Here is a 57,671-nt window from a genome sequence, read left to right on the forward strand (position 1 = left end):
ACAGTATAAATTTGATAATAACTTAAAAACTACTATTTCTTATGTTCAATCAGTAGGTAATAATATTCCTACAGGAAATCATTATTTCGGTGGAAATATAGTTTTTACAAAATATGTATCAATTAATACAATATATAAATTAAGTAAAAATTTATCTGCTTATATTGGTTATCGTATTAATTTATTAAATAAAAATAATAGATATACGAAAACAAATCATATTTTTACTGATAACCTATTTGGTTTAGGTATAATTTATAAATTTTAAATATGAATAACTGGCTATTTCTTAAATTTAATAATTTTATATTAAATAAATATAAAGAAATAGTTAGTTTTTATTTTTATTTTAAAAAAGGATTATTTTTAATTTCATTATAAATACTCGTTTTTTCTCCATGACCAGGTAAAATAATGGTATTAATTCCTAATAAAATTATTTTTTTTATAGAATTAATTAAAACATTAAAATTACTATATGGTAAATCTGTTCTTCCTATGCTATTTTTAAAAATAATATCTCCTGATATTAAAATATTATTTAATTTATTAAAAAAAATTATATGACCTGGTGTGTGTCCTGGACAATGATATATTTTAAAAATAATTTTTCCTATAAAAATATTTTGATTATTATTTAACCATATATTATTTTTAAATTTACACTGTGGTAATTGAAAAAGTTTATTTTGTAATTTTATATTTTTTAACCAAAAAATATCTTTTTTATGAGGACCTAAAATAGGAATATTTAAAATTTTAGATAAAACATAAGCTGCCCCGATATGATCTAAATGACAGTGAGTTATTAAAATTTTTATTACATTTAATTTATATTCATTTAAAATTTTTAAAATTTTTCTATATTCTCCTCCTGGATCAATAAGAGCAGCATTTAAAGTTTTTTTACACCAGATTAAATAACAATTTTGATTAAAATCAGTAACAGGAATAATAATATATTTCATATTAATATTAATTATTTACATTTTGCCGCTTTAAAAGCTTCTGCCATTACATTAGAAAAATTATTATTCTTATTTTTTTTCATAATTTTATTTTCTATAATTTTCATATTAACGTCTATATTTACTATTCTATTTTTACGATTAATATTATTTATTTTTCCTTCTATATTTTGTCCAACTTTGAAATATTTTAAAAGATTATCTACTTTATAATTTTTATATTCAGATAATTTGATATTACCTAATATACCATCACTAAATTTTAATTTAATATTTTTATTATCTATATTTATAATAATACCTTTTATTATATTATTTTTTTTATATTCTATAAAATAATTATTTAAAGGATCTTCAACTAATTGTTTGATTCCTAAAGAAATTCTTTCTCTTTCTGGATCTACCTGTAAAAGTATAGCAGTAATATCTTCACCTTTTTTATATTTATGTACTTCATTTTCACCATCATTTATCCATGATAAATCAGATAAATGTACTAAACCATCTATACCTCCAGTTAAACCAACAAAAATACCAAAATCTGTTATTGATTTTATTTTACCTTTAACATGATCACCTTTATTATAATTTTTAGAAAATTCTAACCAAGGATTAATAGTACATTGTTTGATTCCTAAAGAAATTCTTCTTCTTTCTTCATCAATATCTAATACCATAACTTTAACTCTATCATTAATAGTAACTATTTTTGCAGGATGTATATTCTTATTAGTCCAGTCCATTTCCGATACATGAACTAATCCTTCTACTCCTTCTTCAATTTCTACAAAACATCCATAATCTGTTAAATTAGTTACACGTCCTAATAATTTACTATTTTCTGGATAACGTTTAGATATAGATTTCCATGGATCTTCTCCTAATTGTTTTAATCCTAATGAAACACGAATTTTTTCTCTATCAAATTTTAATATTTTAATTTTAATTTCTTCCCCAATATTTACAATTTCACTAGGATGTTTTACTCTTTTCCATGCCATATCTGTGATATGTAATAATCCATCAACCCCTCCTAAATCAACAAATGCTCCATAATCAGTAAGATTTTTTACTAATCCTTTTATTTCCATACCTTCATATATAGCATTAAGTAAATTATTTCTTTCTGCACTATTTTCTGATTCTATTACTGCTTTTCTAGAAACAACAACATTATTTCGTTTTTGATCTAATTTTATTACTTTAAAATCTAATTCTTTACCTTCTAAATGTGAAGTATCTCTAATTGGTCTAATATCTACTAAGGATCCTGGTAAAAATGCTCGAATACTATTAAGGTCTACAGTAAAACCTCCCTTTACTTTACCATTAATAATACCTTTAATATTACTATTGTTTATATTAGCTTTTTCTAAAATTAACCAAGCTTCATGTCTTTTAGCTTTCTCTCTAGATAAAATAGTTTCACCAAATCCGTCTTCTATTAAATCTAATGCTACATCTACAGTATCTCCTATCTTAATTTCAAGATTACCTTGAGAATTTTGAAATTGTGTAATAGGAATACATGATTCTGATTTTAATCCAGCATCTACTAGAACAATATCTTTTTCAATAGAAATAACAGTTCCAGAAATTATTGATCCTAAATTAACGATTTTATTTTTAGATGATTTTTCAAATAAATCCGCAAAACATTCATTCATATTAGTAACTTTTAAATATATTGTAATAAATATTTACTTAAATCATATTAAGTATTATTTTTAATAAACTCATAAATTCCTTTTATGAGAGAAAATAAAATTTATAATTATATTTTATTTATATAATATATAGAATATTATATAAATATAAATATAACGTTAACATTAATAAATTTTTTCTGCAACTGTAACTATATATAATTAATATATTAAATTAGAATATTTTAATATTAAAAAATATTTAAATTATTCATTTAAATATTTTAAATTAATTTAATTATAAAAACTAATTTTTTTAAATTCTTTAAAAAAATTAGGATATGTTTTACTAGTACAGTTAGGATTAATAATACTTACAGATTTATTAGATAATGATAATAATGAAAAACACATAGCCATACGATGATCGTTATAAGTTTCAATTATAGTTTCTTTTATATATTTAGGAGGAAAAATAATAATATAATCTAAACCTGTAATAATTTTTGCCCCTGTTTTTTTTAATTCATTAGACATTGCTTTTAAACGATCAGTTTCTTTTACACGCCAATTATATATATTTTTAATAGTTGTAATTCCACTTGCAAATAAACTAGTAACTGCTATAGTCATAGCTACATCTGGAATATCATTTAAATCCATATTTATGGATTTTAAAATATTTTTTGTACAACTAATATAATTTTTACCATAATATACTATGGCCCCCATTTTTTGTAAAATATTAACATATTTTATATCTCCTTGAATACTATCCTTATTTATATTTTTTAATTTTACTGTACCTCCTTTAATTGCAGCTGCAGATAAAAAATATGATGCAGAAGATGCATCTCCCTCTATAAGATATTCTCCTGGAGAGATATAATTTTGTTGTCCAGAAATTTTAAAATATTTATAATTATAATTTTTTACATAAACACCAAAAATTTTCATTAATTTAATAGTTATATCAATATATGGTTTTGATACTAAATTATTATTTACTTTAATTAAAGTATCTGCTTTTATTAAAGGACTTATAATTAATAAAGATGTTAAAAATTGACTAGAAATTGAACTTTCTATAGTAATAGAATTATTTCCCTGGAAACCACCTTTTATATGTATAGGAGGAAAATTTTTTTTTTCTAAATAATTTATGATAGCTCCACCATTCCTTAAAGTATCTACAAGATGTTTTATAGGTCTTTCTTTCATCCTTGGTTCACCAGTTAAAATAACATCACATTTATTATTTAATGATAATAAAGCTGTTAATGGTCTCATTACAGTACCAGCATTTCCAAGAAATAATTTTATTTTTTTTATAGGATTAATTATTCCATGATTTCCTATAATTAGACATTTTGTTTTATTATTTGATAAAGTAAATTTAATTCCTAATTTTTTTAATGCATTTAGCATATGATTAATATCATCACTATTAAGTAAATTTATTAATTTAGTAGTACCATAAGCTAAGGAAGATAATAATAAAACTCTATTTGAGATACTTTTAGATCCAGGTAAATTTATAGAACCATGAATTTTATTAACAGATTTTAAAATTAAAATATTTTTCATAATATATTATTTAAATTAAAATTTAAAATAATCATAACATTTATGAATATATTTTTTCAAAATCATTCATAAAATTTATTAATTTTTCAACTCCCTCTATAGGCATAGCATTATATATAGATGCTCGTATCCCCCCTATTATTTTATGACCTTTAAGGTAATATAATCCATGTTCTTTTGCTTTTTCTAAAAATAAATTTTCTTTTTTAGAATTTTTTAAGTGAAAAACAATATTTGTTATAGATCTATTACAAGATTTAATTTTATTTATATAAAAATTACTATTATCTATCGTAGAATAGAGTAATTTTGCTTTTTTTTTGTTTATTTTACTAATATATTTTATCCCCCCCTTTTTTTTTAACCATTTTAAAACTAATCCTGATAAATATAAAGAAAAAGTAGGAGGTGTATTAAACATTGAATTATATTTAGACATAATTTGATAATCTAATACTGAAGGTAATTCTTTACGTTTTTTATTATTTAAAATTAAATCTTTTTTAATAACTAAAATAGTTAATCCTGCTGGACCAATATTCTTTTGTGCACTTGCATATATCATACCATAATTTTCAATATTTATTTCTTTTGCAAGAATAGAAGATGATAAATCTGCTATAATAATTTTATTTTTTAATTTAGGTTCTTCATTTATTGCTATCCCTTCTATAGTTTCATTAGGACAATAATGTATATATTTAGAATTTTTATTAAGATTCCAATATTTCATTTTTTTTATGTAGTATACTCCGTTTTTTTTTTTTACTGGATTAATTATATTAGGTTTACAATATTTTATTGCTTCTTCTATTGCTTTATTAGACCAATGACCAATATTAGCATAATCAGCTGTTTCATTATAAAATAATAAATTCATTGGTATAGCTGAAAATTGTGCTCTGGCACCTCCTTGACAAAATAATATTTCATAATGTGATGGTATATTAATTAGTTCACGTAGATCTTGTTTTATATCTTTTATTAATTTTATAAAATCGCTACTACGATGACTAATTTCCATAATGGAAATATTTAAATTATTCCAATTTCTTAATTCATTTTGTGCTTTTTTTAATACTTCCTCAGGTAATGCTGAAGGACCAGGGCTAAAATTAAATATTTTTTTCATTTTTATAATCCTACTGCAATATTTTAAATTAATATATAATATTTAATATTTTTATTTATTTATATTTTACTATCATGAGTATACATAGACATTATAATTCCAAAATGAGCCATAGTTACTACAAGAGAAGTACCTCCATAACTTATTAATGGTAAAGGAATTCCTACAATAGGTAATAAACCACTTACCATACTAATATTGATAAATGTACATAAAAAAAATAATAACGTTATCCCACTAATCATTATTTTATTAAAAATAAAACGACATTTTAACGATAAAAATATACTTCTTCCTATTAACAATAAATATAAAATTATTATTACTAAGACTCCTACAAAACCAAATTCTTCAGCTAATACAGAAAATATAAAATCAGTATGTTTTTCTGGTAAAAAATTTAATTGTGTTTGTGTACCATTTAACCATCCCTTACCAAATATACCTCCAGAGCTAATTGCTATTTTAGACTGAAAAATATGATATCCTTTACCTAAAACATCATAATGTGATTTTAATAGCATAGATATTCTTTCTCTTTGATAATCATGAAATAAAAATATCCATGCAAAAGGAAAAAATATTATAAATAAAATAATACTATTTATAATTTTTTTCCAAGATAATCCAGCTAAAAATAATATAATAGCACCAGATAAACTAATTAATATAGCAGTACCTAAATCTGGTTGTTTAGCTACTAAAATAGTAGGTATTAAAATAAGAATCATTATTCTAAAAAATGTTTCAGTTTTAATAGGATAGTCTGTTTTATTAAGAATATGAGCAATAACTAAAGGAACAGATATTTTAGCTATTTCAGATGGTTGAAATTTAATAAAACGGATATTTAACCATCTCTGTGCACCTTTTGTAGTGTAACCAGTAAATTCTACTGCAATCAATAAAAAAACAGAAAACCAATAAAATAAAAAAGAATATTTTTCATAAATATCTGGAGGAATTTGTACCGCTATTAACATAATTATAAAACCTATACAAATTTGTATTAATTTATGTTTTATAAAAATATGGTTATGGACACCTATTGCACTCCATGTTACAAATAAACTAATTATTAAAATTAATGTAATGATAAATAATAATATTAAATCTATATGTAAAACAGAATGAATAAAATAATTAAATTTTTTTTTTTTCATAATAAAATCACGTTATTGAATATTTTTTAGTATAAAAAATCTTTTTTATGTTTAAAAATATAATCTAAAATTTTTCTTGTAATGTTTCCTATTGATATATTTTTATCACTATTTTCTATAATAATAGTAATAGCTATTTTGGGATTTTTAAAAGGTGCAAATGCTATTATAAGCTTATGATCTCTTAATTTTTTTTCTATTGTATTAATATTATATTTTTTTTTATTTTTTAAGTTAAAAACTTGTGCAGTTCCTGTTTTTGCTGCAACACTATAATTTTTTGCAGAAAAAAAATATTTATACATAGTCCCATTTTTTTTATTTACTACATTATACATTCCTTCTTTTATTATATTCCAATATCTTAAAGGAAGATCTACTACTTTTTTATATTTTGGAGGTGAATAATACTCAAAAATATTATTTAATTTTTTTTTTTTATAAAGATGGAGAGGTTTATTAACACCATTATTGATTAAAATAGTTAATGCTTGGTGTATTTGTATTGGAGTAGCATTCCAATAACTTTGTCCTATACCTACTGAAATTGTATCTCCTATATACCAAGGTATTTGAGTATTTTGAAATTTCCATTGTTTAGTAGGCATATTTCCTAATTGTTCATTGTATAAATCAATATTTGTTAATTTCCCGTAACCAAATTTAATCATCCATTTATCAATTTTATTAATACCTAAATTATAAGCTAATCGATAAAAAAAAGAATCAGATGATTCTTGTAATGCTTTAATAATATTTAAATAACCATGACCATTTTTTTTCCAATCTCTATAAATTTGATTAAATTTAGGGATTTTCCACCATCCTTTATCAAATAATATTGTATTTTTATTTATTAAATTTAAATTTAATGCTAATAAAGCAATATATGGTTTAACAGTAGAAGCTGGAGGATAAATTCCTTGAATAGCACGATTAATTAAAGGATTTTCATCACTCTGTAATATATCATTTAAATTATTTTCTTTAATATTATCAATAAATATATTAGGGTTAAAACTAGGAGTGGAGACCATTGCTAAAATTTCACCATTTCTTGGGTCACTAATAATAACAGCTCCTTTTTTATCATTCATTAATGAATAAACATATTTTTGTAAATTATAATCAATTGTTAAGTAAATATCACTTCCTGTATATGCTTTTTTTTCACATATACTATATTGATATAAACCAATATTATTTACAGCAATTTTTTGGTAACCTGGTGTTCCATATAATTCTTTTTCATAATATTTTTCAGTACCATTTATACCTATTGAAGATGTATCATTATAGTTTTTTACAGAACTTTTTTTTTTAAAAATAATTTTTTTTTTGTAATTAATTGAATTAATGTAACCTATTACATGTGCAAATAAATAACCTTGAGGATAAAAACGTTTTTGATAAGATCTTAAAGATATTCCAGGAAATTTATATTTATTTACTAAAAATTTTGATATTTGAACATTACTTAAATCAATTTTTAATATTATTGATTTTAATGGATTATATTTTATTTTTTTTTTTATAAAATTAATAAGATTATATATATTTATTTTTAATTTTAACAATTTTTGTAATATTATAATGTTTTTAAAAAAAATATCAGTATTATTAGGTTTAATTTTTATCTGATAAAAAATTTTATTTTTAGCTAAAATTACACCATTTCTATCATAAAATAATCCTCTATTTGGTTTTAAAAAAAAAAAACTAATATAATTTTTTTTAGATTGGACTTTATATTTTTTATGAGATTTAACCTGTAAACAATATAAATTATATATTAAAATAAGTAAAAAAATTAAAAATATTTTAATTAAAATCTTTAATCTTTGTAAAAATATTTTTGATTTGATTGTATAATTTTCTAAAAAATTATAATTTTTATTCATAATTATTTTATGCCTAAAGTATTTAAAATATTTTATGAAATTAATAAAATTAATTTTTCTAAATCAATCCAGAAAAATTTTTCTTGATAATTATTTATTATAAAACTTTTAAGATTTATTTCAATTTCTAATAATAATTTAAATATTAAATATAATTTTTTATTATTCATTTTTTTTAATATTATTTTAAATATAATTTGTTTAGATTTAGATATTTCAAATTTTTTAAAAATTAAGTTTAAAGCATATTTATTAATATTTCTGTATATTTTTAGAATTAAAAAAATATTTTTTTGTAATTTATTTAAAATTAAAAAAACATTTTGTTTATTATTTTTTTCCTGTTTAATTATTTTTAAATTATTTTTAATATTATCTATACCTAATAAAAAATCATTAATTAAATTTTTATTTTTTATAAAAACTAAATTATTTAGATAATCTTTAAGATCAAAATTTGAAAAACAATTATTATTATTTTTTTTTTGTATATAAATATTATTTATAATCTGATCTAATAATATTAAATTATTTGAATAAAATTTTTGTAATAAATTACAAATTTTTTTATCTATAAAAAGATTTAATTTTTTAAAACGATAATAGATCCAATTAATAAATTGTATATTATTTAATTTATTATATTTTAAAAAAATTACATATTGATTATTTATAATTTTTTGTATAGTTTTTTCTATATATAAATTAATATAATCATGTATTTCTAAAATAAGAATATTATTAATATTTATGTATTTAATTAAATTAATAATATTATTTTTAAATTTTAAAAATAATACTTTATTAATAAAAATTAAGTGTACTATTTGTTTTTTACAAAAAAAATCAATTATAGAAAATTTAGAAAAAATATTATCCCAAATAGTATCATTATCTATAATAATAACATTATTTTTTATATAACCTAATTCTAATAATTTATTTAATAATAAATTTATATTTTTTTTAATAAAAAAAAGTTCATTACCAGTTATAGTATAACAAAAATATTTTTTATTATAAATATTTTTATAAAAATTATTTAATAATATCTGATTCATTTTTTTAAAATTTATTTTAAGAAATAAATATTTTAATTTATTAAAACTATAAATGTTATTTTTTTTTTGTTACTATATTAAATATTTTATATGGTATATATATAATTTTTATAATTTTAATATTTCTTAAATATTTAGATATTTTATTATGTGATAATATATATTCTTCAATATAATTTTGTTTATTTTGATATTTTTTGGGGATAGAAAGATTATATTTTTTTTTTCCGTCTATCTGAATTACTATATTAAAAGTATTAATTATTTTTGTAGTATCAATTTTTGTAATTACAGGCCATAATTCATAATCTATATCATTATAATTACCCATATATTTCCATAATATAAAACAAATATGAGGAGTAAAAGGATATAACATTTTTAGTATAACTAATAATCCATTAAAAATTATAATATAATCAATATTATTACATATTTTATATTTTATAAATTTATTAAATAATATCATTATTGATGATATTGCTGTATTAAAAGATTGATCTTTTTCAAAATTATTTGTTACTCTAATAATAGTTTTATTTATATATAACTGTATTATTAATTGTTCTTTATTATATTCATAAAATAGTTTATTTTTTTTTATTTGTTGATAATTATTATATAATTTTTTATATTCGTAAATAAATTTCCATAATTTTTTTAAAAATCTATACATTCCTTTAATACCTGATTCTTTCCATTCTAAATCCATAGTAGGTGGGGTAGCAAACATAATAAAAAGACGTAAAGTATCTGCTCCATATTTTTTAATAATATCTTGAGGATCAACACCGTTATTTTTAGATTTAGACATTTTAATCATACCATGATGAATTAATTTTCTTCCCTTATTATCAAATATATCATTATTTTCTTTATTAAAAGAAATGTTTTTAAAATTTACCCAATGATATTTTTTTTTTTTATCTATATAATAATAAGAATCTGCTAAAACCATTCCTTGACATAATAATTTTTTTACTGGTTCATCTGTATCTAATAATCCTATATCTCTCATTAATTTATGAAAAAATCGAAAATATAATAAATGCATTATTGCATGTTCTATACCTCCAATATATTGGTCTACAGGTAACCAATATTTAGCTTTTTTTTTATTTATCATATTATTATTTTCATCAGTACATGTATATCTTACATAATACCAAGAAGATTCTATAAAAGTATCAAATGTATCAGTTTCTATTTGTCCTGTTATTCCATTATTATTATAATAAAACCAATTTAAATTATTTTTAATTTTTTTATTATAATTTTCTTTTATATTTTTATTAAAAATTTTTTTAGGAAAAATAAGAGGTAAATCTTTTTCTTTTAAAGGTATAAATTTTTTGTTATTTTGTATAATTATTGGAATAGGAGTTCCCCAAATACGTTGTCTTGAAATACTCCAATCTTTTAAATGATAATACTTTTTATAAAAAGCTTTTTTTTTAAAAATTAAATAATTAATTAATGATTTATTATTTTTTTCAATATTTTTAAAAAAATTTACTTTTTTATTATTTTGTATAATTGATATATTATAATTTTGTATGAAAATATTATCTTTTTTATTATATTGGGGGATACCGATAGTAGCGTCAATTTCATTAATGTCAGATAAATAATTTACAATTATTATTGGTATTTTTTTTATAAAAATATTTTTTGCAAATAATTTACTATTAATATATTTCATATTATGAAATGAAAAATTTTTTTTTTCTATAAAAGATGTTGATGAACATTCTTTAATAAAATTTTTAATTTTTATATTTTTTATAAATTTTTTACATATAGAATGATTATATAAAATTTTTATGAAAGAAATATTATTAATAGTATGATAATATTTTTTTTCGATAAAAACATTAAATTCATAATTAGTATTATTAATTTTAAAAATAATTTCTATTCCTTCTATTTTACCAATCCAATTTTTTTGCATATTTTTTACTTTTTTCGGCCAATCATCTAATTTTTTTAAATCATTTAATAATTCTTCAGCGTAATTAGTAATTTTTAAAAACCATTGTTTTATCCATTTTTTTTTAATAATACTATTACATCGCCAACAACAATTATTAATTACTTGTTCATTAGCTAATACTGTTTTATCTATAGGACACCAATTTACTATAGCATTTTTTTTATATGCTAAACCTAGTTTATATAATTTTAAAAAAAACCATTGTTCCCAACGATAATAATTAGGATTACATGTTGTTATTTCTCTATCCCAATCAAAACTAAACCCTAATAATTTTAATTGCTTTTTCATATATGCAATATTATTTTTAGTCCATATAGTAGGTGATATATTATGATGATGAGCAGCTATTTCAGCTGGTAAACCAAAAGCATCCCATCCAATTGGATGTAAAACATTTTTTCCTATCATACGTTGATATCTTGCAATAACATCTCCTATGGTATAATTACGTACGTGTCCCATATGTAATTTACCTGATGGATAAGGTAACATTGAAAGACAATAAAATTTTTCTTTATTATAATTTTCAATTACTTTAAAAGTTTTTTTTAAATCCCATTTTTTTTGTACATAAAACTCTATTTCTTTAGGAGAATATTCTTTTTTCATATAAAAATAATTCCTGAATATATTATTTAATTTTAATTTTATATAAATTTTATTTTTAAAAATATGGATTTTTATAACCAAGTAAATTAAGTATTTTAATTTCTTTTGATTGCATTAAAGATGTTTCTTTGATATTTTTATGATCATATTTTAATAAATGTAAACAAGCATGTATAATAATATGAGCCCAATGAGATTTTAATGATTTTTTTTCTAAAAAAGATTCATATTCAATAATTTCTTTACATAAAATAATATCTCCTAATAATTCTTTTTTAAGAAAATTTTTTTCTAATAAAAAAGACAAGACATTAGTTGGTTGAGATATTTTTAAATATTTTTTATTAAGTTTTATAATAGTTTTTTTTTCAACTATAGATATAGTTATTATAATTTTTTTTATGTTTTTTTTATAAAAAATTTTATTTAACCAATAAAAAATATCATTTTTAAAAGGTAAATTATTATTATTTTTACAAAAATTATAATAATTTAAGATAATATTAAATTTCATATGATTTTTAAAAAAAATAATTAATTATTACAGATAGATATAAATTCTCCATATAAAGAATATATATAAGAATCAATAATTTTAACATTTATAAATTTGCCAATATAATTTATTTTACTCATAAAGTATACTATTCTATTATTTTCAGTTTTTCCAAAATATTTATTATTTTGAGGAGATATACCTTCTACTAAAATAATTTGTATTGTATTTAACATTTTTAAACTAAATTTTTTAGTTTGTTGTGTTATATAATGTTGTAATAAATATAATCTTTTTTTTTTTTCTAAAATATTTATGTTATCTTTCATTTTACTAGCTGGCGTTCCTGGTCTAGGAGAATAAATAAAACTAAAACCCATGTCTAAATCTAGATCTAAAATTAAAGAAATTGTATCATCAAAATCGCTTTTTGTCTCACCTGGAAAACCTACAATAAAATCTGAACTAATTTGAATATATGGTCTAATATATCTAACTTTATTTATAATTTTAGTATATTCTAAAATACTATATCTTCTTTTCATTAGAGATAAAATTCGATCAGAACCACTTTGTACTGGTAAATGTAAAAAATTTACTAATTTAGGAATTTTTTGATATACATTAATTAATTCATCAGAAAAATCTTTTGGATGACTTGTTGTAAACCTAATTCTTTTTATATTTTCTATTTTAGAAATTAATATTAATAATTTTGCAAATGTATAACATTTTTTATTTTTTTTATCAATATATTTATAGGAGTTGACATTTTGTCCTAATAAATGTATTTCTTTAACTCCTTGATCAGATAAATTTTTAATTTCTAAAAGAATATCTTTATAAGGACGACTTATTTCTTTACCTCTAGTATGAGGTACTATACAATAAGTACAATATTTATTACAACCTTCTATAATTGAAATAAAAGAACTTACATTTTTTGTTTTTGTCAAAGGAAAAAATTTAAATTTTTCAATTTTAGGAAAACTTATATCAATTAAAAATTTTTTAAATTTACGTATTTTATATATCATTTTAGGTAATTTATGGAAAGTTTGAGGGCCAAAAATTATATCTACATAATATGCTCTATCTAATATTTTTTTACCTTCTTGTGAAGCAACACATCCCCCTACTCCAATAATAATTTCTGGATTTTTTTTTTTTAAAATTTTCCATCTTCCTAATTGATGAAATAATTTTTCTTGTGCTTTTTCTCTAATAGAACAAGTATTTAATATTAAAATGTTTGCATCTTTTATAGATGTAGTAATTTTACAATTTAACTTATTTTCCATAATATCAGCTATCTTAGAAGAATCATATTCATTCATTTGACAGCCCCAAGTTTTAATATATAATTTATTATTTAACATAATTTAACAATTATAGTTTTTTTATTAAGTTTTAGAAAATAAAAAAGATAAATAGATCTGGGGTACCTGGATTTGAACCAGGGATGCCGGTATCAAAAACCGGTGCCTTAACCACTTGGCTATACCCCAAATTTTTACGGAAGACGAGACTTGAACTCGTATTATTTTATAATTAAATAGCCAGAACCTAAATCTGGTGCGTCTACCAAAATTCCGCCACTTCCGCAAAATTATTTTTAATTTTATAATAGCTACGATGGGAATTGAACCCATGACCTCAGCGTTATGAATGCTGTGCTCTAACCAAAACTGAGCTACGTAGCCTAAAATTTGTACTTATATTATGTAAATAATAAAGTATAACGTCAACTAATTTATTCATTTAAATTTATATTTAAATTAAAATTGTGAAAAGAGTAAAATAAATATGTATAAATATAATAATTTTTATAAAAAAAACTTTATTTTTAAAATAATTGAAAATGATATAAGAAATAAAAAATATAACATAATATGTACTAGATTCCCTCCAGAACCTAATGGGTATCTCCATATAGGACATATTAAATCAATCTGTTTAAATTTTTCTATAGCTAAATTTTATAAAGGAATATTTTTTTTAAGAATTGATGATACTAATCCTTCAACTGAAAATATAAAATATATTAAATCTATAAAAAAAGATTTAATATGGTTAGGATTTAAATGGGATAAAAATATTAAATATTCATCAAATTATTTTGATTTAATATATAAATATGCAATAGAATTAATTAAAAAAAATTTAGCTTATGTTGATGAATTAAATATAAAAGATATTAAAAATTATAGAGGTACATTATTAATACCAGGAAAAAATAGTCCATATAGAAATCGTTCAATAGAAGAAAATTTAGAATTATTTAAAAAAATGCGTTTAGGTAGATTTCCCGAAGGTAAAGTATCTTTACGTGCAAAAATAGATATGCAATCAAAAGTTATTGTGATGAGAGATCCTGTTTTATATAGAATTAAATTTCAAGAACATCACCAGACTGGTAAAAAATGGTGTATATATCCAACTTATGATTTTAGTCATTGTATAGCTGATGCAATTGAAGGTATTACACATTCTTTATGTACATTAGAATTTCAAGATAATAGAATTTTATATGATTGGATACTTAATAATATTAGTATAAAACATCATCCAAAACAATATGAATTTTCAAAATTAAAAATAGAATATGGAATAACTTCAAAAAGAAATATTAATATATTAATAAAAAATAAAATTGTTAGTGGATGGGATGATCCTCGTTTATTAACTATTTCCGGATTACGTAGGAAAGGATATACTGCTTCATCTTTAAAAGATTTTTGTTATCGTATAGGTATAACTAAACAAAATAATATTATAGAAATATCTTCTTTAGAATCTTGTATAAGATTAGAATTAAATAAAATAGCACCTAGAGCAATGGCAGTATTAAGACCTTTAAAAATTATTATTGATAATTTTCCATCAAATAAAAAAATAAAATTATTAATTCCTAATCATCCTAATAATAAAAACATGGGATATAAAAATATTTATTTTACTAAAGAAATATATATAGATATTTTAGATTTTTCTGAAATAGAAAAAAAAAATTATAAAAGACTTATTTTAGGTGGTAAAGTACGATTAAGATATTCATTTATAATTAAAGCAAAAAAAATAATTAAAAATAAAAATGGAAATATTACTTGTATACATTGTATTTATTATAAAGATACATTAGGAATTAAAATAGATAAAAAAAAAAGAATCATAAAAGGTATAATTCATTGGATATCTTGTTCTTATTCTAAACCAGCTTTATTTTATTTATATAATAATTTATTTATAAAAAAAAATATCAATAATATTGATAATATTTTATCTTTTTTAAATAAAAAATCATTATTAATATATAATGGTTTTATAGAAAAAAATTTATTACAATTAAATAATAATAATCAACATTTTCAATTTGAAAGAGAGGGGTATTTTTTTTTTGATAAAAAATATTCAAATAAAAATAAAATAATTTTTAATAGAATTATTTCATTAAAAAAAAAAAATAATTAATTATTAATTAATAAAATAAAATCAATTATATTTTATATAATTGATTTTATAATTATTATATTTTTAATTCTTTTAATATCTGTTTTATCCAAGTATTAATACGTAAATTAGTTAATTCTGGTTGTCTATCTTCATCTATAGTTAATCCTAAAAAATAATTTTTATTTTTTAAACTTTTAGTACTATGAAAATAGTATCCTTTAGTAGGCCAATATCCTATAATTCTCGCTTTATTTATTTTAACTATATTATAAATAATGCTAATAGCATCACAAAAATATTCTCCATAGTCTTCTTGATCACCACAACCAAATAAACCTAAAATTTTGTTTTTAAAATTAATTTTTTCTAAAGTAGGTAAAAAATATTCCCAATCACATTGAACTTCTCCATAATACCATGTAGGAATTCCAAATAAAAGAATATTATATTGTTCAATATCTTTTTGTTCTACTTGAGCGATATTAAATATTGAAGAAATTTTATTTCCTAATTTTTTATATATATTACAAGCAACATTTTCAGTATTACCTGTATCACTACCAAAAAAAATTCCAATTTTTGACATTTTTTATTATTTTCTCTAAAAAATATTATTTATAACATAATTTTAATATTAAATTAAATACTAATTTTGTATTTTCAATATGTAATAAATGACCAGCATTTTCAATATTATATATCCTAGCATTAGGAAATTGATAAAATATTTTATTATAATAAATTTTATTTATATAATTTGATTGTTCTCCCTTTAAAAAAACAATATTTCCATTCCATGGAGAAATTAAATGCCAATTTAATATTTTTTCATATTCTTTTTTTAATATTGGTAAATTAAAGTCCCATTTACCATTTATAAATGTTTTTAATAATGCGCTTATTATATATTTATTTTTAATATATTGTTTAAACATATGAAATACATTTTTTCTTATTAAAATTTTTTTTTTATATACTTTTTCTAATATAAAAAAAATATTATTAATAACATTTTTATATTTTACAGGAGCTATATCTAAAATAATTATCATTTTAATATTATTAGGTAATATAAATTGAGTAAGATTCATAGCTATTTTCCCTCCCATTGAATGCCCAATAATAATAATATTTTTTTTAATATTTAAAAAATTTAATGTATCTAATATATCTTGAGATAAAAAAAGATAATCCATTTTATTATTTTGAGGAGATAAACCATGATTTCTAATATCTAACAATAATATTTTATATTTTAAATATTTATTTAAAAATTTACCCATAAAATATAAACTTTTTTTATTTCCAAATAATCCATGTAATATAATAATTGTATATTTATTTTTAATAAATAAATTATTATTTGGAATAATTAAATAACTAAGAATCATATAAAATTAAATTTATTTAAAAAGTATATTTTATCATATAAAAAAAATTTTAAAAATTGAATTTTTAAAAAATTTAAAAATTATGATATAATCTATTATAAAATAATGTATTTTTTATTTAAAAATAATTTTTATTTAAAAAATTTTAATTTTATTATATTAATAATATTATATGAAAAATATTAATCCTGTAAAAACTTATTCTTGGAAAAATTTACAAAATCATTTTAAAAAAATTAAAAAATTAACTATTAATGATTTATTTTTAATAGATAAAAATAGATTTAAAAATTTTTCTATTAATTTTGAAAATAAAATTCTTTTTGATTATTCAAAAAATTTTCTTAATAATGAAACTATGATTCATTTATTTAATTTAGCAAGAGAAACTAAGTGTATTGAAGCTATTAATGCTATGTTTTATGGTAAGAAAATTAATATAACAGAACATAAATCTGTTTTACATACAGCATTAAGAAATGATAATATCCATTTTTTTTTAAAAAAACATCAAATATATGATGATATAAAACAAATTTTAAAAAAAATGAAAAATATTTCTGATAATATTATTTTAGAAAAATGGAAAGGTTATACAAATAAAAAAATAAAAAATATTATAAATATAGGCATAGGTGGTTCTCACTTAGGTCCTTTAATGATTACAGAATCATTAAAATCTTATAAAAATAAATTAAATTTATTTTTTTTATCTAATATTGATTCTAATCAATTAATAAATATTATTACTAAAGTAAAACCAGAAGAAAGTTTATTTATTATTGCTTCAAAAACTTTTAATACACAAGAAACAATAACTAATGCTTTAAGTATAAAAAAATGGTTTATAAAAAATATAAATATAGATTTTAATAAAAATATTTTTTCTAAACATTTTATTGCTGTTACAAATAATATTGATGCAGCTATAAATTTTGGTATTGATAAAAATAATATTTTACCTTTATTATCTGAAATAGGAGGACGTTTTTCTTTATGGTCTTCTATAGGATTATCAATATCTTTAGCTATTGGTTTTAATAATTTTAAAAAATTATTACAAGGTGCTAATAAAATGGATCAACATTTTTTTTCTAATCCTATAGATAAAAATATTCCTATTATTATGGCTTTAATTAGTATTTGGTATAGTAATTTTTGGAATACAGAAACAGAAGCAATAATTCCTTATTGTGAAAATATGCGTTTTTTACCTGCATATTTACAACAATTAAATATGGAATCTAATGGTAAATCTATAGATAGAAATAAGAATAGAATAAAATATCAAACTAGTTCTATTATATGGGGTGATATAGGTACTAATGGACAACATTCTTTTTTTCAAATGTTACATCAGGGAACTAAATTAATACCATGTGATTTTATATCTTTTGCTATATCTAATAATAATAATTATCAAGATCATCATATTAAACTTATTGCAAATTATATTGCACAAACAAAAGCACTAGCATTTGGTAATATTGATGATTATATATGTAAAAAAAATATATATCAATGTTGTTTTGGCAATAAACCTAGTAATTCTATTTTTTTAAAAAAAATAACTCCTTATAATTTAGGGTTATTAATTTCATATTATGAACATAAAATTTTTATACAAGGAGTAATTTTAAATATATTTTCTTTTGATCAATGGGGTGTTGAATTAGGAAAAAAAATAACTAATTTTTTAGTTGAAGATTTAAATCAAAATATTCAAAAAATAAATAAATATGATAGTTCATCTCAAGGATTAATTAATTTTTATAAAAATTTTAATTAAAATTAATTATTAATAATAAAAAAATCATTTTATAAAATTTTATTACTTAAATTATTCTAAAATTTTTAATTTATCTTAAATATTTTTTTATAAATTTTTTTTTTTTAAATTTAAAATTTAAATTTTTATGAGATTTTTTAAATTTAAATATTGATTCAAAATTAATACTTTTATTTAAAATTTTAATTTTTTTAGAAAAATTCATAATATTTTTCTTAATAATTGAAGATAATTCAATAGTAGAATAATCAGCAAATAATTTTATATTGCCAATATCATTACTATTTATTTTACATTCATTAATAATAGCACCTACAATATGTCTAATTTCTACTTTATCTTTTTTGCCTATATTTATACGATAAATATTCATATAATTTTTTATTTTTCTATATTTTTTAGTATATTTATTTTTAATAAAATTTAATTTTTTATTAAATTGTTTTTTAAAATTATGTATAGGATCTGGGGGTAATATTAAAGGTCTTTTATTTTGAGATAATTTTAATAAAATTGCTATTAGTTTTTCTTGATTTATATCACTTTTAAGTATTAATGTTGAAATAATATTTTTATATTGTATTAAGTCTATATTATTTATAGAATTTTCCTCTTCTTTTATTTTAATTATAAATTTTTCTAATCTTTTTTGACATAAAATTTTAGAATTAGGTAATAAGATTTCATTAATAGAACATTTTATTCTACGTTCAATATTTTTAAGTAATCTTTTTTCTCTATATTCAATAAATGTTAAAGATTTACCTTGTCTACCTGCTCTTCCTGTTCTTCCTATACGGTGAATATATGATTCAATATCCATAGGAATATCATAATTTATAACTAAATCAATTCTATCTACATCTAATCCTCTTGCTGCAATATCGGTAGCAATTAAAATATCTAATTTACCTTTTCTAAATTTTTCTAATGTTTTTTCTCTATTATTTTGATTCATATCTCCATTTAAAGCAGCACTATTATAACTAAATTGTTTTAATATATCTGCTATTTCAATAGTTGAAATTTTAGTTTTAACAAAAATTAAAGCTGCATCAAAATTTTCAGTTTCTAAAAATTTCATTAAAGCATCTATTTTTTTACCATATATTAACCAATAAGTTTGTTTGATATCCGGAATAGTTTTAGTATCTGTTTTTATAGATACTTCATATGGATTAAACATAAAATTTTTAGTTATATTTTTAATTCTTTTAGGCATAGTTGCTGAAAATAATGAAGTTTGATATCCTTTAGGAATTGTAGATAATATTTTTTCTACATCTTCTATAAATCCCATTCTTAACATTTCATCTGCTTCATCTATTACTAAACTATTTAATTTAGATAAATTAACAGTTTTTCTTTGAATATGATCTAATAAACGTCCTGGAGTTGCTATAATAATTTGAACTCCTAAATGTAAACGTTTAAGTTGTATTTGATAAGATTGTCCTCCATATAAAGCTAAAATATTAATTCCATTAATATATTTTGCAAAGATAGAAGCTGCTTCAGCTACTTGTATTGCTAATTCTCTTGTAGGTGTTAAAATTAATACTTGTGTTTTTTTAATAGATAGATTTAAATTATTTAATAAAGGTAATATGAATGCAGCAGTTTTACCACTACCTGTTTGTGCTATTCCTAATACATCTTTTTTTAATAATAAATAAGGAATACATTTTTTTTGGATAGGAGATGGTTTTATGTATCCTATATCTTTTAATGATTTTAAAATAAATTTATTTAAACCAAATTTAGTAAAAGTAATATTCGTCATATAATAAACATACCTCATTTTAAATATATAATTTTAAAAAAAATTAGTAATTATCTAATAATTAATAGATAGGATGATGAAAGTTTATAATTAAATTGTAATTATGTTTATAACACAACATAATTACAAATATTAAAATACTTAATATAAATAATAATTTTACAATTAATCTTTATAAATTACTATATTTAATAAATATTTTTATTTTTAAAAAATATTATTTCTTAAAAAAATTTATATAATTATTTATAAATAAATTTTTAATAAAAAAATAAATTATTAAAAATTAAATTTTATCAATAATAGCAGCTTTTATACTTAATCTTATTCTTCCTTGTTTATCAATTTCCATAACTTTAACAAGTACATTTTGTAATACTTGTAAATAATCACTTACTTTACTAACATGTTTATTAGTAATTTGTGAAATATGTACTAATCCCTCTTTACCATTACCTATAGAGATAAAAGCTCCAAACTCTACAATACGTATAACTTTACCATTATAAATTTGACCAACAATTATATCTGCTGTAATTTCTTCTATACGACGAATTGCAAATTTAATTTTTTCATTATTTTTAGCAGCAATTTTTACAATTCCACTGTCTTCTATTTCAATAACTGTATCAGTTTCTTCAGTTAAAGCTCTAATAACAGATCCTCCCTTTCCTATCATATCTTTAATTTTTTCTGGATTAATTTTTATTGTATGAATTCTTGGTGCAAATTCTGAAATTTTTTTTCTAGGAATAGAAATAACTTGTTTCATTACTTCTAAAATATGTAATCTTGCTAATTTAGCTTGAAATAAAGCTGATTTTATTATTTCATAAGTTATACCCTCTATTTTCATATCCATTTGTAATGAAGTAATACCTATTTTAGTTCCTGCAACTTTAAAATCCATGTCACCTAAATGATCTTCATCACCTAAAATATCTGATAATATTATAAAATTATTTTCTTCTTTAATTAATCCCATAGCTATTCCAGCTACAGCATTTTTTATTGGAATACCTGCATCCATCATAGCTAAAGATGCTCCACACACTGAAGCCATAGAAGATGAACCATTAGATTCTGTAATTTCAGAAACAATACGAATTGTATAAGGAAAATTATCTAAACTAGGCATAATAGGTATTAAAGATTTTTTTGCTAAATTTCCGTGTCCAATTTCACGTCTTTTAGGAGAACTAATTATACCAATTTCACCAACAGAATAGGGAGGAAAATTATAATGAAATAAAAAATTATCTGTTTTGTTATTTATTAAATCATCTAATGATTGAGCATCTCTAGTGGTTCCTAATGTAGCTGTTACTAAAGCTTGAGTTTCTCCTCTTGTAAATAAAGCAGAACCGTGTGTTCTAGGAAGAACACCTATACGTACATCTAAACCACGTATCATATCATGTTCACGTCCATCAATTCTAAGATTTTTATTAATAATATTTTTTCGAACTATATTTTTTTCTAATTCATAAAAAATTTCATTAAAATCATGAATTGAAATATTTTCATATTCTTTTTCTTCTTTTATTAATTCAATAATTTTTAATTTTAAAGAATCAATTTTATTAATTCTAATTTGTTTTTCTTTAATACTATATATTTTACTTAATTTTTTATAAGATAAAAAATTAATTTTTTGTTTAAGTTTTTTATTTTTTAAAGGATATAAAATCCATTCATAAGATTTTTTTTTTATTTGATTAGATAATTTAATAATATTATTAATTAAAATTTGTTGTTGATTATGTCCATATATTATTGCTTCTAAAATTTGTTCTTCAGTTAATAAATAAGATTTAGCTTCTACCATTAAAACAGCTTTTTTAGTACTGGAAATAATTAAATCTAATTTACTATTTTTCATTTCTTTTATACTAGGATTTAAAACATAATTATTATTAATATAACCAATACGTGCAGTACCAAATGGTCCATTAAATGGGATTCCAGATAAATTTAAAACAGTAGATGCTCCTATAATAGCTACAATATCTGGATTAATCTCAGGATTTACAGACATAACAGTAGCTATAATCTGAATTTCATTTAAAAAACCTTTTTTAAATAAAGGTCTAATAGGACGATCAATTAATCGAGAAATTAAGATTTCACTTTCACTAGGTCTTCCTTCTCTACGAAAAAAATTACCTGGAATACGACCAGCTGCATATGATTTTTCTTGATAATATACTGATAATGGAAAAAAATTTTGTTCTGTTTTTACTTTATTATCTACTACCATGGTAACAAATACAGCTGTATCGTCAATACTAACCATAACAGCTGATGTTGCCTGTCTAGCTATCATTCCTGTTTCAATAGTTACAGTATTATTTCCATAACGGAATCTATGAATAATCGGGTTTAACAAAATAAATATCCTTCAAATAAAAATTTTTATACTAAAAAAATAAATTAGTTTTTAAAATCTATCATTAATATAAATTATATAAAAATATACTTATTTTCTTAACCCTAAGTTTTCAATTAATATATTATATTCATGTAAGTTTTTTTTTTTAAAATAATTTAATAATTTTCTACGTTGTGATATCATATGTAAAAGTCCCCGACGGCTATGATGGTCTTTTTTATGAATAGTAAAATGTTTATGTAGATAATTAATTTTAAATGTTAATAAAGCAATTTGTACCTTAGTAGATCCTTTATCTTTAGAACTAGTTTCATATTTTTTGATAATTTTTATTTTTTTTTCTGCATTAATACTCATAACTTAACTCCATTAAATTATTTGTAAATTAATAAAATTTTAGAGATAATTTACTAATTTACATTTTAATATATAACCTTTATTATTTATTTCACAGATACCTATAAAATTATGTAAATTTGTTTCAAATATACGAAATATTTGTTGCTTTACTATAGATGTAATTTTTATTTTTTCACCATTTATTATTTTTTTAATTATAAAATAAGATAAATATAATTTAGGTATATTATTTATCATATAATCAATAGGTAATAATAATTTTTTTATTAAAAAAATATTTAATTTATTATTTTGATAATTTATAATTAATGTTTTTAATTGTTCAATAGTTATAACATTTTTATGTAAAATAGAAATATGAGATATTTGTATTCTACGTAATTTAATAACATGAGCACCACAATTTAATTTATCTCCTAATTCGTCAATAATACTACGAATATAAGTCCCTTTAGAACAATTAATTTTTAATTTAATTATATTTTTATAAAATTTTAATAATTTAATTTGATAAATTATAATATTTCTCTTTTTTAGATTAGTAAAATTAATTCCTTTTCTTGCATATTTATAAAGAGGAATACCCTTATATTTTATTGCAGAATACATTGGGGGATTTTGTTTAATTTTTCCTTTAAATAAATTAATTACCTTAATAAGGTTTTCTATAGTTATATTAACATTATTCTTTTTAATAAGAAAACCATATTTATCCGCAGTATTTGTTTTTTCTCCTAAAAGAGCTGTAACTAAATAAATTTTATTTCCATTTATTAAATATTTACTAAATTTAGTATATTTTCCTAAACATATTGGTAGTAAACCAGTAGCTAATGGATCTAAAGTTCCTGTATGTCCTGCTTTTTTTGCATTAAAAATATTTTTAATACATTGAAGAATTTTATTAGATGTAAAACCTATAGATTTATCAAGTAATAATAAACCATTTATATTTTGTTTTTTAAAAAATTTTGACATATTTTTTTATAAAAAATTATTATTATATTATTAATATAATTTTTTTTTTTTTATTTTTAAATTATTTAAAATAAAACTAATATATTTTCCTTCTTTTAAGGAAGAATCTAAATAAAATTTTAATTTTGGTACTTTACGTAAATTTATTTTTTTTTTCAGAATAAATCTAATATATTCTGTAATTTTATTTAAATAAAAAAGTGAATTTTTTTTATTATTAAATTTTTCTTCTTTATATGGTAATATTATAAATATTTTTGCATATGAAAAATCTTTTGATATTATTATATCGGTAATAGTACTAAACTTATTTATTCTTATATCATTTATATTATTTTGTAATATTTTTGCTATTTGTTTTTTTAACTCATATGCAATACGTAGATTACGATACAATCACAAACTCCTTTACTTATATAATATTTTATAGTTTATTTTAAAAAATAATTATTTAAAAATTATTTTTTTATAAGTTCAATTTTTTCAAAAATTTCTATTTTATCTCCTATATAAATATCATTGAAATTTTTGATACTAATTCCACATTCCATGCCATTACGTACTTCATTAACACTTTCTTTAAACCTTCTTAAAGAATCTATAACTCCTTTATAGAAAATTTTATTATTTCTAAATAATTTTATTAAATTATTACGTTTAATTATTCCATATGTTACTATACATCCAGCTATAACTCCTATTTTAGGTATAGTAAAAATACTTCTTACTTCTGCTAATCCTAATGTTGATTCTTTATATTTAGGAATTAAAAGTTTTTGTAGATATTTTTTCATATAATTTATTAAATCATAAATAATTGTAAAAAATATAATTTTTATATTATTCATTTTTATTATATTTCTAGCAAGATTATTTATTTTAATATTAAAACCAATAATAATAACATTTTTTTTAGAATTAGTTATTGCTAATGAAATATCTGTTTCAGTGATTTCTCCAACACCAAAATGAATAATTTTTATAATAATTTTATCATTAGATAAATTTAGTAATGTATCTTTAATAGCCTCAACAGAACCTTGAACATCACCTTTTATTAAAATATTTATTTCATAAATATTTTTATTATCTAAATTTAAAAAATTTTTTTTAAATTGTTGTTGTTTTTTAGCTAATTTTATTTCACGATATTTATTTTTTCTATATAGCGCTATTTGTTTAGCTTGTTTTTCATTATTTACTACAATTAAATTATCCCCGGCGTATGGAACTTCAGATAAACCTAAAATTTTAATAGGAGTAGAAGGTCCTACTTGTGATACATTTAAACCTTTATAATTTATTAATCCTTTTATTTTACCATAAGTAGATCCACAAAGGACTATATTTCCTTTTTTTAACATTCCTTCTTTAATTAAAACATTAGCTATAGGTCCTCTACCTTTATCTAAATAAGATTCAATAACAACTCCTTTTGCAATACCTTTAGTAGTAGTTTTTAATTCTAAAATTTCTGCTTGTAATAAAATAGCATTTAATAGATTATTTATACCTTCTCCAGTTTTAGCAGAAACTTTAATAAATATATTATCTCCTCCCCATTCTTCAGAAATAATATTATATCTACTTAATTCATTTTTTATTTTTTCAAAATTAGAAATTTTTTTATCAATTTTATTAATTACAACTATTATAGGTATTTTTGTTTGTTTTGCATGTTGTATTGCTTCTATAGTTTGTAGCATAACGCCATCATCAATTGCAATAACTAATATTATTATATCTGTAATTTGTATCCCTCTTAACCTCATAGAGGTAAAAGATTCATGTCCTGGAGTATCGAGAAATATTATTTTTTTATTATTAAATTTTATTTCATATGAATTTATATATTGAGTAATACCTCCTACTTCTTTCGAAGTAATATTACTTGAACAAATATTATCTAATAATGAAGTTTTTCCATGATCAACATGACCTAAAATTGTAACTATAGGAGATCTTATAATAGGTACTTCATCAGTATTAATTTTATTATTAATTAATGATTTTTCAATATCATTTTCATTACGTAATATAACTTTATGCCCCATTTCTTCAGCTATTAATTGTGCTGTTTCTTGATCTAATTTTTGATTAATATTAGAAAATTTTTCACCCATATTAATCATAATTTTTATAAGTTCTGAACTTTTAACAGCCATTTTATTAGATAATTCAATTATACTAATAGTTTCATGAATAATAATATTTCTATTAATACTTTTAATAGGTTTATTAAAATTTTGATATAATTTAAAAAAATTTTTTTTATACTTATAATTAATATTTTTTTTTTTATTTTCGTTATTTTTTTTAAAAATTTTTTTATTTTTTTTTTTATTATATATTTTTTTATTTAAAAAATCGGTATTTAAATTTTTTTGTTTATAATAATTTTTGTTATTATGTATTTTTTTTTTTTTATAATTTATATTTTTTATTTCTTGATCATTATTTTTAATTAATGAATTAAATTTTTTTAAAATATTTTTTTTAGGTAAAATATAATTATTAATTTTATGTAATTTTTTTGATAATTTTTTTTTATCTAAAGGTATTTTTTTTTTATTATTTATAATTTTATATTTTTTTTTTTGTATAGTTAATAATTTTAAATTTTTTATTTTTTTATTTTTTAAATATATTAAAAGATTTTTTTTTTCTTCTTTATTAACTATATCATTTTCTAATTTAGAAACACCTATATTAGAAAAATATCTAATTATATTTTTTACTGAAATTTTAATTTCATTAGCTAAAGATTTTATAGTTATAACAGCATCTGTCATGCTGTCTACTCCTCTATTTTAAAGATTAATTACATATTATTTTTTTTATTAAACCAACAAATATTACGTGCAGACATAATTATTTTTCCTGCTTCTACTTTATCTAGATTATTTATATCAGATAAATCTTCAATACTTTGTTCTGCTAAATTTTCAATAGTTAAAATTCCTTTATTTATTAAAGATTCGGATAATTGATTATTTATACCTTTTAATTTTAATAATTTTTTTTTAAATTTATTATTAATAATATCTTTTTTTGTCAAAGATAAATTAGTATAAATATCTTGTGCTAATTTTTTAATTAGTATTAAATCATTAATTTTTAAATGAAAATTATTAGTTATATTATGTAATTTATCTATTGAAATGGATACTAATTCTTTTAAAGAAGATATTTTACCTTTTTCAACTATTTTTTTTGATAATTCATAATTAAGATTTAAATGTTTTACAAACATATTTATAATATTATCTTTTTCTTTTTTATATTTATGATGTAAATCATTTTTAGTCATAACATTTAATTCCCATCCACTTAATTGAGAAGCTAAACGAATATTTTGTCCATTTCTTCCAATAGCTTGAGCTAAGTTATTTTCTTCTACAGCAATATCTATCATATGTTTTTTCTTATCTAAAATAATCGATGATATATCTGCAGGAGACATAGCATTAATAACAAATTTTTCTGGATTAGAATCCCATAAGACAATATCAATTCGTTCTCCATTTAATTCATTAGAAATTGCTTGTACTCTAGCTCCTCTCATACCTACACAAGCACCTACTGGATCTATTCTTTTATCATTTGTTTTAACAGCAATTTTAGCTCTAGATCCTGGATCTCTTGCAGCACATTTTATTTCAATTAAACCTTCTCCTATTTCAGGAACTTCAATATGAAATAATTCAATTAACATTCTAATTTTAGAACGACTTATAAATAATTGTGTTTCTTTAATATCTTCTTTAATATAAAAAAGTATTCCTCTTACTCTATCTCCTAATCTAAAATTTTCTCTAGGTAACATATCAGAACGTAAAATAATAGCATCAGCACTATGTCCTAAATCTAAAGTTAAGTGTCCTCTATTTACTTTTTTAACTATACCACTTAAAATTTTTCCTTCTTTTTTTTTAAATTGAGCAATAGTAATAGCTTTTTCTGCTTCTCTTACTTTATGTACAATAACTTGTTTAGCAGTTTGCGTAGTTATACGATCAAAATTAATAGATTTAATTTGATCATAAATATAATCACCTAAATTAAGTGTATGATCATCAATACGTGCTGCGTCTAATGTAATTTCTTTTGTAGGATAATGAACTTTTTTAACAACTAACCATTTTCTAAAAGTATTAAAATTTCCACTTTTACGGTCAATATTTACAAATACTTCTATATCTTGTTCATATTTTTTTTTTGTTGCACTAACTAAAGCACTTTCCATTGCTTCAAATATTTTTTCACGAGGTAAAGATTTTTCATTAGAAACTGCTTCAATAACAGCTAACATTTCTTTATTCATCCTAGTTATCCTCAAATATTTAATTCTTAAAATTAGAAAACTAGATTATATTAATAATTACATAGTAATAAAAATTTTTTTAATAAAAATTCAAATAAATTTATTATATATATAAGAAATTTATTAGCAAAATAAATTTATTTATTTTTACATAAGAATTATTTTAGATATTATATTTATTTATAAAATAGAATTTAGGAATTAATATAATGTGGTATTTTTGGTTGCGGGAGTTGGATTTGAACCAACGACCTTCGGGTTATGAGCCCGACGAGCTACCAAACTGCTCCATCCCGCGTCTACTATAATATATATGATATGCTAAAAAGATAAATAATGCAATAATAATCTTGGTACCGAAGACGGGAGTTGAACCCGTAAACCCGAATATTAGGGCACTACCACCTCAAGGTAGCGTGTTTACCAATTTCACCACCTCGGTAAAAATTTTACTTATATCTATTTATATTATTTAGTTTAAAATTTTTTTCGTATTTTTTTACGTTAATATTATTCAATAATAAACTAATAATAAAAAATAAAGATGTAAGAAAAATAATACTTCTAGTTAATATTTTATTGGACACATTTGTATTAAATGGTGATTTTGTATTACTTGATGACTCATTAATATCTATATCATCATTATCTTGAAACATAATAATACTAATTAAAATTAATGAAAAAAAAATAAACAAAATCAATAATAATCTATACATAAAAACCAATAAAGTAATTTTCTAATCAAATATTAATAAATATTAATTATACTTAAATTAATAATAATTACAATATAAATTTTAATTTTTTATAAATAAAATTTTTTTATATCATTTTTTATATATTTGACTATTAAATTAATTTTATTTTTATTAAAATATTTATTATTTCTATATTAATTAAAATTTTTTTTAATTATATTTTATCTAATAAGATTAAATTTACTAAAGTTTTATCTTTAAATTTATCTATTTTTTAAAAAATAATTGAAAACTTAAATTATTAATTTTATATCAATAATTTTTTTTATAAAGATTGGTATTGTTTAAAATAATATTTAATATTATATAAATAATCTAATTATTATTTATTTCATTAATACCTAAGTGATTTAATATTATTAATCTATTAATATCTCTTTTATTATCGCTAATTCTTAAATTTTTTTTATATTTAATATTTTTTTTTTAATTAACTAGATTAATAAAATTATATATATTATTAAAATTAATATTATTAAAATAATTTTTAAAAATATAATTTTTTAAAATTTTTAATAATTATAATATTTAAAAAAATATTATTTATTTTATAAAAAATATTTTATTTTATTATTAATTTAAATATTATTAATAATAAATTTTATGATATTAATATAATTAATACTTAAATTAATTTTTATTATTTTAATAATTAAAATTAATAATAAAAGTAAAAATTATTTATAAATAATTAATTTTAAATAAAAAATTTTTAAATTTTAAATATTTCTTTAATTAATAATAAATACTTAAAATTTTATGTTTTGTGTAATGATAATATTTTGATATTTTTTCTGAAAGTATTTTATATTAACTATATTTAATTTTATTATAAAATTATAAATTATTAAAAATATTTTTAATATGACTAAAATTTTAGTTTTTTAAAAATATTTATGATATTTCATATCATGAACTATCTCATAGTTTCATAAAATATCATAAATTATTTATTTTTTAAAATTTTATTTTTTTTTATCCCATTCAGGAGGTCTAACTTCTTTTCTAGCCATTAAATCATCAATTTGTATAATTCCTATTGTTTCATATTTAATAAGTATATTTTTCATAGCATGTAAAATATCAATATTATCTTGTAAGATTTTAAAAGATCTATTATAATTTTCTTGTATTAAATGTTTAACTTCTTGATCAATTATTTTTGCTGTTTCGTCTGACATATGTTTAGCTTTAGCAACTGATCTTCCTAAAAAAATTTCACCTTCTTCCTCTGAATATAGTAAAGGTCCTAATTTTTTTGAAAAACCCCATTGAGTCACCATATTTCTTGCAATATTAGTAGCAATTTTAATATCATTAGATGATCCTGTTGATACATATTTTTCTCCATAAATTATTTCTTCAGCAATTCTTCCGCCATATAATGTAGATATTTTGCTTTCTAATTTTTGTCTACTTATACTAATTATATCAATTTCAGGCAAAAAAAATGTTACTCCTAATGCTCTTCCTCTTGGAATAATGGTAACTTTATGTACTGGATCATGATCTGGAACTAATCTTCCTATAATTACATGTCCGGCTTCATGATAAGCAGTTGCTTCTTTTTGTTTTTCTGTCATAACTAAAGAACGTCTTTCTGTACCCATTAGAATTTTATCTTTTGCTTTTTCTAATTCTAACATAGAAACAAAATTATAATTTTGACGAGCTGCTAATAAAGCTGCTTCATTTATTAGATTTGCTAAATCAGCTCCTGAAAAACCTGGAGTTCCTCTAGCTAAAATTTTTAAATCTACTTCTTTAGAAATAGGAATATTTTTAATATGTATTTTTAATACTTGTTCCCTGCCTCTAATATCTGGTAAACCAACAATTACTTGACGATCAAAACGTCCAGGTCTCAAAAGAGCTGGATCTAACACATCAGGACGATTAGTAGCTGCAATTACTATGATACTTTCATTATTATTAAATCCATCCATTTCTACTAACATTTGGTTTAATGTCTGTTCTCTTTCATCATGTCCACCTCCTAAACCTGCCCCTCTTTGTCTTCCTACGGCATCTATTTCATCAATAAAAATAATACATGGAGCTAATTTTTTAGCTTTATTAAACATATCTCTTACTCTAGAAGCACCTACACCAACAAACATTTCTACAAAATCAGAACCAGAAATAGTAAAAAATGGTACTTTTGATTCTCCTGCAATAGCTTTAGCTAATAATGTTTTTCCTGTTCCTGGGGGGCCTACCATTAAAATTCCTTTAGGAATTTTACCTCCTAATTTTTGAAATTTTTTAGGTTCTTTTAAATAATCAACTAATTCTTTAACTTCTTCTTTTGCTTCATCACATCCTGCAACATCATTAAATGTTATTTTTATTTGGTCTACTTTTAACATTCGAGCTTTACTTTTTCCAAAAGATAAAGCTCCTTTACTACTATTTTGTAGTTGACGAATAAAGAAAATCCAAATTCCGATTAATAAAAACATCGGAAACCATGAAATAAAAATAGATAATAATATGCTAGGTTTTTGAAGAGGTTCTCCTAATATTTTTATATTTTTTGAAAATAGTATTTTTAGTAAATTTGAATCATGCATTGGTAAATAAGTAATATAATTACTATGATCTTTTCTAAAAACATGAATTTTTCTACCATTAATACTTGTTTTAATTATTTTATTTTGATTAACTTCAGATAAAAAAGTTGAATATGAAATTTGAATTTTTTTATTAAATTTATTTAAATTTAAACTCTGGAAAACAGATATAAATATGACTGTAATCGCTAACCAGAGAATTAGGTTTTTTGCCATATCGTTCAAAGAGTAGCCCCTTGTAACTTTGTAATATATTTTATATTAATTTTGATATCCTTTTGCAACAATATAAATTTCACTTGATTGAGATCTTGAAGCATTAGGTTTTCTAATTTTAACTATTTTAAATATAGAATTAATTTTATTGTAAAACTGATTTAATCCTTTATTTTGAAAAGTTTTTACTAAAAAAGTTCCATTATATTTTAATTGAGAATAACATAAATTTAATGCTAATTTATTTAAATAAATAATATTCGGTATATCTATTTCTTTTATACCAGAAAAATTAGGAGATATATCAGACATTATCATATGTACTTTAATTTTATTAATTTTTTTTATAATTTTATTTAAAAAAATAGAATTACATACATTACCTTGGTAAAAATCAACATTTTTAATATAATTCATCGGTAATATATCAAATGCTATAATTTTCCCTTTATTACCAATTTTTAATGAAGCAAAACTAGACCATCCTCCAGGAGAAGATCCTAAATCAATTATTTTCATATCTTTTTTAAAAATTTTATCTATTTTTTCTATTTCTGCTAGTTTAAACCATGATCGTGATCTATATTTACTAATATTTTTTTTAGTTTTTTGTATATAAAAATCTTTAAAATTATTTTTTAACCATTTTTTAGATTTTTTATTTTTTTTATAATTCATAAAAATTATTTATTAATTAATAATACTAAATATTTATAATATTAAATAATTTATGCATAATTATATCAAAATTTTTTAAATATTACAATTTGTAAAAATAAACTTATATTATAACTATTTTAGTAATTAAAATATTTTCATTAAATTATAAAAAACTATTTTTAATTAATGAACTAAAAAGATATTAAAAATATTTTAATATCTTTTATTTTTAATATTTTAAATATATAAATATAAAATTTTTTAAAATATATTTTTAGTTAGCATTTAATAATTCGGTTAAATTAGCAGCAGCAGAATCTACTGAAGAAATCTTATTTGTTTTATTATTGACATTTTTTTTATTAACACGATTTGTATGATAAGAATATCCAGTTCCAGCAGGAATTAACCTACCTACAATTACATTTTCTTTTAATCCCTTTAATTTATCACTTTTTCCTGCTACAGAAGATTCTGTTAAAACTCTTGTTGTTTCTTGAAAAGAAGCAGCTGAAATAAAAGAAGAAGTTGCTAAAGATGCTTTAGTAATACCTAATAAATCACGATTATATAATGCTATATTTTTACCTTTTTCTTTTAATTCTTTATTTTTTTTCTTAATTAAAGAAACTTCTACTTGTTCTCCTTCTAAAAAATTGGAATCTCCCATTTTTATTATAGTAGCTTTACGTAACATTTGACGTACAATAACTTCTATATGTTTATCATTAATTTTTACTCCTTGTAATCGATAAACATCTTGTACCTCATTAATTATATAATTAGTAACAGCATTAACACCTCTTAATCGTAAAATATCATGAGCAGATTCAGGACCGTCTGAAATAATATCACCTTTATTTATTAATTCACCTTCAAAAACATTAATTTGTCTCCATTTTGGTATCATCTCTTCATATGGTTCAATATCTGAATTCATAGGAGTAATTATTATTCTTCTTTTACCTTTAGTTTCTTTACCAAAAGAAATAATACCACTAATTTCAGCTAAAATAGCTGCATCTTTAGGTTTTCTTGCTTCAAATAAATCTGCTACGCGAGGAAGTCCTCCAGTAATATCTTTAGTACCTCCAGATTCTTGAGGTACTTTTGCTAAAACATCACCTATATTAATATTATTACCATCTTTTAAATGTATAATAGATTTATTAGGTAAAAAATAATGTGCTAACATATCTGTACCAGGTATAATTATATCTTTATCATTATGATCTAAAATTTTAATCATAGGTCTGAAATCTTTACCTATAGAGGGTCTTTCTGAACTATCTAGAACAACAATAGATGATAATCCTGTTAAATCATCAGTTTGTTTTATAATTGTTTGTCCTTCTAACATATCAACAAATTTAATTTTACCACTAACTTCAGTAATTACTGGTCTTGTATGTGGATCCCAATATGAAACTACTTCTCCAGAAATAATATTAGATCCATTTTTTTTTGTTATTATAGCACCATAAGGTATTTTATAACTTTCTATAATTTTATTTAAATGATTAATAACTTTTAATTCAGCATTTCTAGAAATTACTACTAATTTATTAGCAGAATTTATTACTGATTTTACATTTATTAATTTTATAATTCCATTGTCTTTTACCTGAATGCTAGATTCTGCGGCAGATCTTGATGCAGCCCCTCCAATATGGAAAGTTCTCATTGTTAATTGGGTACCCGGTTCTCCTATAGATTGAGCTGCAATAACCCCTATTGCTTCTCCTTTATTTATAATATGGCCCCTAGCTAAATCACGACCATAACAATATGAACATACACCAAAATGAGTTTCACAACTAACAACTGATCTAACTTTAATAGTATCAATAGAATATTGTTCTAATATATGACAATATTTTTCATTTAATAATGTATTTCTATAAATTAGAATTGTTTTTCCATCTTTTTTAAAAATATTTTCAGCAGTAACTCTACCTAAAACTCTTTCTTTTAATGATTCTTTTATATCTCCTCCTGTTATAATAGAAGAAATTCTTATTCCTTCTAAAGTTAAACAATCATCTTCTGTTATAACTAAGTCTTGAGCAACATCTACTAATCTTCTAGTTAAATATCCAGAATTAGCTGTTTTCAAAGCAGTATCAGCTAATCCTTTTCTTGCTCCATGAGTAGAAATAAAATATTGTAAAACATTTAAACCTTCTCTAAAATTTGCAATAATTGGAGTTTCGATAATAGAACCATCAGGTTTTGCCATTAAACCTCTCATACCCGCTAATTGCCTGATTTGTGCAGCTGAACCTCTAGCACCAGAATCTGCCATCATAAAAATATTATTAAAAGAACTTTGTTCAACCATTAATCCTTTTTTATTAATTACTTTTTCAACTGATAAATTTTTCATCATAGCTTTAGCTACTTTTTCATTAGCTGCTGCCCAAATATCAATAACTTTATTATATCTTTCACCAGAAGTAACAAGACCTGATTGAAATTGTTCTTGAATTTCAGTTACTTCATCTTCTGCTTCATTAATAATTTCAGTTTTATTATTAGGTATAACAATATCATCTATACCTACAGAAGCACCTGATTTAGCTGCATAATAAAAACCAGTATACATAATTTGATCTGCAAAAATAACTGTAGATTTTAATCCTAAAATTCGATAACATGTATTTAACATTTGAGAAATATCTTTTTTTCCTAAAGTTTTATTTACCATAGAATATGGTATTCCTTTAGGAACTTGAGTCCAAAAAATAGCTCTTCCAATTGTAGTATTAACAATAATAGTATTTTTAAGTAATTTATTTGTTAATAAATCCTTAGTATATTCTGTAATTTTAATTTTTACACAAGCATGTAGATCAGCCTGTCCTATATTATAAGCACGCTCTGCCTCCTTAGGACCTGTTAATATCATTCCCTCCCCATATGCATTAATTTTGTCTTTAGTCATATAATATATTCCTAATACCACATCTTGTGATGGTACAATAATTGGTTCTCCATTTGCTGGAGATAAAATATTATTAGTAGACATCATCAAAATTCTTGCTTCTAATTGAGCTTCTAATGTTAAAGGAATATGTACAGCCATTTGATCACCATCAAAATCAGCATTATATGCGGCACATACTAGAGGATGTAATTGTATTGCTTTACCTTCGATTAAAATTGGTTCAAAAGCTTGTATACCTAATCTATGTAAAGTAGGAGCTCTATTTAATAATACAGGATGTTCTTTTATTACTTCATCTAATATATCCCATACTATTGAGTCTTCTTTCTCTACCATTTTTTTTGCAGCTTTAATAGTAGTAGCAAAACCCTTTATTTCTAATTTACCATATATAAATGGTTTAAATAATTCTAATGCCATTTTTTTAGGCAAACCACATTGGTGTAAACGTAAATAAGGTCCTACAGTTATAACAGACCTTCCTGAATAATCTACTCTTTTACCTAATAAATTTTGTCTAAATCTTCCTTGTTTTCCTTTAATCATATCTGCTAATGATTTTAAAGGACGTTTGTTAGAACCTGTTATAGCTTTACCTCTTCTACCATTATCTAGTAATGCATCTACTGCTTCTTGTAACATTCTTTTTTCATTTTTTATTATAATATCAGGTGCTGATAATTCTAATAAACGTTTTAATCTATTATTACGATTAATAACACGACGATATAAATCATTTAAATCTGATGTTGCAAATCTTCCTCCATCTAAAGGAACTAAAGGTCTTAAATCAGGAGGTAAAACAGGTAAAACTGTCATTATCATCCATTCTGGTTTATTACCTGAATATATAAAAGATTCTAATAATTTTATTCTTTTAGCTATTTTTTTTCTTTTAGTATCTGAATTTGTATTATTTAAATCATTACGTAATATTTTACATTCTTGTTTTAAATTAATATTTTTTAATAAATATTGTATAGCTTCTGCGCCTATTTTTGCTTCAAATTCATTTCCAAATTCTTCTAATAAATCTAAATACTGTTCTTCAGATAAAATTTGTTTTTTTTCTAATGAAGTAATACCTTCATCTATCACAACATAAGATTCAAAATATAAAATTTTTTCTATATTTTTTAAAGGCATATTTAGTAACAATCCTATCCTAGAAGGTAATGATTTTAAAAACCATATATGTGCAATTGGAGAAGCTAATTCAATATGACCCATTCGATCTCTTCTTACTTTTGTTTGTGTAACTTCGACTCCACATTTTTCACAAACAACACCTCTATGTTTTAGACGTTTATATTTACCACATAAACATTCATAATCTTTAATAGGTCCAAAAATACGAGCACAGAATAAACCATCTCTTTCTGGTTTAAAAGTACGATAATTAATTGTTTCAGGTTTTTTTACTTCTCCAAAAGACCAAGATTTTATCATATCAGAAGAAGCTAAAGAAAGTTTTATTGCATCAAATTCTTCTATTTTATTTTGTGATTTTAAAAAATTAAATAAATCTTTCACAAATTTATTACCTCAATCATATTATGAATCAGTAAAAATATTTAATATTAAATAATTATTTATTTTCTAAATTAATATTTATACCTAATGAACGTATTTCTTTAAGTAACACATTAAAAGATTCTGGAATTCCAGCTTCCATTTGATGATTTCCATCAACAATATTTTTATACATTTTTGTTCTACCATTTACATCATCAGATTTAATAGTTAACATTTCTTGCAAAGTATATGCTGCTCCATATGCTTCTAACGCCCAAACTTCCATTTCTCCAAATCTTTGTCCACCAAATTGTGCTTTTCCACCTAATGGTTGTTGAGTTACAAGGCTATATGATCCGGTAGATCTAGCGTGCATTTTATCATCTACTAAATGATTTAATTTCAACATATACATGTATCCTACAGTTACTGGTCTTTCAAAAACTTCACCTGTACGTCCATCATATAATTTAATTTGTCCAGAAATTGGTATATTTGATAATTTTAATAATTCTTTTATTTCCTTTTCTTGCGCACCATCAAAAACTGGCGTAGCAATAGGCATTCCTTGTTTTAGATTATTAGCAAGTAAAATAATTTCATTATCAGTAAAATTATTTAAATTTATTTTTTGACATATATTATTTCCAACATTATATGCTTTATGTAAAAAAATACGTATCTTTTCTATATTTATTTTTTCTTTTAATAAAATATTAATTTGATTTCCAATGCCTTTAGCCGCCATTCCTAAATGAGTTTCTAAAATTTGACCTATATTCATTCTAGATGGAACACCTAATGGATTTAAAACAATATCAATAGGAATACCATTTTCATCATAAGGCATATCTTCTACGGGACAAATCTTAGAAATCACGCCTTTATTCCCATGTCTTCCCGCCATTTTATCACCTGGTTGTATTTGTCTTTTAACTGCTAAATTTACTTTAATAATTTTTAAGATACCAGGAGCTAAATCATTTCCTTGTGTAATTTTAATTTTTTGTAATTCTATTTTTTTTTTAAAAATATCTTTTATTTTTTTAAATTGTTTAATAAAATTAACTAATTCTTTTTGTTTATTTTCATCTTTTAAAGAGATAGAATTAATGAAATTAATATCAAAATTTTTTATATTTTCTTTATTAAGAAAATTATTTTTTAATAAAAAATTTTTTATATTTAATAATATATTTGTTTCAAAAATTTTTTGTTCAGCAAATAAATCTTCTTTAATTTGTTTTAATTGCATTTCTTCAATTTCTATTGTTCTTTTATCTTTTTTAACTCCTTCTCTTGTAAAAATTTGTACATCAATAACTGTACCATATACTCCATTAGGAACTCTTAAAGAAGTGTCTTTAACATCAGAAGCTTTTTCGCCAAAAATAGCACGTAATAATTTTTCTTCTGGCGATAATTGCGTTTCTCCTTTAGGAGTTACCTTACCTACAAGAATATCTCCATTTTTTACTTCAGCACCAATATATACAATTCCACATTCATCAAGTTTAGATAAAGAAGATTCACTGACATTAGGTATGTCTGATGTAATTTCTTCTGGTCCTAATTTTGTATCACGAGATATACAAGATAATTCTTGTATATGTATAGTAGTAAATTTATCTTCTTGAATAATTTTTTCTGATAATAAAATAGAATCTTCAAAATTATAACCATTCCAAGGCATAAAAGCTACTCTCATGTTTTGACCAAGTGCTAGTTCTCCCAAATCTGTAGCAGGACCATCTGCTAATACATCACCTTTTTTAATTAATTCTCCTAAATTTACACATGGAGTTTGATTAATACATGTATTTTGATTAGATCTTGTATATTTTTCTAAATGATATATATCTATATTATTTTTATTATCAATAATATCATTTATTTTAACAATAATACGAGAAGCATCAACATATTGTATAATTCCAGAATTTTTAGCAATAACAGTAACTCCTGAGTCGATTGCTACAATTCTTTCCATCCCTGTTCCCACTAAAGGTTTCTCTGCTTTTAATGTTGGAACTGCTTGTCTCTGCATATTAGCTCCCATTAAAGCACGATTAGCATCATCATGCTCTAAAAAAGGAATTAAAGAAGCACCTATAGAAACAATTTGTTGTGTAGAAACATCCATATAATGGATTTGTTCTTTTTTAAATAAACTTGATTCATTTTTATAACGACATGTAATAAATTCATCAATAATATATCCATATTTATTAATATTAATATTAGCTTGTGCAATAATAAAATTTCCTTCTTCAATTGAAGATAAATAATTAATTTTATCAGTAACAAATCCGTTTTTAACTACTCTATATGGTGATTCTAAAAATCCATATTCATTTGTTCTAGCATAAATTGATAATGAATTTATTAAACCTATATTAGGACCTTCTGGAGTTTCAATAGGACATATTCTTCCATAATGTGTAGGATGTACATCTCTAACTTCAAAACCAGCTCTTTCTCGAGTTAATCCTCCTGGTCCTAAAGCAGAAATACGACGTTTATGTGTAATTTCTGATAATGGATTATTTTGATCCATAAATTGTGATAATTGACTAGAACAAAAAAATTCTTTTAATGCAGCGGAAATAGGTTTAGAATTAATCATGTCTTGAGGCATTAAAGTATCTAAATCACCTAAAGATAATCTTTCTTTAACTGCTCTTTCAACTCTTATTAAACCTATACGAAATTGATTTTCTGCCATTTCTCCAATAGAACGAATTCTTCTATTTCCTAAATGATCAATATCATCAACATTTCCTTTACCATTACGAATGCTAATTAATTTTTTAATAACGTCAACAATATCTTCTTTACTTAAAATTCCTTTTCCAGAAATACATTCACGCAATAAAGAACGATTAAATTTCATTCTTCCTACAGGAGATAAATCATATCTATCTTCTACAAAAAATAATTTTTTAAATAATGCTTCTGCTGCTTCTTTTGTAGGTGGTTCTCCAGGACGCATCATTCTATAAATTTCTACTAAAGCATCTAAACGATTAGATGTACTATCTAATTTTAATGTTTCAGAAATATAAGAACCATGATCTAGATCATTAGTAAAAATAGTTTCAATAGTATTATAATTTTTAAAAATTTTATTAATAATATTTATTGATAAAGGAAAATTTGTAGAAATAATTACTTCTCCTGTTTTTTTATCTATATAATCTTTTGTAACTATTTTTCCTACCATATATTCTATAGGAATATTAATACATGTTACTTTATCTTTTATTAAATGATTAATATGACGTATAGTAATTCTTTTTCCTTTTTCTATATAAGTCATATTATTATATTTAATATTAAAAAAAGCTGTTTCTCCTCTTAATCTATCTGGTATTAATATCATTGATATTTGATTATTTTTTATTTTATAAATATTTTTTTTAAAAAAAATATTTAATATTTCTTCTATATTATAACCTAAAGCACGTAAAATAATTGTAACTGGTAATTTTCTTCTTCTATCTATCCGAACAAAAATATTATCTTTAGGATCAAATTCAAAATCTAACCAAGAACCTCTATAAGGAATAATACGAGCATTATATAATATTTTTCCTGATGAATGTGTTTTACCTTTATCACTATCGAAAAAAACTCCTGGACTTCTATGTAATTGGGAAACTACAACACGTTCAATACCGTTAACTATAAAAGTACCATTTTTTGTCATTAATGGGATTTCTCCCATATATACTTCTTGTTCCTTTATATTTTTAATTAATAATTCAGGTTTATCTTTATCATATATAATTAATCGTAATATCGCTCTAACAGGTGCAGCATAGGTCATACCTCTTGTATGACATTCTTTGACATTAAAAAGTGATTTTCCTAAACGATAACTTAAATATTCTAACTTAGAATAACCACTATAACTAGATATAGGAAAAATACTCTTAAATGCAGCTTCTAAACCATATTTTCCTTTAGGGTCTTTTTTTATAAATTTTTTAAATGAATCTATTTGAATAGAAAGTAAATATGGAATATTTAAAATCTGTGGTCTTTTTCCAAAATTTTTACGAATACGTTTTTTTTCAGTTTGAGAATAAACCATATGGTTCCTCAGTTATCTGATAAATTAAATAATTTAATTAAATTAATATCTATTTGTATAAATAATATTTATATAAATAAAATTTTTATTAAAGTTTTTATAAAATTATTTAATTTCTATTTCCGCTCCGGAAATTTTTAATTTAGATTCTAAATCTAATGCTTCTTCTTTAGTAATAGATTCTTTTAATATAACAGGAGCTGATTCAACTAAATCTTTAGCTTCTTTTAATCCTAAATTCATTATACTCCTAACAGCTTTTATTACTGAAATTTTATTATTTCCTATACTTTTTAAGTAGATAGTAAATTCTGTTTGTTCTACTTTTTTTTCTTGATTTTTGTTACTAATTTCTTCATTTTTTATAATACTAGAAACACCAAATTTTTTTTCTATAGAACTTATTAATTCCATTATGTCCATAATAGACATAGATTCTATAGCTTCTATTATTTGTTCTTTAGTTATTGGCATAATACTTTCCTAAAAATAATAAGAATATTTTATTAAAATAAAACAAATTTATTTTATATTTTTAATTATAAGTAAAATTTTAAGAAATTGTCCTATAGAAATATTTTTTATAATTATTAAAAAACGTGTGATTGCTTCTTTATATGTAGGTAATTCTGCTAAAAGATCAATATTTTCACTATTTATTATTTTATTATTAAATGAAGCTGCTTTAATTTTTAAATTTTCATCTAATTTACTAAATTCTTTAATTAAACGAGCAGCGGCACCAGGATGCTTAAGAGAATAAGCTATTAATATAGGGCCGTGTATTAATGAATCTAAACATTGAAAATTACTATTTTTTATTATTAATTTTAATAATTTATTTCTTATAATATTTATAACAACATTATTTTCTCTACTTTTTTTTCTTAATTTATTTAAATTATTACTATTAACACCACAAAAATCAACTATTACAGCTGATAAAGCAATTTTATTTATTTGACTTATTTTTGCAACAATCATTTTTTTTTTTGTAATATTTAAAGACATTATAAGATTATTGCACTCCTGATTTTATAAAAAATTATTATTGTATTATACAGTATAGATTATATTAAAACATTAAATTTTTATTAAAAACTATAACTTTAATATAAAAAATTTGTAAAGAAAAATATTAATTTATTAAATTTATGCAATCTTTAGTAATTTCTATAGAAATTCCCATAGTAGATGATATACATATTTTTTTAAAAAAATTACCTTTTAATTTTATTGGTTTATATTTTTTTAAAATTTTTAATAAATTTATTAAATTTTCTTTAATTTTAATATTTTCAAAATTAATTTTACCTATATTAGTATGAATAATACCATTTTTATCATTACGAAAATTAATTTGCCCATTACGTATTTTTTCTATTGTTTCAGTTATATTATTTGTTATTGTTCCTAATTTAGGATTAGGCATTAATCCTTTAGGTCCTAAAATAGGTCCTAATTTACTAACTATATTCATAGCTTCTGGAGTAGATATTACTACATCAAATTTTTTTTCTCCATTAGTAATTTTTGTTGATAAATCATCCATTCCTATTAATTTTACTCCTAATTTTTTTGCTTGCTGTGCTTCTTGCCCATCAGCAAAAACAGCTAATCTTATATTTTTTCCGGTACCATGGGGTAAACAAACACTACCTCTAATATTTTGTTCTGTTTTTTTAGGATTTATACCTAAATTTATAGAAACATCAATACTTTCAATAAATTTTACTTTACTTAGTAATTTTAAATTATTAAGAGCATTTTCAATAGAAAATTGTTTTTTTAAATTTATGTTTTTATACATATAATCCATACGTTTTGTTAATTTTACCATTATATTTTAATCCTCAACAATTAATCCCATTGAACGAGCAGTTCCTTCTATAGAAGACATCATAGATTTAATATTAATTCCAGTCATATCAATATATTTAATTTCTGCAATTTTTCTTATTTGTTCTTGTGTTATCGAACCTATTTTATCTATTTTAGGTTTATTAGATCCTTTTTTAATTCCTAATATTTTTTTTATTATTGCAGATACTGGAGGAGTTTTTGTAATAAATGTAAAAGTTTTATCGACATAAATTGTAATTATTACTGGTATAGGAGTGCCTTTTTCTAGGCTATTTGTTTTTAAATTAAAATCTTTACAAAAATTCATAATATTTACACCATGCTGTCCTAGCGCAGGGCCAATAGGAGGACTAGGATTTGCATTACCAGCAGGTACTTGTAACTTAACATAAGTTTTAATTTTTTTTGCCATAAATATATCTCAATTAATTATTTAAAATAAAAAAGATTTAGATTTTTTATTATTATAAATATTTATCCTTTTTCTACTTGACGAAAATCTAAATCTACAGGAGTAGATCTACCAAAAATAGATACGGAAACTTTTAATCTACTTTTTTCATAATCTACTTCTTCTACTATCCCATTAAAATCAGAAAAAGGACCGTCTTTAACTCTAATCATTTCTCCTGGTTCAAATATTGTTTTTGGTCTAGGTTTATCACCAATTTGTTGTAAACGTCCTATAATTGTATCTACTTCTTTATCATTAATAGGTATAGGATTATCAGATGTACCTCCGATAAAACCTAGAACTTTAGGTATACCACGTACTAGATGCCAACTTAATTCTTTCATTATCATATGAATTAATATATATCCTGGAAAAAATTTACGATCACTTTTATATTTTTGTCCTCCACGTATTTCAATTATAGCTTCAGTTGGAACTAAAATTTTACCAAATAATTTATTCATATTATGAATTTTTATATATTCTTTTAATGAATTTACAATGCGATGCTCAAAACCAGAACGAACTTGAATAACATACCATTTTTTTTTTAAAGATTTATTCATTTTTATGTCCTAGTTCCAGTTAAAAATGATATTAAATAAATCAAAATACTATCTAATATATAAAAAATAATAGAGATTGTTATAATAATTATTATTATAATTAAAGTTGTATGCCAAGTATCTTTATAAGTAGGCCATACAACTTTACGGGTTTCTATACGAGCATCATATATAAAAGAAAATAATTCTTGACCTTTTTTTGTAGATAATGTAATAAAACTTACTAAAGTAAATATAAAAAAAAATAAAACTAAACGAATAGAAAAATTTATATTTTGATAATTATAATTTAAAATTATAGTAATAATTAATAAAGCTACACTTATAATCCATTTTATAATATCGATCATATATTTATTTATATTTTTTTTAAATTTTACAATATTCATTGTATATTAACCAATAAAAAACTAATATAGAATAATATATAAATTATCAAGAAATTTTACTAATAATTTATTAAATATTTTTAAAATATTTATAAAAAAGTCAAAGTAATTAATTATTTTGCTAATCTTCTTTTATATTATTTTTATTGTAAAACCTTAGTAACTACTCCTGCACCAACAGTACGTCCTCCTTCACGAATTGCAAAACGTAAACCATTAGTCATTGCTATAGGATTAATTAATGTAACAACCATATTAATATTATCTCCAGGCATAACCATTTCAATATTAGAAGGTAATTCTATAGTTCCAGTTACATCTGTAGTTCTAAAATAAAACTGGGGACGATATCCTTTAAAAAATGCTGTATGTCTTCCACCTTCATCTTTAGATAAAATATAAACTTCAGCTTCAAATTTAGTATGTGGTTTAATTGATCCTGGTTTAGCTAAAACCTGTCCTCTTTCTATATCTTCTCTTTTTATTCCTCTAAGAAGAATACCTACATTTTCACCAGCACGTCCTTCATCTAATAATTTACGAAACATTTCTACTCCAGTACAAATAGATTTTATAGTATTTCTGATACCTATAATTTCTACTTCTTCTCCTACTTTTATAACCCCTCTTTCTACTCTTCCTGTTACTACAGTACCTCTACCTGAAATTGAAAAAACATCTTCTATTGGTAACAGAAAAGGTTTATCAATAGCTCTTATAGGATTAGGTATATAGTTATCTAAAGAATCTGCTAATTCAAATATTTTTTTTTCCCATTTTTTATCACCTTCAAGTGCTTTAAGAGCAGATCCTTGAATAATAGGAGTAGTATCTCCTGGAAAATTATATTGTGTTAATAAATCACGTACTTCCATTTCTACTAATTCTAATAATTCATCATCATCAACCATATCACATTTATTAAGAAAAACTATAATATAAGGTACTCCTACTTGTCTTGCTAACAAAATATGTTCTCTAGTTTGAGGCATAGGTCCATCTGTAGCAGCTACTACTAATATAGCTCCATCCATTTGAGCTGCTCCTGTAATCATATTTTTTACATAATCAGCATGTCCAGGACAATCTACATGTGCATAATGACGATCTTTAGTATCATACTCAACATGAGATGTATTTATAGTTATACCTCTGGCTTTTTCTTCTGGAGCATTATCAATTTGATCAAAAGCTTTTGCTGCGCCACCGTATTTTTTAGATAAAACAGTTGTTATAGCTGATGTTAAAGTTGTTTTTCCATGATCAACATGTCCTATAGTACCTACATTAATATGAGTTTTAGAGCGTTCAAATTTTTCTTTAGACACAAGATAATATCCTTCTAAATAAAGTAAGTGTATATAATTTATACTAAAATTCTATGATTTAGATCTAGATTCAATAATTATTTTTGCAATATTATTAGGTGCTTCAGTATATTTTAAAAATTCCATAGTATATGATGCTCGTCCCTTACTATAAGAACGTAAATCAGTAGCATAACCAAACATTTCTGATAATGGTACACAAGCACTTATAGTCTTTCCAGTAGGAATATTATTCATACCTTCTATAATTCCTCTTCTACGATTTAAATCTCCAATTACATCCCCCATATATTCTTCAGGAGTTTCAACTTCTACTTTCATTATAGGTTCAAGTAAAATAGGATTAGCTTTTTTAAATGCATTTTTAAATGCAATTGAGGCTGCTACCTTAAAAGCTAATTCAGAAGAATCTACATCATGATAAGATCCAAAATGAAGTCTCACTGCAATATTTACTACAGGGTAATTTGCCATAGGACCTGATTTTAACTGTTCCTGAATACTTTTATCTATAGCTGAAATATATTCATTAGGTATTACACCACCTTTTATATCATTAGTAAATAAATAACCTACATTATTTTTTTGTTTTTTTAATGGAGAAATATCAATTACTACATGACCATATTGTCCTCTTCCACCTGTTTGTTTAATATATTTACCTTCTATATTATTTACACTATCTTGTATAGTTTCTCGATAAGAAACTTGAGGTTTACCAATATTAGCAGATATATTAAATTCTCTTTTCATTCTATCAACAATTATTTCTAAATGTAATTCACCCATTCCAGCAATAATAGTTTGATTTGTTTCTTGATCTGTCCAAGTTTTTAAAGAAGGATCTTCTTTAATAAGACGATGTAATGCTAAACCCATTTTTTCTTGATCTATTTTAGTTTTAGGTTCTATAGCAATAGATATAACAGGTTCAGGAAATTCCATTGTTTCTAAGATAATACATTCATTAATATTACATAATGTATCTCCTGTTGTAACATTTTTTAATCCAATAGCAGCTGCAATATCACCAGCATAAACTTTTTTTATTTCTTCTCTTTTATTAGCATGCATTTGAACAATTCTACCAATACGTTCTTTTTGTTTTTTTATAGGATTATATATAATTTCTCCACTACTAATAGTTCCTGAATATACTCTAAAAAAAGTTAAATTACCTACAAAAGAATCATTAGCTATTTTAAATGCTAGTGCAGAAAATAATTCATTATCATTAGCATTACGAGTTATTAACATTTTTTTATTATTGTCAGATATACCTTGAATTGGAGGAATATCTGAAGGTGATGGTAAATAATCAATTACTGCATCTAATAATGCTTGTACACCTTTATTTTTAAAGGCTGAACCACATGTTATTAAAGTAATTTCGTTATTTATTACTCTTCTTCTTAAAGAAGATTTAATTTCTTTTATAGAAATTTCTAAACCATTTAAATATTTTTCTAATAATATTTCATTAGTTTCAACTGCAGTTTCTATTAATTTTTGACGCCATAATTTAACTTCTTTTTTCATATTTATGGGTATATCAATATAATTACAACTTATTCCTTGATCATTTTCATTCCAATTTAATGCTTTCATTTGTATTAGATCAATAATTCCAGTAAATTTATCTTCTGAACCTATTGGTAATTGCAATGGAACAGCTTCTGTTAATAAATTATCTTGTATTTGTTTAATAACTTTTATAAAGTTAGCTCCCATTCTATCCATTTTATTGATAAAAGCAATTCTAGGTACTTTATATTTATTTGCTTGTCTCCATACTGTTTCTGATTGAGGTTGTACTCCTCCTACAGCACAATAAATCATTACAACTCCATCTAATATTCTCATGGAACGTTCTACTTCAATTGTAAAATCTACATGTCCTGGTGTATCAATAATGTTAATTCTATGTGATTTATATTGATTAAACATTCCTGACCAAAATGCTGTAGTAGCAGCCGAAGTAATAGTAATACCTCTTTCTTGTTCTTGTGCCATCCAATCCATTGTAGCAGCACCATCATGAACCTCGCCTATTTTATGATTTACTCCTGTATAAAATAAAATTCTTTCAGTTGTAGTAGTTTTACCAGCATCAATATGTGCGCTAATACCAATATTACGATATCGTTTTATAGGAGTTGTCCTACTCATATATTATTCCTCTATTTTATTATATAAAAAATTTCAACATTATATTAAATATTATTTTTTAATAAAAAAATAAAATATTAATTTAGCTACAACATATTTTATTGATTAATTTTTTCATTTTTATTTTAGATTTAAATTACTTAAATTTTATTTTTAGTAATATTTTTACCAACGATAATGAGCAAATGCTTTATTAGCTTCTGCCATTTTATGTATTTCTTCACGTTTTTTAACTGCATTTCCTTTATTTTCTAAAGCATCTAAAATTTCATTAGTTAATTTTAAAATCATAGATTTTTCTTGTCTTTTTCTTGCAGCATTAACTAACCAACGCATTGCTAAAGTATTTCTTCTTGTAGGTCTTATTTCTACAGGAACTTGATATGTTGATCCTCCTACTCTTCTTGATTTTACTTCAACTATAGGTTTTACATTTTCTAATGCACTTAAAAAAATATCTATTTCATTTTTTCCTATTTTTTTTTTAATTCTTCTTAAAGAAGAATAAACAATAAATTCTGCAATAGATTTTTTACCACTTACCATAAGTAAATTTATAAATTTAGCTACTAAATCTGATTCAAATTGAGGATCTGGTAGTATTTTACGTTGATTAATTATACGTCTACGAGGCATAGTAATATTACTCCATTATTTTAATAATATTTTAATAAATTTAATTCATAAAAAAATAATATTTTAAAATATTATTTAGGTTTTTTTGCACCATATTTTGATCTTCCTTTTTTACGATCTTTAACTCCAGTGCAATCTAAGGAACCTCTAATAGTATGATATCTAACACCAGGTAGATCTTTTACTCTACCTCCTCTTATTAAAATTACAGAATGTTCCTGTAAATTATGTCCTTCACCAGAAATATAAGAAGTAACTTCAAAACCATTTGTTAATCTTACTCTACATACTTTACGTAAAGCAGAATTTGGTTTTTTGGGAGTTGTTGTATATACTTTTGTACATACTCCTCTTTTTTGGGGACTAGAATTTAAAGCAGGAACATTTGTTTTTATTATTTTATTTTTTCTATGGTTACGAACTAGTTGATTAATTGTTGCCATGTTTTTTCCTAAATTTAATAATTTAAATTTATTTTAAATAAATATTTTTATTTTTAAATAATTACCATATTATTTGTTTTTTATGTTTTATAATTAAATCAACAAATTTTGTATAATTTATACGTATAATATTTTTTGAAATATTTAAATCTAAACCTCTAGCTAATATATCATCATTTATTGCAAATATTAATAATTTCATTTTTTGTTTAATTCTAATAATTTTTTGTATATAAATACTATTTTTTAATCCAGCTAAGACTCCATCTTGAATTAATAATAAATTATCATTTTTATTTAAAAATTTTAATAATAAAGAAAAATTACAAGATTCTGGAGAATTAAATAAGGTATATAACATATAAGAGTATTTTTATTTAATTAAAACTTGATAATTATATTATAATTATTAAGTCTTTTTTCCCATATTAATGGCTTTATAATTTTAACTGGAACAATCCAATTATTTTTTTTATAATTTTTTATTCCTAAAATTTTTAAAGATTCTGAACAAATAAAATAATTATTAATATTACATAATTTTAAAATACTAAAATTATTACTATAATTTTTTAATAAAAATTTTTTTGTTTTTTGTTTCTTTTGTAGTTGAAAAATACCATCTCCTATAAAAAATAAAGCTATATCCTCAGTAAATGAGGATATAGAAATTATTGCATCAAGTCCTTCTTTACTAATACTATTTCCATAAGGAGATTTTGAAAATATAAATGCTATTTTATTCATTAAAATTGAACTAAGTAATCACAAGTTAATATTGATTTTGTAAATGTACTTAAAGTAGTTATTTTAAATTTATTATCAATGATATAATTATTTTGATTTAAATCTAAAGAATTATTTTTATAAGAACTATCTTTTAGAATTAAACCTCTTTTTTTAGCAGATGTAATACATATATATAAATTTATATGATATTTTATACTTAATTCTTTCCAAGAATTAAGTAAATTAAACTCATCTTTATTAAATTTAATATTTTTATTAGCATTACATACTCCATCACGATAAAAAAATATATTTTTAACTATTTTTTTTTTCTGTATAACTGCTTTAGTAAATAAATATGCAGAATAAGAATTTTGCGTATTATATGGAGCTTCGGTTATTAAAATTACAAAAATCATATTATTTTAAACCTAAAATGTATAAAATATTTTATATATTAAAATATTTATATTACTTATATATACAATTTTATATAAATAAAAAATCTTTATTTAATTACTTTTTAGATAATGAATTTTTTATATCAACAAGTTCAATTTCAAATATTAAAGTAGAATTAGTTGGTATACCAGAAATTATTTCTAAACCATAAGCTAATTTAGGAGGTACAACTAATGTTATTTTACCACCTTTTTTTATATATTTTAGACCTTCTTTCCAACCAGGAATTACTTGTTTTAAACTTATAAATAAAGGTTTATTTGGTTCTGTATTATCAAATTCTGTACCATCAATTAATTTTCCAGTATATTTAATAACAATTATTTGATTATTATTAGTAATTTTTTTACCAGAACCCATTTTGTTAATTTTATATACTAATCCACTTTTACTTTTTTTAACATTTTTTCTTTTTAAAAATTTTTTAATATATTTTTGACCTATATTTTTATTTATTTTTGATTCATCTTGAAATTCATCTGGGGTAAAAGACTTTACATTTGAATCATATAATTTAAGAACTCTATCCATTTCATTATCAGAAAGTTTATATTTTTCATCTAATGAATCAGATACACCTTGAAGAATAAATTTCTTATTTAATATAATTTTTAATGTTTTTTGTATTTGAAATGTACGAGATAGATATTTCCCTATTGCTGTTCCTAGAGCATAAGACATTTTATCACTATCATTTTTAAAAAATTTTGCTTTTTTTTTATTTTTTATATTGTGTTTTTTTTTGTGAATTATTGCTTTTTTTTTAACAAAAGTTTTATTTTTACCTTTATTCCACCATGATACATTATTTAATGTAGATGCATTTACTGTAGATACATTTAATCCAATACTTAAAAGTAATACAATAAATATTGATATTTTTTTAGTAAAAAATTTCATTTTTTCTCCAAAATTTTTTAATAAGATTATTAATTTAATATAACATATTAAAATTTATATATAAAATAAGATAATTTGTTATCTTATTTTATATAAAATATTACTTTCAATAAGAAAAAAAAACAAGTTTAAATATTAATTTTATCAAAATTTAAATTAATAATTTTAACATTCTTCTTAATGGTTCAGATGCACCCCAAAGTAATTGATCACCTACTGAAAAAATTGAAAAACAATTTTTGTCTATATTTAATTTTTTTATTCTCCCAATAGCTATATCTAATTTACCACTAATAAAAGATGGAGTAAGAAAATTAATAGTATCATTAAAATTATTTGGTATAATTTTTACCCATTTATTATGAGAATTAAGAATATTTGTAATATTATCTATAGATAAATCTTTATTTAATTTAATTGTAAAAGATTGACTATGTGAACGTAAAGTAGCTACTCGGACACATATTCCATCAATTGGAATAATTTTATTAGTATTTAATATTTTATTAGTCTCAAATTGTCCTTTCCATTCTTCTTTTGTTTGTCCACTATTATCTATTTTTTTATCTATCCACGGAATTAAACTATTAATTAAAGGAACATGAAAATTATTTTTAGGAAAATTAGAAGAATTTATTTGTTTTGAAATTTCTTGTTCTATATCTAGAATATTAATAGAAGAATTCTTTATTAAAGAAGGTATATTTTTATATACATATTGTATTTGACAGATAAGTTCTTTCATAAATTTTGAACCAGCACCTGATGCTGCTTGATATGTAGAAACAGAAATCCAATCAATTAAATTATTTTTAAATAACCCTCCTAAAGCCATTAACATTAAACTAACAGTACAATTACCTCCTATAAATGTTTTTATTCCCATATTTATTTTTTGTTGTATATATTCTAAATTAATAGGATCTAGAACAATAATAGCATTATCTAATGTTCTTAAATTAGCAGCTGCATCTATCCAGTAACCTTGCCAACCCATTTTACGTAATTTAAAATAAACTCTATTCGTATATTGACTACCTTGACATGTTATAATTATATCTAATTCAAATAATTTTTCAAAATTATAAGCATTTTCTAATTTTTTAGATTTATTTTTTATATTTAAATTAGATATTAATTTTCCATATTGAGAAGTAGTAAAAAAAATAGCATGTATATTATTAAAATCTTTTTTTTTTAACATTCTATTTATAAGAACAGAACCTACCATACCACGCCAACCAACAAATCCTACTTTTTTCATTATTTAACCTTATAAAAATGATATTTTATTTAATTATTTTATATAAATTTTTTATATAAAAAAATATATTTTAATTTCTAAGTTTTAAAATAAAAAATTTTAATTAATAAAAAATAAAAATTATAATATAAATAATTTTTAACTAAATTTTATTATATTAATTAATCTATACTCCAATTAACTGGTTTTTTTTTTTTTAAAATAAGATATTTATTTGTTTTAGAAAAATGTTTACAAAAATAAAATCCTTTATAACAGGATAAAGGTGAGGGATGAGATGTAGTTAAAACTAAATTTTTTGATGTTATAAAATAAATTTTTTTTTTAGCATATGAACCCCATAATAAAAAAACAATATTTTTATAATAAGAGTTAATTATTTTAATAACGTTATTTGTAAAAATCTCCCAACCAATATTATAATGAGATTGAGGTTTACCTTTTTCTACTGTTAAAATAGAATTTAATAACATCACTCCTTCATTAACCCAATTTATTAAATACCCATGATTAGGAATTTTAAAACTAGGTATATCAAATTTTATTGCTTTATAAATATTTTTTAATGTAGGAGGAATGATTATATCAGGCATAACAGAAAAAGCAAAACCATTAGCTTGATTAAGGCCATAATATGGATCTTGACCTATAATTACTACTTTTAGATTATTGAAATTTATTTTTTTAAAAATATTAAAAATATATTTTTTTTGAGGATAGATGATTTTATTATTATTAATATCTGTATTAATTTTATTAATTAATTTTATAAAATAATTTTTTTTTTTTTCTTGCTGGAAAAATTTTTTCCATATAAAATTTTTATTTTTCATTATAATATTTAATTTTTTAAAATATAAATTTAATAATCTAAAAAGACATTCTATTATGTTAATATCAAAAAATAAAATTTTTTATTATAATTTAGATCCTTGTTTTTGACATTTGTTTAAAAACTTTAACCATAAGGTAAATATAAAATGAAATATTATGAAATAATGTTAATAATACATCCAGATCAAAGTAATGAAATTAATAATATTATAAAATATTATAGAGAATTTATGCAAAAAAATAATTGTTTAATTTCAAGATTTGAAGATTGGGGAAGAAGACAATTAGCATATCCCATATTAAAATTACACAAAGCACACTATATTTTAATAAATATCATTTTAAATGATACTAGTATAATAAAAAATATTGAAAATAATTTAAGAATTAATGAAAATATTATAAGATATCTTATAATTAGAACAAAAACAGAAAGAAAAGATATATCTTATATTTTAAAAGCAAAAGATGAACGTCAAGAAAAACGTAATGATATTATAAAAACAATATAGTAGTATAAAAATTTTCTAAATTAAATAAATTTGTATTATAAATATTTGGAGTTATATAATGGTACGTTATTTCCGCCGTCGTAAATTTTGTCGTTTTACAGCAGAAGGAATTAAAGAAATTGATTATAAAGATATTCATATTTTAAAGAATTTTATTACTGAAAGTGGTAAAATTGTACCTAGCAGGATTACTGGTACTAAAGCAAAATATCAACGTCAATTAACTAAAGCAATAAAATTAGCAAGATATTTATCTTTAATATCTTATACTGATCATCATAAATAAATTTATAAAATTATTATTTTTTGTTTTAAATATAAGTTTTAATTTTAAAGAGTATTAAATAATGAAAATAATTTTATTAGATTCTATTTTAGGTTTAGGAAAAAAATCTCAAATTATAGAAGTTAAACCTGGATATGCACGTAATTTTTTAATACCTAAAAATAAAGGAATTATTGCTACAAAAAAAAATCTTCATATTTTAAAACAAAAATTTTTGGAAAAAAAATCTAAATTATTAGATTTATTAAATAAAGCAAAATTACGATTAAAAAAATTTAATTACATAGATAAAATAATAATTAAAGCTAAAGCAGGTAAAACAGGGAAATTATTTGGTTCTATAGGTAAAAATGATATTTTAAAAAAATTACAAGAAATAGGATTTGAAATTACAAAAAAAGAGATAAAATTACCAAAAGGAGGATTAAAAAAAATAGGAGAACATAATATTACTTTTCAATTTCATGAAAAAATTTTAGTTAAAAAAATAATTAATATAATAAATACTGAATAATTAATTTTTTTAATTAATTAAAATTAATATATTGACTAATTAATAAAAAATTATATATAATTAGCATATACGAACATGATTATTTAAAACAATATTATTTTACAAATCCAGTCAGGTCTGGAAAGAAGCAGCTGTAGTAAATATAATATGTGTAAAAAAATAATCATGTTCTATTAATATAATTTTTAAAAATATATATCATAAAAATGAATTCTCATGTTTTAGCTATAAAGTGGCGTCCTCAGTCATTCGATGAAGTTATTGGTCAAGATCATGTAGTTCAAGCTATTAAATATAGTTTATTTATAAAAAAAATTCATCCTGCTTGGATATTATCAGGTAGTAGGGGAGTAGGCAAAACAACAATAGCACGGATATTTGCAATGGGTTTAAGTTGTCTAAAAGGTATAACACAAAATCCATGTGGATTATGTGAACACTGTATATCTATAAAAAGAAATTCTTTTTTAGATTTAATTGAATTAGATTCAGCTTCTAAAACTAAAGTAGAAGATATTAGAGAAATTTTAGAAATAATTTATTATCCTCCTATTAAAGGAAGATACAAAATATATATTTTTGATGAATTTCATATGTTATCTAGACATAGTTTTAATGCCTTATTAAAAATAATAGAAGAACCTCCTGAATATATAAAATTTATTTTTGCAACTACAGAATTACAAAAAATACCGGTTACTATTACATCTAGATGCTTACAATTTCATTTAAAATTAATAGAAAAAAATATAATTTTAAATCAATTAAAAAAAATTTTAAATAAAGAAAATCTTCAATATGATGAAGAAGCATTAGAAATTTTATCTAATTCTGCATATGGTAGTATGCGTGATGCATTAAGTTTAACAGATCAATTAATATCTATGGGATCATTAACTATAGATAATGTTTATCTAATGTTAGGATTAATAAAAAAAAAATATTTATTATTATTAATATATAATTTTAAAACAAAAAAAAATAATTTAATTTTTAATTTAATTAATAAGATTTCTATATTTAATATTAATTGGGATAATGTTATTACAGAAATTATGATTTTATTACATAAAATTTTAAAAATAAAAATTTTAAATTATAATTCTAATTATTTTTTTCAAAATTTAAATTTTGAAAAAAATATAGCAATATATTATCAAAAAATTTTTGATAATTTTTCAAAAAATGAAATAAAATTCTTATATAAATTTTTAAATACAGGTAAAAAAAATTTATATTTAGCGCCAAATCCTAAAATAGGATTTGAAATGATTGTATTAGAAATAATTATATATTTTAATAATTAGTTTTAATTATTTTTATAATAATAAATTAATTAATTTAATATACATAAATTTATTTTTTTAAAAATATAAAAATATAAAAAAGAAAATTTTACTTCATTTTAAAATATTTAATAAATTAAAAATTATATTTTTATAAATAAAAATATTTATATTTTAATATCTATATATAAACAAAGAGAATAATAGTTATGCAAAAACAAGAAACTAGAAATTTTCAATCTGAAGTAAAACAATTATTACATTTAATGATTCATTCTCTTTATTCAAATAAAGAAATTTTTTTAAGAGAATTAATATCAAATGCTTCTGATGCTGTAGATAAATTAAAATTCAAAACATTATCTAATCCTGATTTATATGAAAATAATTCAATTTTAAAAGTACAAATTTCTATAAATAAAAAACAAAGACTAATTACTATTAAGGATAATGGTATCGGTATGACTCGTAAAGAAGTAATTGAAAATTTAGGTACAATTGCAAAATCTGGTACTAAAGATTTTATAAAATCTTTAAATGATTCTTTAGATAAAAAATCAGAAATTAATTCACAATTAATAGGGAAATTTGGAGTAGGATTTTATTCAGCTTTTATAGTAGCAGATAAAGTTTCTATTAAAACTAGAGCAGCAGGTGTTTCTATTCAAGAAGGTGTATTTTGGGAATCTTCAGGAGAAGGTAACTATCATATAGCTAATATTAATAAAAAATTAAGAGGAACTGAAATAATATTACATATACGCCCTAAATGTGATGAATTTTTAGATACATGGCGTATAAAATTAATAATAAGTAAATATTCAGAACATATTTCTTTACCTATAGAAATAGAAATGTATAACGATAAAGAAAAAAAATATTATTGGGAACAAATTAATAAAGCACAAGCACTTTGGTTAAAAAATAAAAATGATATTAATGAAAAAGAATATAAAGAATTTTATAAACAATTAACATCTGATAATACAGATCCAATTACTTGGAGTCATAATCATGTAGAAGGAAAACAAGAATATATTAGTTTATTATATATTCCTTCAAATATCCCATGGGATATACGTAATCGTGATTATAAAAATGGATTAAAATTATATGTACAGAGAGTTTTTATTATGGAAGATGCAGAACAATTATTACCTAAATATTTAAGATTTATAAGAGGTTTAGTAGATTCTAATGATTTACCTTTAAATATATCAAGAGAAATTTTACAAAAAA

47 protein-coding genes, 5 tRNA genes, 1 other RNA gene and 1 pseudogene (2 of these 54 only partly in view) are annotated in these 57,671 nt (G+C 21.1%); 9 read left to right on the forward strand and 45 right to left on the reverse strand.

What is annotated here, in order from left to right; all coding sequences use genetic code 11:
* Positions 1-268, forward strand: partial view of a porin gene (locus GJT98_RS01450; RefSeq protein WP_168821148.1) — the 3' portion only. The gene continues 914 nt to the left of window position 1, outside the view; 268 of the gene's 1,182 nt are visible here — the last part of the coding sequence; the start codon falls outside the window, past its left edge; its stop codon occupies positions 266-268.
* 76 nt (positions 269-344) lie between these two features.
* On the opposite strand, the gene GJT98_RS01455 is transcribed toward GJT98_RS01450, so the two are convergent.
* From GJT98_RS01455 to GJT98_RS01515, 13 genes are all read right to left on the reverse strand, one after another.
* Positions 345-968 carry an MBL fold metallo-hydrolase gene (locus GJT98_RS01455; protein WP_168821150.1) on the reverse strand — a complete coding sequence of 208 codons (624 nt, stop codon included), beginning with the start codon at positions 966-968 and terminating at the stop codon, positions 345-347.
* A gap of 11 nt (positions 969-979) precedes the next feature.
* Positions 980-2,635: a 30S ribosomal protein S1 gene (rpsA, locus tag GJT98_RS01460; RefSeq protein ID WP_168821152.1), complete on the reverse strand. Its 1,656-nt coding sequence runs from the start codon at positions 2,633-2,635 to the stop codon at positions 980-982.
* Positions 2,636-2,908: 273 nt separating this feature from the next.
* On the reverse strand, positions 2,909-4,201 hold the full coding sequence (gene aroA / locus GJT98_RS01465) for a 3-phosphoshikimate 1-carboxyvinyltransferase (protein WP_168821154.1): 1,293 nt from the start codon (positions 4,199-4,201) through the stop codon (positions 2,909-2,911).
* A 40-nt stretch (positions 4,202-4,241) separates the two neighbouring features.
* Entirely contained in the window at positions 4,242-5,333 is a 1,092-nt protein-coding gene (serC, locus tag GJT98_RS01470) for a 3-phosphoserine/phosphohydroxythreonine transaminase (protein WP_168821156.1), read from the reverse strand.
* A 59-nt stretch (positions 5,334-5,392) separates the two neighbouring features.
* Entirely contained in the window at positions 5,393-6,496 is a 1,104-nt protein-coding gene (gene rodA, locus GJT98_RS01475; protein ID WP_168821158.1) for a rod shape-determining protein RodA, read from the reverse strand.
* 26 nt (positions 6,497-6,522) lie between these two features.
* Positions 6,523-8,397, reverse strand: a complete 1,875-nt coding sequence (mrdA, locus tag GJT98_RS01480) for a penicillin-binding protein 2 (protein WP_168821159.1) — start codon at positions 8,395-8,397, stop codon at positions 6,523-6,525.
* Between the two features lie 32 nt (positions 8,398-8,429).
* On the reverse strand, positions 8,430-9,458 hold the full coding sequence (locus GJT98_RS01485; protein WP_168821161.1) for a DNA polymerase III subunit delta: 1,029 nt from the start codon (positions 9,456-9,458) through the stop codon (positions 8,430-8,432).
* A gap of 55 nt (positions 9,459-9,513) precedes the next feature.
* Positions 9,514-12,063, reverse strand: coding sequence for a leucine--tRNA ligase (gene leuS / locus GJT98_RS01490; protein WP_168821163.1), 2,550 nt, complete (start codon positions 12,061-12,063; stop codon positions 9,514-9,516).
* 55 nt (positions 12,064-12,118) lie between these two features.
* Positions 12,119-12,577 (reverse strand): rRNA maturation RNase YbeY, encoded by a 459-nt coding sequence (gene ybeY / locus GJT98_RS01495; RefSeq protein ID WP_168821165.1) that lies wholly within the window; start codon positions 12,575-12,577, stop codon positions 12,119-12,121.
* A gap of 20 nt (positions 12,578-12,597) precedes the next feature.
* Positions 12,598-13,938: a tRNA (N6-isopentenyl adenosine(37)-C2)-methylthiotransferase MiaB gene (miaB, locus tag GJT98_RS01500; RefSeq protein ID WP_168821167.1), complete on the reverse strand. Its 1,341-nt coding sequence runs from the start codon at positions 13,936-13,938 to the stop codon at positions 12,598-12,600.
* Between the two features lie 57 nt (positions 13,939-13,995).
* Positions 13,996-14,067 (reverse strand) — tRNA-Gln (locus GJT98_RS01505).
* Between the two features lie 6 nt (positions 14,068-14,073).
* Positions 14,074-14,164 (reverse strand) — tRNA-Leu (locus GJT98_RS01510).
* Positions 14,165-14,186: 22 nt separating this feature from the next.
* A tRNA-Met gene (locus GJT98_RS01515) sits at positions 14,187-14,262 on the reverse strand.
* Positions 14,263-14,365: 103 nt separating this feature from the next.
* Between GJT98_RS01515 and glnS the strand changes: the two genes are divergently transcribed.
* Positions 14,366-16,030 (forward strand): glutamine--tRNA ligase, encoded by a 1,665-nt coding sequence (gene glnS / locus GJT98_RS01520; protein WP_168821169.1) that lies wholly within the window; start codon positions 14,366-14,368, stop codon positions 16,028-16,030.
* A gap of 55 nt (positions 16,031-16,085) precedes the next feature.
* Here glnS and fldA read toward each other — a convergent pair whose 3' ends face one another.
* Positions 16,086-16,598, reverse strand: coding sequence for a flavodoxin FldA (gene fldA, locus GJT98_RS01525; protein ID WP_168821172.1), 513 nt, complete (start codon positions 16,596-16,598; stop codon positions 16,086-16,088).
* A gap of 25 nt (positions 16,599-16,623) precedes the next feature.
* Positions 16,624-17,403: an alpha/beta fold hydrolase gene (locus GJT98_RS01530; protein ID WP_168821174.1), complete on the reverse strand. Its 780-nt coding sequence runs from the start codon at positions 17,401-17,403 to the stop codon at positions 16,624-16,626.
* Between the two features lie 172 nt (positions 17,404-17,575).
* Between GJT98_RS01530 and pgi the strand changes: the two genes are divergently transcribed.
* Entirely contained in the window at positions 17,576-19,192 is a 1,617-nt protein-coding gene (gene pgi / locus GJT98_RS01535; protein WP_168821176.1) for a glucose-6-phosphate isomerase, read from the forward strand.
* Between the two features lie 70 nt (positions 19,193-19,262).
* Here the strand turns inward: pgi and GJT98_RS01540 are convergent, their stop codons facing one another.
* The 30 genes and pseudogenes from GJT98_RS01540 to ung all read right to left on the reverse strand — a co-directional run bounded on the left by GJT98_RS01540 (position 19,263) and on the right by ung (position 53,833).
* Positions 19,263-20,975 carry a DEAD/DEAH box helicase gene (locus GJT98_RS01540; protein ID WP_168821178.1) on the reverse strand — a complete coding sequence of 571 codons (1,713 nt, stop codon included), beginning with the start codon at positions 20,973-20,975 and terminating at the stop codon, positions 19,263-19,265.
* Between the two features lie 286 nt (positions 20,976-21,261).
* Complete coding sequence (gene pnp, locus GJT98_RS01545; protein WP_168821179.1) at positions 21,262-23,364, reverse strand: polyribonucleotide nucleotidyltransferase; 2,103 nt, start codon at positions 23,362-23,364, stop codon at positions 21,262-21,264.
* Positions 23,365-23,454: 90 nt separating this feature from the next.
* Positions 23,455-23,724 (reverse strand): 30S ribosomal protein S15, encoded by a 270-nt coding sequence (gene rpsO / locus GJT98_RS01550; protein ID WP_168821181.1) that lies wholly within the window; start codon positions 23,722-23,724, stop codon positions 23,455-23,457.
* A gap of 39 nt (positions 23,725-23,763) precedes the next feature.
* A complete protein-coding gene (gene truB / locus GJT98_RS01555) occupies positions 23,764-24,705 on the reverse strand; it encodes a tRNA pseudouridine(55) synthase TruB (protein ID WP_168821183.1) in 942 nt (313 codons plus the stop codon).
* Positions 24,706-24,735: 30 nt separating this feature from the next.
* A complete protein-coding gene (gene rbfA, locus GJT98_RS01560; RefSeq protein WP_168821185.1) occupies positions 24,736-25,101 on the reverse strand; it encodes a 30S ribosome-binding factor RbfA in 366 nt (121 codons plus the stop codon).
* A 62-nt stretch (positions 25,102-25,163) separates the two neighbouring features.
* Positions 25,164-27,497 carry a translation initiation factor IF-2 gene (infB, locus tag GJT98_RS01565; protein WP_168821187.1) on the reverse strand — a complete coding sequence of 778 codons (2,334 nt, stop codon included), beginning with the start codon at positions 27,495-27,497 and terminating at the stop codon, positions 25,164-25,166.
* 29 nt (positions 27,498-27,526) lie between these two features.
* A complete protein-coding gene (gene nusA / locus GJT98_RS01570; protein ID WP_168821188.1) occupies positions 27,527-29,029 on the reverse strand; it encodes a transcription termination factor NusA in 1,503 nt (500 codons plus the stop codon).
* A gap of 221 nt (positions 29,030-29,250) precedes the next feature.
* Positions 29,251-29,327: transfer RNA gene (locus tag GJT98_RS01575), tRNA-Met, on the reverse strand.
* Positions 29,328-29,380: 53 nt separating this feature from the next.
* A tRNA-Leu gene (locus GJT98_RS01580) sits at positions 29,381-29,471 on the reverse strand.
* A 7-nt stretch (positions 29,472-29,478) separates the two neighbouring features.
* The gene (gene secG, locus GJT98_RS01585) at positions 29,479-29,748 is read right to left on the reverse strand and encodes a preprotein translocase subunit SecG (protein ID WP_168821190.1); all 270 of its coding nucleotides are present in this window, start codon (positions 29,746-29,748) and stop codon (positions 29,479-29,481) included.
* A gap of 1,016 nt (positions 29,749-30,764) precedes the next feature.
* Positions 30,765-32,579: pseudogene (gene ftsH / locus GJT98_RS01590) on the reverse strand (ATP-dependent zinc metalloprotease FtsH); the annotation flags it as partial.
* Positions 32,580-32,624: 45 nt separating this feature from the next.
* Complete coding sequence (locus GJT98_RS01595; RefSeq protein ID WP_168821194.1) at positions 32,625-33,257, reverse strand: RlmE family RNA methyltransferase; 633 nt, start codon at positions 33,255-33,257, stop codon at positions 32,625-32,627.
* Between the two features lie 256 nt (positions 33,258-33,513).
* Positions 33,514-37,719 carry a DNA-directed RNA polymerase subunit beta' gene (rpoC, locus tag GJT98_RS01600; RefSeq protein WP_168821196.1) on the reverse strand — a complete coding sequence of 1,402 codons (4,206 nt, stop codon included), beginning with the start codon at positions 37,717-37,719 and terminating at the stop codon, positions 33,514-33,516.
* A 55-nt stretch (positions 37,720-37,774) separates the two neighbouring features.
* Entirely contained in the window at positions 37,775-41,797 is a 4,023-nt protein-coding gene (rpoB, locus tag GJT98_RS01605; RefSeq protein ID WP_168821197.1) for a DNA-directed RNA polymerase subunit beta, read from the reverse strand.
* A 105-nt stretch (positions 41,798-41,902) separates the two neighbouring features.
* Complete coding sequence (gene rplL, locus GJT98_RS01610; protein WP_168821199.1) at positions 41,903-42,271, reverse strand: 50S ribosomal protein L7/L12; 369 nt, start codon at positions 42,269-42,271, stop codon at positions 41,903-41,905.
* 48 nt (positions 42,272-42,319) lie between these two features.
* A complete protein-coding gene (gene rplJ / locus GJT98_RS01615) occupies positions 42,320-42,808 on the reverse strand; it encodes a 50S ribosomal protein L10 (RefSeq protein ID WP_168821200.1) in 489 nt (162 codons plus the stop codon).
* Positions 42,809-42,935: 127 nt separating this feature from the next.
* Entirely contained in the window at positions 42,936-43,637 is a 702-nt protein-coding gene (gene rplA, locus GJT98_RS01620; RefSeq protein ID WP_168821202.1) for a 50S ribosomal protein L1, read from the reverse strand.
* 6 nt (positions 43,638-43,643) lie between these two features.
* Positions 43,644-44,072 (reverse strand): 50S ribosomal protein L11, encoded by a 429-nt coding sequence (gene rplK, locus GJT98_RS01625; RefSeq protein WP_168821204.1) that lies wholly within the window; start codon positions 44,070-44,072, stop codon positions 43,644-43,646.
* A gap of 62 nt (positions 44,073-44,134) precedes the next feature.
* Complete coding sequence (gene nusG / locus GJT98_RS01630; RefSeq protein WP_168821205.1) at positions 44,135-44,680, reverse strand: transcription termination/antitermination protein NusG; 546 nt, start codon at positions 44,678-44,680, stop codon at positions 44,135-44,137.
* 2 nt (positions 44,681-44,682) lie between these two features.
* Positions 44,683-45,069: a preprotein translocase subunit SecE gene (gene secE, locus GJT98_RS01635; RefSeq protein WP_168821207.1), complete on the reverse strand. Its 387-nt coding sequence runs from the start codon at positions 45,067-45,069 to the stop codon at positions 44,683-44,685.
* A gap of 143 nt (positions 45,070-45,212) precedes the next feature.
* A complete protein-coding gene (gene tuf, locus GJT98_RS01640; RefSeq protein WP_168821209.1) occupies positions 45,213-46,397 on the reverse strand; it encodes an elongation factor Tu in 1,185 nt (394 codons plus the stop codon).
* Between the two features lie 51 nt (positions 46,398-46,448).
* On the reverse strand, positions 46,449-48,566 hold the full coding sequence (fusA, locus tag GJT98_RS01645; RefSeq protein WP_168821211.1) for an elongation factor G: 2,118 nt from the start codon (positions 48,564-48,566) through the stop codon (positions 46,449-46,451).
* Positions 48,567-48,731: 165 nt separating this feature from the next.
* A complete protein-coding gene (rpsG, locus tag GJT98_RS01650) occupies positions 48,732-49,202 on the reverse strand; it encodes a 30S ribosomal protein S7 (RefSeq protein WP_168821213.1) in 471 nt (156 codons plus the stop codon).
* A gap of 71 nt (positions 49,203-49,273) precedes the next feature.
* The gene (rpsL, locus tag GJT98_RS01655; RefSeq protein ID WP_168821215.1) at positions 49,274-49,645 is read right to left on the reverse strand and encodes a 30S ribosomal protein S12; all 372 of its coding nucleotides are present in this window, start codon (positions 49,643-49,645) and stop codon (positions 49,274-49,276) included.
* Positions 49,646-49,706: 61 nt separating this feature from the next.
* Positions 49,707-50,006, reverse strand: coding sequence for a sulfurtransferase complex subunit TusB (gene tusB / locus GJT98_RS01660; protein ID WP_168821217.1), 300 nt, complete (start codon positions 50,004-50,006; stop codon positions 49,707-49,709).
* A gap of 20 nt (positions 50,007-50,026) precedes the next feature.
* A complete protein-coding gene (tusC, locus tag GJT98_RS01665; RefSeq protein ID WP_168821219.1) occupies positions 50,027-50,392 on the reverse strand; it encodes a sulfurtransferase complex subunit TusC in 366 nt (121 codons plus the stop codon).
* Positions 50,392-50,793 (reverse strand): sulfurtransferase complex subunit TusD, encoded by a 402-nt coding sequence (tusD, locus tag GJT98_RS01670; protein WP_168821221.1) that lies wholly within the window; start codon positions 50,791-50,793, stop codon positions 50,392-50,394. The genes tusC and tusD overlap by 1 nt, the downstream gene beginning before the upstream one ends.
* 97 nt (positions 50,794-50,890) lie before the next feature.
* A complete protein-coding gene (gene fkpA, locus GJT98_RS01675; RefSeq protein ID WP_168821223.1) occupies positions 50,891-51,736 on the reverse strand; it encodes an FKBP-type peptidyl-prolyl cis-trans isomerase in 846 nt (281 codons plus the stop codon).
* 151 nt (positions 51,737-51,887) lie between these two features.
* The gene (asd, locus tag GJT98_RS01680; RefSeq protein WP_168821225.1) at positions 51,888-53,000 is read right to left on the reverse strand and encodes an aspartate-semialdehyde dehydrogenase; all 1,113 of its coding nucleotides are present in this window, start codon (positions 52,998-53,000) and stop codon (positions 51,888-51,890) included.
* Positions 53,001-53,161: 161 nt separating this feature from the next.
* A complete protein-coding gene (ung, locus tag GJT98_RS01685; RefSeq protein WP_168821227.1) occupies positions 53,162-53,833 on the reverse strand; it encodes a uracil-DNA glycosylase in 672 nt (223 codons plus the stop codon).
* 147 nt (positions 53,834-53,980) lie between these two features.
* Between ung and rpsF the strand changes: the two genes are divergently transcribed.
* The 6 genes from rpsF to htpG all read left to right on the forward strand — a co-directional run.
* Positions 53,981-54,346 carry a 30S ribosomal protein S6 gene (gene rpsF / locus GJT98_RS01690; RefSeq protein ID WP_168821229.1) on the forward strand — a complete coding sequence of 122 codons (366 nt, stop codon included), beginning with the start codon at positions 53,981-53,983 and terminating at the stop codon, positions 54,344-54,346.
* A gap of 58 nt (positions 54,347-54,404) precedes the next feature.
* Complete coding sequence (rpsR, locus tag GJT98_RS01695) at positions 54,405-54,632, forward strand: 30S ribosomal protein S18 (protein WP_168821232.1); 228 nt, start codon at positions 54,405-54,407, stop codon at positions 54,630-54,632.
* Between the two features lie 61 nt (positions 54,633-54,693).
* Positions 54,694-55,146, forward strand: coding sequence for a 50S ribosomal protein L9 (gene rplI, locus GJT98_RS01700; protein ID WP_168821234.1), 453 nt, complete (start codon positions 54,694-54,696; stop codon positions 55,144-55,146).
* A gap of 76 nt (positions 55,147-55,222) precedes the next feature.
* Positions 55,223-55,315: signal recognition particle sRNA small type (ffs, locus tag GJT98_RS01705), an RNA gene on the forward strand.
* A 37-nt stretch (positions 55,316-55,352) separates the two neighbouring features.
* Positions 55,353-56,453 (forward strand): DNA polymerase III subunit gamma/tau, encoded by a 1,101-nt coding sequence (dnaX, locus tag GJT98_RS01710; protein WP_168821236.1) that lies wholly within the window; start codon positions 55,353-55,355, stop codon positions 56,451-56,453.
* A 188-nt stretch (positions 56,454-56,641) separates the two neighbouring features.
* Positions 56,642-57,671: the 5' portion of a molecular chaperone HtpG gene (gene htpG, locus GJT98_RS01715; RefSeq protein WP_168821238.1), read on the forward strand. Its footprint extends 854 nt past the window's final position; 1,030 of the gene's 1,884 nt are visible here — the first part of the coding sequence; the start codon lies at positions 56,642-56,644; its stop codon lies off the right edge, out of view.

The sequence above is a fragment of the Enterobacteriaceae endosymbiont of Donacia sparganii genome, assembly GCF_012569045.1.
Taxonomy (GTDB): domain Bacteria; phylum Pseudomonadota; class Gammaproteobacteria; order Enterobacterales; family Enterobacteriaceae.

What these genes read in the sequence shown, in the direction of transcription:
- serC (WP_168821156.1), bottom strand. Translation starts at nt 5,333, where the DNA reads ATGAAAAAAATATTTAATTTTAGCCCTGGTCCTTCAGCATTACCTGAG.
- fusA (WP_168821211.1), bottom strand. Translation starts at nt 48,566, where the DNA reads ATGAGTAGGACAACTCCTATAAAACGATATCGTAATATTGGTATTAGC.
- truB (WP_168821183.1), bottom strand. Translation starts at nt 24,705, where the DNA reads ATGTCAAAATTTTTTAAAAAACAAAATATAAATGGTTTATTATTACTT.
- infB (WP_168821187.1), bottom strand. Translation starts at nt 27,497, where the DNA reads ATGACAGATGCTGTTATAACTATAAAATCTTTAGCTAATGAAATTAAA.
- GJT98_RS01485 (WP_168821161.1), bottom strand. Translation starts at nt 9,458, where the DNA reads ATGAATCAGATATTATTAAATAATTTTTATAAAAATATTTATAATAAA.
- secG (WP_168821190.1), bottom strand. Translation starts at nt 29,748, where the DNA reads ATGTATAGATTATTATTGATTTTGTTTATTTTTTTTTCATTAATTTTA.
- rodA (WP_168821158.1), bottom strand. Translation starts at nt 6,496, where the DNA reads ATGAAAAAAAAAAAATTTAATTATTTTATTCATTCTGTTTTACATATA.
- GJT98_RS01530 (WP_168821174.1), bottom strand. Translation starts at nt 17,403, where the DNA reads ATGATTCTTAGTTATTTAATTATTCCAAATAATAATTTATTTATTAAA.
- dnaX (WP_168821236.1), top strand. Translation starts at nt 55,353, where the DNA reads ATGAATTCTCATGTTTTAGCTATAAAGTGGCGTCCTCAGTCATTCGAT.
- GJT98_RS01540 (WP_168821178.1), bottom strand. Translation starts at nt 20,975, where the DNA reads ATGACGAATATTACTTTTACTAAATTTGGTTTAAATAAATTTATTTTA.
- GJT98_RS01595 (WP_168821194.1), bottom strand. Translation starts at nt 33,257, where the DNA reads ATGAATTATAAAAAAAATAAAAAATCTAAAAAATGGTTAAAAAATAAT.
- nusA (WP_168821188.1), bottom strand. Translation starts at nt 29,029, where the DNA reads ATGAATAAAGAAATGTTAGCTGTTATTGAAGCAGTTTCTAATGAAAAA.
- nusG (WP_168821205.1), bottom strand. Translation starts at nt 44,680, where the DNA reads ATGAATAAATCTTTAAAAAAAAAATGGTATGTTATTCAAGTTCGTTCT.
- mrdA (WP_168821159.1), bottom strand. Translation starts at nt 8,397, where the DNA reads ATGAATAAAAATTATAATTTTTTAGAAAATTATACAATCAAATCAAAA.
- asd (WP_168821225.1), bottom strand. Translation starts at nt 53,000, where the DNA reads ATGAAAAAAGTAGGATTTGTTGGTTGGCGTGGTATGGTAGGTTCTGTT.
- tusB (WP_168821217.1), bottom strand. Translation starts at nt 50,006, where the DNA reads ATGTTATATACCTTATTTAATTCTCCAGAATCTTGTAATTTTTCTTTA.
- tusC (WP_168821219.1), bottom strand. Translation starts at nt 50,392, where the DNA reads ATGAATAAAATAGCATTTATATTTTCAAAATCTCCTTATGGAAATAGT.
- glnS (WP_168821169.1), top strand. Translation starts at nt 14,366, where the DNA reads ATGTATAAATATAATAATTTTTATAAAAAAAACTTTATTTTTAAAATA.
- GJT98_RS01455 (WP_168821150.1), bottom strand. Translation starts at nt 968, where the DNA reads ATGAAATATATTATTATTCCTGTTACTGATTTTAATCAAAATTGTTAT.
- rpsR (WP_168821232.1), top strand. Translation starts at nt 54,405, where the DNA reads ATGGTACGTTATTTCCGCCGTCGTAAATTTTGTCGTTTTACAGCAGAA.
- secE (WP_168821207.1), bottom strand. Translation starts at nt 45,069, where the DNA reads ATGAATATTGTAAAATTTAAAAAAAATATAAATAAATATATGATCGAT.
- pgi (WP_168821176.1), top strand. Translation starts at nt 17,576, where the DNA reads ATGAAAAATATTAATCCTGTAAAAACTTATTCTTGGAAAAATTTACAA.
- ung (WP_168821227.1), bottom strand. Translation starts at nt 53,833, where the DNA reads ATGAAAAATAAAAATTTTATATGGAAAAAATTTTTCCAGCAAGAAAAA.
- leuS (WP_168821163.1), bottom strand. Translation starts at nt 12,063, where the DNA reads ATGAAAAAAGAATATTCTCCTAAAGAAATAGAGTTTTATGTACAAAAA.
- rpsA (WP_168821152.1), bottom strand. Translation starts at nt 2,635, where the DNA reads ATGAATGAATGTTTTGCGGATTTATTTGAAAAATCATCTAAAAATAAA.
- rpsG (WP_168821213.1), bottom strand. Translation starts at nt 49,202, where the DNA reads ATGCCTCGTAGACGTATAATTAATCAACGTAAAATACTACCAGATCCT.
- tusD (WP_168821221.1), bottom strand. Translation starts at nt 50,793, where the DNA reads ATGATTTTTGTAATTTTAATAACCGAAGCTCCATATAATACGCAAAAT.
- rplJ (WP_168821200.1), bottom strand. Translation starts at nt 42,808, where the DNA reads ATGTCTTTAAATATTACAAAAAAAAAAATGATTGTTGCAAAAATAAGT.
- fkpA (WP_168821223.1), bottom strand. Translation starts at nt 51,736, where the DNA reads ATGAAATTTTTTACTAAAAAAATATCAATATTTATTGTATTACTTTTA.
- fldA (WP_168821172.1), bottom strand. Translation starts at nt 16,598, where the DNA reads ATGTCAAAAATTGGAATTTTTTTTGGTAGTGATACAGGTAATACTGAA.
- miaB (WP_168821167.1), bottom strand. Translation starts at nt 13,938, where the DNA reads ATGTTAAATAATAAATTATATATTAAAACTTGGGGCTGTCAAATGAAT.
- rplI (WP_168821234.1), top strand. Translation starts at nt 54,694, where the DNA reads ATGAAAATAATTTTATTAGATTCTATTTTAGGTTTAGGAAAAAAATCT.
- rpsL (WP_168821215.1), bottom strand. Translation starts at nt 49,645, where the DNA reads ATGGCAACAATTAATCAACTAGTTCGTAACCATAGAAAAAATAAAATA.
- rplK (WP_168821204.1), bottom strand. Translation starts at nt 44,072, where the DNA reads ATGGCAAAAAAAATTAAAACTTATGTTAAGTTACAAGTACCTGCTGGT.
- rplA (WP_168821202.1), bottom strand. Translation starts at nt 43,637, where the DNA reads ATGGTAAAATTAACAAAACGTATGGATTATATGTATAAAAACATAAAT.
- ybeY (WP_168821165.1), bottom strand. Translation starts at nt 12,577, where the DNA reads ATGAAATTTAATATTATCTTAAATTATTATAATTTTTGTAAAAATAAT.
- rpoB (WP_168821197.1), bottom strand. Translation starts at nt 41,797, where the DNA reads ATGGTTTATTCTCAAACTGAAAAAAAACGTATTCGTAAAAATTTTGGA.
- rpsO (WP_168821181.1), bottom strand. Translation starts at nt 23,724, where the DNA reads ATGAGTATTAATGCAGAAAAAAAAATAAAAATTATCAAAAAATATGAA.
- rplL (WP_168821199.1), bottom strand. Translation starts at nt 42,271, where the DNA reads ATGCCAATAACTAAAGAACAAATAATAGAAGCTATAGAATCTATGTCT.
- aroA (WP_168821154.1), bottom strand. Translation starts at nt 4,201, where the DNA reads ATGAAAAATATTTTAATTTTAAAATCTGTTAATAAAATTCATGGTTCT.
- rpsF (WP_168821229.1), top strand. Translation starts at nt 53,981, where the DNA reads ATGAAATATTATGAAATAATGTTAATAATACATCCAGATCAAAGTAAT.